Source organism: Dysgonomonas termitidis (genome assembly GCF_054657735.1).
Genome location: NZ_BAAHYD010000003.1, coordinates 57,672 through 112,592, shown reverse-complemented (window position 1 = coordinate 112,592; position 54,921 = coordinate 57,672). Strand labels below are relative to the sequence as shown.

General features: G+C 45.1%; 69 protein-coding genes (2 of these 69 running past the window's edge). 18 read left to right on the top strand and 51 right to left on the bottom strand.

Features of this window, described 5'->3' with window-relative positions:
* Positions 1–697 carry the 3' portion of an aldo/keto reductase gene (locus tag ACYQ3L_RS21650; protein ID WP_379998510.1) on the top strand. The gene continues 125 nt to the left of window position 1, outside the view, so the window shows 697 of its 822 coding nt (coding positions 126–822); the start codon falls outside the window, past its left edge; the stop codon is at positions 695–697.
* A 57-nt stretch (positions 698–754) separates the two neighbouring features.
* Here ACYQ3L_RS21650 and ACYQ3L_RS21645 read toward each other — a convergent pair whose 3' ends face one another.
* Entirely contained in the window at positions 755–3,460 is a 2,706-nt protein-coding gene (locus ACYQ3L_RS21645; protein ID WP_379998512.1) for an outer membrane beta-barrel protein, read from the bottom strand.
* 600 nt (positions 3,461–4,060) lie between these two features.
* Here ACYQ3L_RS21645 and ACYQ3L_RS21640 point away from each other — a divergent pair.
* Both ACYQ3L_RS21640 and ACYQ3L_RS21635 read left to right on the top strand, forming a co-directional pair.
* Complete coding sequence (locus ACYQ3L_RS21640) at positions 4,061–5,596, top strand: glycine--tRNA ligase (protein ID WP_379998514.1); 1,536 nt, start codon at positions 4,061–4,063, stop codon at positions 5,594–5,596.
* 84 nt (positions 5,597–5,680) lie between these two features.
* Positions 5,681–6,280, top strand: coding sequence for an FKBP-type peptidyl-prolyl cis-trans isomerase (locus ACYQ3L_RS21635; protein ID WP_379998516.1), 600 nt, complete (start codon positions 5,681–5,683; stop codon positions 6,278–6,280).
* A gap of 74 nt (positions 6,281–6,354) precedes the next feature.
* Here ACYQ3L_RS21635 and cdaA read toward each other — a convergent pair whose 3' ends face one another.
* The 17 genes from cdaA to ACYQ3L_RS21550 all read right to left on the bottom strand — a co-directional run bounded on the left by cdaA (position 6,355) and on the right by ACYQ3L_RS21550 (position 20,330).
* Complete coding sequence (gene cdaA / locus ACYQ3L_RS21630; RefSeq protein ID WP_194225267.1) at positions 6,355–7,149, bottom strand: diadenylate cyclase CdaA; 795 nt, start codon at positions 7,147–7,149, stop codon at positions 6,355–6,357.
* A gap of 92 nt (positions 7,150–7,241) precedes the next feature.
* Positions 7,242–8,015 (bottom strand): GNAT family N-acetyltransferase, encoded by a 774-nt coding sequence (locus ACYQ3L_RS21625; RefSeq protein ID WP_379998518.1) that lies wholly within the window; start codon positions 8,013–8,015, stop codon positions 7,242–7,244.
* Between the two features lie 301 nt (positions 8,016–8,316).
* Positions 8,317–9,660 carry a hypothetical protein gene (locus ACYQ3L_RS21620; RefSeq protein WP_379998520.1) on the bottom strand — a complete coding sequence of 448 codons (1,344 nt, stop codon included), beginning with the start codon at positions 9,658–9,660 and terminating at the stop codon, positions 8,317–8,319.
* A 153-nt stretch (positions 9,661–9,813) separates the two neighbouring features.
* Positions 9,814–11,028: an InlB B-repeat-containing protein gene (locus ACYQ3L_RS21615; RefSeq protein WP_459952482.1), complete on the bottom strand. Its 1,215-nt coding sequence runs from the start codon at positions 11,026–11,028 to the stop codon at positions 9,814–9,816.
* 33 nt (positions 11,029–11,061) lie between these two features.
* Positions 11,062–12,111, bottom strand: a complete 1,050-nt coding sequence (locus tag ACYQ3L_RS21610; protein ID WP_379994830.1) for a hypothetical protein — start codon at positions 12,109–12,111, stop codon at positions 11,062–11,064.
* Between the two features lie 64 nt (positions 12,112–12,175).
* Positions 12,176–12,964, bottom strand: coding sequence for a hypothetical protein (locus ACYQ3L_RS21605; protein WP_379994832.1), 789 nt, complete (start codon positions 12,962–12,964; stop codon positions 12,176–12,178).
* Positions 12,965–13,023: 59 nt separating this feature from the next.
* Entirely contained in the window at positions 13,024–13,509 is a 486-nt protein-coding gene (locus ACYQ3L_RS21600) for a hypothetical protein (protein WP_379994834.1), read from the bottom strand.
* A 71-nt stretch (positions 13,510–13,580) separates the two neighbouring features.
* A complete protein-coding gene (locus ACYQ3L_RS21595; RefSeq protein ID WP_379994836.1) occupies positions 13,581–14,414 on the bottom strand; it encodes a hypothetical protein in 834 nt (277 codons plus the stop codon).
* 97 nt (positions 14,415–14,511) lie between these two features.
* A complete protein-coding gene (locus ACYQ3L_RS21590) occupies positions 14,512–14,784 on the bottom strand; it encodes a hypothetical protein (RefSeq protein WP_379994838.1) in 273 nt (90 codons plus the stop codon).
* Complete coding sequence (locus ACYQ3L_RS21585) at positions 14,766–15,287, bottom strand: hypothetical protein (RefSeq protein WP_379994840.1); 522 nt, start codon at positions 15,285–15,287, stop codon at positions 14,766–14,768. The genes ACYQ3L_RS21590 and ACYQ3L_RS21585 overlap by 19 nt, the downstream gene beginning before the upstream one ends.
* Positions 15,284–15,808 carry a glycoside hydrolase family 108 protein gene (locus tag ACYQ3L_RS21580; protein WP_379994842.1) on the bottom strand — a complete coding sequence of 175 codons (525 nt, stop codon included), beginning with the start codon at positions 15,806–15,808 and terminating at the stop codon, positions 15,284–15,286. Before ACYQ3L_RS21580 ends, ACYQ3L_RS21585 begins: the two co-directional genes overlap by 4 nt.
* Positions 15,795–16,022 carry a hypothetical protein gene (locus ACYQ3L_RS21575; protein ID WP_379994844.1) on the bottom strand — a complete coding sequence of 76 codons (228 nt, stop codon included), beginning with the start codon at positions 16,020–16,022 and terminating at the stop codon, positions 15,795–15,797. The genes ACYQ3L_RS21580 and ACYQ3L_RS21575 overlap by 14 nt, the downstream gene beginning before the upstream one ends.
* Positions 16,019–16,333, bottom strand: coding sequence for a hypothetical protein (locus tag ACYQ3L_RS21570; RefSeq protein WP_379994846.1), 315 nt, complete (start codon positions 16,331–16,333; stop codon positions 16,019–16,021). The genes ACYQ3L_RS21575 and ACYQ3L_RS21570 overlap by 4 nt, the downstream gene beginning before the upstream one ends.
* Positions 16,333–16,857 carry a hypothetical protein gene (locus tag ACYQ3L_RS21565; protein ID WP_379994848.1) on the bottom strand — a complete coding sequence of 175 codons (525 nt, stop codon included), beginning with the start codon at positions 16,855–16,857 and terminating at the stop codon, positions 16,333–16,335. The genes ACYQ3L_RS21570 and ACYQ3L_RS21565 overlap by 1 nt, the downstream gene beginning before the upstream one ends.
* Positions 16,854–17,819 (bottom strand): hypothetical protein, encoded by a 966-nt coding sequence (locus ACYQ3L_RS21560; protein ID WP_379994850.1) that lies wholly within the window; start codon positions 17,817–17,819, stop codon positions 16,854–16,856. The genes ACYQ3L_RS21565 and ACYQ3L_RS21560 overlap by 4 nt, the downstream gene beginning before the upstream one ends.
* A complete protein-coding gene (locus ACYQ3L_RS21555) occupies positions 17,816–18,295 on the bottom strand; it encodes a DUF6046 domain-containing protein (protein ID WP_379994852.1) in 480 nt (159 codons plus the stop codon). Before ACYQ3L_RS21555 ends, ACYQ3L_RS21560 begins: the two co-directional genes overlap by 4 nt.
* A 229-nt stretch (positions 18,296–18,524) precedes the next feature.
* Entirely contained in the window at positions 18,525–20,330 is a 1,806-nt protein-coding gene (locus ACYQ3L_RS21550; RefSeq protein WP_379994984.1) for a phage tail tape measure protein, read from the bottom strand.
* Between ACYQ3L_RS21550 and ACYQ3L_RS21545 the strand changes: the two genes are divergently transcribed.
* Positions 20,314–20,517: a hypothetical protein gene (locus ACYQ3L_RS21545; protein WP_379994986.1), complete on the top strand. Its 204-nt coding sequence runs from the start codon at positions 20,314–20,316 to the stop codon at positions 20,515–20,517. The genes ACYQ3L_RS21550 and ACYQ3L_RS21545 overlap by 17 nt on opposite strands.
* A gap of 182 nt (positions 20,518–20,699) precedes the next feature.
* Here the strand turns inward: ACYQ3L_RS21545 and ACYQ3L_RS21540 are convergent, their stop codons facing one another.
* The 6 genes from ACYQ3L_RS21540 to ACYQ3L_RS21515 form a co-directional block, all read right to left on the bottom strand.
* Positions 20,700–21,245 (bottom strand): hypothetical protein, encoded by a 546-nt coding sequence (locus ACYQ3L_RS21540; protein ID WP_379994854.1) that lies wholly within the window; start codon positions 21,243–21,245, stop codon positions 20,700–20,702.
* A gap of 162 nt (positions 21,246–21,407) precedes the next feature.
* Positions 21,408–21,842 (bottom strand): hypothetical protein, encoded by a 435-nt coding sequence (locus tag ACYQ3L_RS21535; protein WP_379994856.1) that lies wholly within the window; start codon positions 21,840–21,842, stop codon positions 21,408–21,410.
* A gap of 143 nt (positions 21,843–21,985) precedes the next feature.
* A complete protein-coding gene (locus tag ACYQ3L_RS21530) occupies positions 21,986–23,212 on the bottom strand; it encodes a DUF2586 family protein (protein WP_379994858.1) in 1,227 nt (408 codons plus the stop codon).
* The gene (locus tag ACYQ3L_RS21525) at positions 23,209–23,568 is read right to left on the bottom strand and encodes a hypothetical protein (protein WP_379994860.1); all 360 of its coding nucleotides are present in this window, start codon (positions 23,566–23,568) and stop codon (positions 23,209–23,211) included. The genes ACYQ3L_RS21530 and ACYQ3L_RS21525 overlap by 4 nt, the downstream gene beginning before the upstream one ends.
* A 138-nt stretch (positions 23,569–23,706) precedes the next feature.
* Positions 23,707–24,633: a hypothetical protein gene (locus ACYQ3L_RS21520; protein WP_379994862.1), complete on the bottom strand. Its 927-nt coding sequence runs from the start codon at positions 24,631–24,633 to the stop codon at positions 23,707–23,709.
* 123 nt (positions 24,634–24,756) lie between these two features.
* Positions 24,757–25,866: an ATP-dependent Clp protease proteolytic subunit gene (locus ACYQ3L_RS21515; RefSeq protein WP_379994864.1), complete on the bottom strand. Its 1,110-nt coding sequence runs from the start codon at positions 25,864–25,866 to the stop codon at positions 24,757–24,759.
* A gap of 314 nt (positions 25,867–26,180) precedes the next feature.
* Here ACYQ3L_RS21515 and ACYQ3L_RS21510 point away from each other — a divergent pair, with 314 nt between their 5' ends.
* The 6 genes from ACYQ3L_RS21510 (at position 26,181) to ACYQ3L_RS21485 (ending at position 32,761) form a co-directional block, all read left to right on the top strand.
* Positions 26,181–26,705 (top strand): hypothetical protein, encoded by a 525-nt coding sequence (locus tag ACYQ3L_RS21510; protein WP_379994866.1) that lies wholly within the window; start codon positions 26,181–26,183, stop codon positions 26,703–26,705.
* Position 26,706: 1 nt separating this feature from the next.
* Positions 26,707–28,260: a hypothetical protein gene (locus ACYQ3L_RS21505; RefSeq protein ID WP_379994869.1), complete on the top strand. Its 1,554-nt coding sequence runs from the start codon at positions 26,707–26,709 to the stop codon at positions 28,258–28,260.
* The gene (locus ACYQ3L_RS21500) at positions 28,257–28,673 is read left to right on the top strand and encodes a phage protein Gp36 family protein (RefSeq protein WP_379994871.1); all 417 of its coding nucleotides are present in this window, start codon (positions 28,257–28,259) and stop codon (positions 28,671–28,673) included. The genes ACYQ3L_RS21505 and ACYQ3L_RS21500 overlap by 4 nt, the downstream gene beginning before the upstream one ends.
* A gap of 71 nt (positions 28,674–28,744) precedes the next feature.
* Positions 28,745–31,255 (top strand): phage portal protein family protein, encoded by a 2,511-nt coding sequence (locus ACYQ3L_RS21495; protein ID WP_379994873.1) that lies wholly within the window; start codon positions 28,745–28,747, stop codon positions 31,253–31,255.
* A gap of 78 nt (positions 31,256–31,333) precedes the next feature.
* Positions 31,334–31,915, top strand: coding sequence for a hypothetical protein (locus ACYQ3L_RS21490; RefSeq protein WP_379994874.1), 582 nt, complete (start codon positions 31,334–31,336; stop codon positions 31,913–31,915).
* Between the two features lie 102 nt (positions 31,916–32,017).
* Positions 32,018–32,761: a hypothetical protein gene (locus ACYQ3L_RS21485; RefSeq protein ID WP_379994876.1), complete on the top strand. Its 744-nt coding sequence runs from the start codon at positions 32,018–32,020 to the stop codon at positions 32,759–32,761.
* Positions 32,762–32,822: 61 nt separating this feature from the next.
* On the opposite strand, the gene ACYQ3L_RS21480 is transcribed toward ACYQ3L_RS21485, so the two are convergent.
* The 22 genes from ACYQ3L_RS21480 to ACYQ3L_RS21375 all read right to left on the bottom strand — a co-directional run bounded on the left by ACYQ3L_RS21480 (position 32,823) and on the right by ACYQ3L_RS21375 (position 43,012).
* Positions 32,823–33,110: a hypothetical protein gene (locus ACYQ3L_RS21480; RefSeq protein WP_379994878.1), complete on the bottom strand. Its 288-nt coding sequence runs from the start codon at positions 33,108–33,110 to the stop codon at positions 32,823–32,825.
* A gap of 73 nt (positions 33,111–33,183) precedes the next feature.
* Positions 33,184–33,570 carry a hypothetical protein gene (locus ACYQ3L_RS21475; protein ID WP_379994880.1) on the bottom strand — a complete coding sequence of 129 codons (387 nt, stop codon included), beginning with the start codon at positions 33,568–33,570 and terminating at the stop codon, positions 33,184–33,186.
* A gap of 7 nt (positions 33,571–33,577) precedes the next feature.
* Positions 33,578–33,799 (bottom strand): hypothetical protein, encoded by a 222-nt coding sequence (locus ACYQ3L_RS21470; RefSeq protein WP_379994882.1) that lies wholly within the window; start codon positions 33,797–33,799, stop codon positions 33,578–33,580.
* Between the two features lie 115 nt (positions 33,800–33,914).
* Positions 33,915–34,160: a hypothetical protein gene (locus ACYQ3L_RS21465; RefSeq protein ID WP_379994884.1), complete on the bottom strand. Its 246-nt coding sequence runs from the start codon at positions 34,158–34,160 to the stop codon at positions 33,915–33,917.
* A complete protein-coding gene (locus ACYQ3L_RS21460; RefSeq protein ID WP_379994886.1) occupies positions 34,150–34,524 on the bottom strand; it encodes a hypothetical protein in 375 nt (124 codons plus the stop codon). The genes ACYQ3L_RS21465 and ACYQ3L_RS21460 overlap by 11 nt, the downstream gene beginning before the upstream one ends.
* Entirely contained in the window at positions 34,521–34,775 is a 255-nt protein-coding gene (locus tag ACYQ3L_RS21455; protein ID WP_379994889.1) for a hypothetical protein, read from the bottom strand. The genes ACYQ3L_RS21460 and ACYQ3L_RS21455 overlap by 4 nt, the downstream gene beginning before the upstream one ends.
* Positions 34,772–35,032, bottom strand: a complete 261-nt coding sequence (locus ACYQ3L_RS21450) for a hypothetical protein (RefSeq protein ID WP_379994891.1) — start codon at positions 35,030–35,032, stop codon at positions 34,772–34,774. The genes ACYQ3L_RS21455 and ACYQ3L_RS21450 overlap by 4 nt, the downstream gene beginning before the upstream one ends.
* Positions 35,032–35,484, bottom strand: coding sequence for a DUF4494 domain-containing protein (locus tag ACYQ3L_RS21445; protein WP_379994893.1), 453 nt, complete (start codon positions 35,482–35,484; stop codon positions 35,032–35,034). The genes ACYQ3L_RS21450 and ACYQ3L_RS21445 overlap by 1 nt, the downstream gene beginning before the upstream one ends.
* Before the next feature lie 31 nt (positions 35,485–35,515).
* Positions 35,516–36,172 carry a DUF3164 family protein gene (locus ACYQ3L_RS21440; RefSeq protein WP_379994895.1) on the bottom strand — a complete coding sequence of 219 codons (657 nt, stop codon included), beginning with the start codon at positions 36,170–36,172 and terminating at the stop codon, positions 35,516–35,518.
* A 19-nt stretch (positions 36,173–36,191) separates the two neighbouring features.
* The gene (locus ACYQ3L_RS21435) at positions 36,192–36,653 is read right to left on the bottom strand and encodes a hypothetical protein (protein WP_379994897.1); all 462 of its coding nucleotides are present in this window, start codon (positions 36,651–36,653) and stop codon (positions 36,192–36,194) included.
* A 15-nt stretch (positions 36,654–36,668) separates the two neighbouring features.
* The gene (locus tag ACYQ3L_RS21430) at positions 36,669–37,301 is read right to left on the bottom strand and encodes a hypothetical protein (RefSeq protein ID WP_379994900.1); all 633 of its coding nucleotides are present in this window, start codon (positions 37,299–37,301) and stop codon (positions 36,669–36,671) included.
* 6 nt (positions 37,302–37,307) lie between these two features.
* A complete protein-coding gene (locus ACYQ3L_RS21425) occupies positions 37,308–38,234 on the bottom strand; it encodes an AAA family ATPase (RefSeq protein ID WP_379994903.1) in 927 nt (308 codons plus the stop codon).
* 23 nt (positions 38,235–38,257) lie between these two features.
* On the bottom strand, positions 38,258–40,315 hold the full coding sequence (locus tag ACYQ3L_RS21420) for a hypothetical protein (protein ID WP_379994905.1): 2,058 nt from the start codon (positions 40,313–40,315) through the stop codon (positions 38,258–38,260).
* A gap of 124 nt (positions 40,316–40,439) precedes the next feature.
* Positions 40,440–40,616 carry a hypothetical protein gene (locus ACYQ3L_RS21415; RefSeq protein ID WP_379994908.1) on the bottom strand — a complete coding sequence of 59 codons (177 nt, stop codon included), beginning with the start codon at positions 40,614–40,616 and terminating at the stop codon, positions 40,440–40,442.
* Positions 40,613–40,858 carry a hypothetical protein gene (locus ACYQ3L_RS21410; protein WP_379994910.1) on the bottom strand — a complete coding sequence of 82 codons (246 nt, stop codon included), beginning with the start codon at positions 40,856–40,858 and terminating at the stop codon, positions 40,613–40,615. The genes ACYQ3L_RS21415 and ACYQ3L_RS21410 overlap by 4 nt, the downstream gene beginning before the upstream one ends.
* An 8-nt stretch (positions 40,859–40,866) precedes the next feature.
* On the bottom strand, positions 40,867–41,076 hold the full coding sequence (locus ACYQ3L_RS21405; protein WP_379994912.1) for a hypothetical protein: 210 nt from the start codon (positions 41,074–41,076) through the stop codon (positions 40,867–40,869).
* A complete protein-coding gene (locus tag ACYQ3L_RS21400) occupies positions 41,066–41,242 on the bottom strand; it encodes a hypothetical protein (protein ID WP_379994914.1) in 177 nt (58 codons plus the stop codon). Before ACYQ3L_RS21400 ends, ACYQ3L_RS21405 begins: the two co-directional genes overlap by 11 nt.
* Complete coding sequence (locus tag ACYQ3L_RS21395; protein ID WP_379994917.1) at positions 41,232–41,516, bottom strand: hypothetical protein; 285 nt, start codon at positions 41,514–41,516, stop codon at positions 41,232–41,234. Before ACYQ3L_RS21395 ends, ACYQ3L_RS21400 begins: the two co-directional genes overlap by 11 nt.
* Positions 41,517–41,521: 5 nt before the next feature.
* Complete coding sequence (locus tag ACYQ3L_RS21390) at positions 41,522–41,938, bottom strand: hypothetical protein (RefSeq protein WP_379994919.1); 417 nt, start codon at positions 41,936–41,938, stop codon at positions 41,522–41,524.
* Between the two features lie 18 nt (positions 41,939–41,956).
* Entirely contained in the window at positions 41,957–42,145 is a 189-nt protein-coding gene (locus ACYQ3L_RS21385) for a hypothetical protein (RefSeq protein WP_379994921.1), read from the bottom strand.
* Between the two features lie 245 nt (positions 42,146–42,390).
* Positions 42,391–42,813, bottom strand: a complete 423-nt coding sequence (locus ACYQ3L_RS21380) for a hypothetical protein (RefSeq protein ID WP_379994923.1) — start codon at positions 42,811–42,813, stop codon at positions 42,391–42,393.
* A gap of 7 nt (positions 42,814–42,820) precedes the next feature.
* Complete coding sequence (locus tag ACYQ3L_RS21375; RefSeq protein WP_379994925.1) at positions 42,821–43,012, bottom strand: hypothetical protein; 192 nt, start codon at positions 43,010–43,012, stop codon at positions 42,821–42,823.
* Positions 43,013–43,127: 115 nt separating this feature from the next.
* Here ACYQ3L_RS21375 and ACYQ3L_RS21370 point away from each other — a divergent pair, with 115 nt between their 5' ends.
* Both ACYQ3L_RS21370 and ACYQ3L_RS21365 read left to right on the top strand, forming a co-directional pair.
* The gene (locus ACYQ3L_RS21370; protein ID WP_379994928.1) at positions 43,128–43,829 is read left to right on the top strand and encodes a S24 family peptidase; all 702 of its coding nucleotides are present in this window, start codon (positions 43,128–43,130) and stop codon (positions 43,827–43,829) included.
* A 31-nt stretch (positions 43,830–43,860) separates the two neighbouring features.
* A complete protein-coding gene (locus ACYQ3L_RS21365) occupies positions 43,861–44,457 on the top strand; it encodes a hypothetical protein (protein ID WP_379994930.1) in 597 nt (198 codons plus the stop codon).
* A gap of 579 nt (positions 44,458–45,036) precedes the next feature.
* Here ACYQ3L_RS21365 and ACYQ3L_RS21360 read toward each other — a convergent pair.
* Positions 45,037–45,936: a DUF2156 domain-containing protein gene (locus tag ACYQ3L_RS21360; protein ID WP_379994932.1), complete on the bottom strand. Its 900-nt coding sequence runs from the start codon at positions 45,934–45,936 to the stop codon at positions 45,037–45,039.
* Positions 45,937–46,224: 288 nt separating this feature from the next.
* Between ACYQ3L_RS21360 and ACYQ3L_RS21355 the strand changes: the two genes are divergently transcribed.
* The gene (locus ACYQ3L_RS21355; RefSeq protein WP_379994934.1) at positions 46,225–46,833 is read left to right on the top strand and encodes a helix-turn-helix transcriptional regulator; all 609 of its coding nucleotides are present in this window, start codon (positions 46,225–46,227) and stop codon (positions 46,831–46,833) included.
* A gap of 12 nt (positions 46,834–46,845) precedes the next feature.
* Positions 46,846–47,544 carry a hemerythrin domain-containing protein gene (locus tag ACYQ3L_RS21350; RefSeq protein WP_379994936.1) on the top strand — a complete coding sequence of 233 codons (699 nt, stop codon included), beginning with the start codon at positions 46,846–46,848 and terminating at the stop codon, positions 47,542–47,544.
* Between the two features lie 5 nt (positions 47,545–47,549).
* Here ACYQ3L_RS21350 and ACYQ3L_RS21345 read toward each other — a convergent pair whose 3' ends face one another.
* Together ACYQ3L_RS21345 and ACYQ3L_RS21340 are read right to left on the bottom strand one after the other, a co-directional pair.
* Positions 47,550–49,028, bottom strand: a complete 1,479-nt coding sequence (locus ACYQ3L_RS21345) for an O-antigen translocase (protein WP_379994938.1) — start codon at positions 49,026–49,028, stop codon at positions 47,550–47,552.
* A gap of 146 nt (positions 49,029–49,174) precedes the next feature.
* Positions 49,175–49,681: a DNA-deoxyinosine glycosylase gene (locus ACYQ3L_RS21340; protein ID WP_379994940.1), complete on the bottom strand. Its 507-nt coding sequence runs from the start codon at positions 49,679–49,681 to the stop codon at positions 49,175–49,177.
* Between the two features lie 398 nt (positions 49,682–50,079).
* Between ACYQ3L_RS21340 and ACYQ3L_RS21335 the strand changes: the two genes are divergently transcribed.
* From ACYQ3L_RS21335 to ACYQ3L_RS21320, 4 genes are all read left to right on the top strand, one after another.
* Entirely contained in the window at positions 50,080–50,868 is a 789-nt protein-coding gene (locus ACYQ3L_RS21335; RefSeq protein ID WP_379994942.1) for a class I SAM-dependent methyltransferase, read from the top strand.
* Between the two features lie 6 nt (positions 50,869–50,874).
* Entirely contained in the window at positions 50,875–51,417 is a 543-nt protein-coding gene (locus tag ACYQ3L_RS21330; protein WP_379994944.1) for a GNAT family N-acetyltransferase, read from the top strand.
* Positions 51,414–51,935 carry a GNAT family N-acetyltransferase gene (locus ACYQ3L_RS21325; protein WP_379994946.1) on the top strand — a complete coding sequence of 174 codons (522 nt, stop codon included), beginning with the start codon at positions 51,414–51,416 and terminating at the stop codon, positions 51,933–51,935. The genes ACYQ3L_RS21330 and ACYQ3L_RS21325 overlap by 4 nt, the downstream gene beginning before the upstream one ends.
* A 70-nt stretch (positions 51,936–52,005) precedes the next feature.
* Complete coding sequence (locus ACYQ3L_RS21320) at positions 52,006–52,908, top strand: DMT family transporter (protein WP_379994948.1); 903 nt, start codon at positions 52,006–52,008, stop codon at positions 52,906–52,908.
* Positions 52,909–53,130: 222 nt separating this feature from the next.
* On the opposite strand, the gene ACYQ3L_RS21315 is transcribed toward ACYQ3L_RS21320, so the two are convergent.
* Together ACYQ3L_RS21315 and ACYQ3L_RS21310 are read right to left on the bottom strand one after the other, a co-directional pair.
* Positions 53,131–54,594 carry a hypothetical protein gene (locus tag ACYQ3L_RS21315; RefSeq protein ID WP_379994951.1) on the bottom strand — a complete coding sequence of 488 codons (1,464 nt, stop codon included), beginning with the start codon at positions 54,592–54,594 and terminating at the stop codon, positions 53,131–53,133.
* Positions 54,595–54,690: 96 nt separating this feature from the next.
* Positions 54,691–54,921 carry the 3' portion of a CYTH domain-containing protein gene (locus ACYQ3L_RS21310; RefSeq protein WP_379994953.1) on the bottom strand. 246 nt of this gene lie beyond the right edge of the window, so only the last 231 of its 477 coding nucleotides appear in the window; its start codon lies off the right edge, out of view; it ends in the stop codon at positions 54,691–54,693.

Sequence of the window (54,921 nt, the reverse complement as noted above, 5' to 3'; positions counted from 1 at the left end):
TATTGACACAGCTATGTATTATCACAACGAAGAAGCAGTAGGCAAAGCAATCAAGAATTCAGGTATTCCACGGGAAGAAATTTTCGTCACCACTAAAATGTGGAATGCCGACCAACGGAGTGGAAAAGTAAAGGAAGCTTTCGAAGCGAGTCTGAAAAGGCTCAATCTGGATTATCTGGACTTATATCTGATACACTGGCCAGTAGAGGGCAGGTTCGTTGAAACATGGAAAAAATTTGAAGAAATCTACCAGAGCGGAAAAGTAAAAGCCATCGGAGTAAGTAATTTCAAGCAACATCAACTGGAAATTTTATTGCAGGAAACAACTATAGTACCAGCTATAAATCAGATAGAACTACATCCTTACCTGATACAGCAAAGTGATTTGGATTTCTGCAAGAAAGCAGGCATTCAGACTGAAGCGTGGAGCCAGTTCGCTGCAAATCAGACAGGTTTGTTCGAAGAAAAAATATTAGCCGACCTGGCAGCTAAACATTCGAAGTCTCCTGCTCAGATTATCCTTCGCTGGGACTATCAGAGAGGGGTGGTTACAATACCAAAATCAGCCAATGAAAAAAGAATGGCTCAAAATCTCGATATATTCGACTTTGAACTGGCGGATGAAGACATCAAGGCAATTAACTCATTGAATAAGAATATGCGCATCGGCCCCGACCCCGATCATGTCGACTTTTAAGAGAATATAAGCCCCCTCTGATCCGGACCGATCAGAGGGGCTTTTGTATATCTTATGTTAATAATAGCCGCCTTCATATACTTCTTCTCCTTCATCTGAACTCTTTTTCCCTTTAATTATATTGAATTTATAGGAGAAGGTCACCAGAAAATACTGGTTGATTGTGTTTGTCCGTGAATCGGACATATAGTTACCGCTCACATAACGGGTAATATTGTTCCTGTCGTTAAGTATATCAAAAACCTGCGCTTTAATCGTACCCTTTTTCTTCCTCAGGAATTGTTTCGATATGGATGCATTCCATAATACCTCACTATTCTTAAAATCATCTTCATACCCCGAATAATAAGAAAAACTGAGGCTGCTGGTAATGGCAAAATCGTAAGGAAGATGCCACATGGCAAAATGATTGAGTGTATAATTCGTCGTATTCCTGTCCTGCAAATCGGTCAGGTTATTCCTTGTCATATTATAAGATATGCCTGCACGCAGAGTTGTTTCGAATTTATCATTCTTAAATCTGGCCGACACCTGTTCTGCCAGTACCACATTATGAGTTATGGCTTTTTCGCCGTTAGTATAGCCGATGTTCTTGTAGTAATTGCCTGTAGAATTGTTGGTAACAGTGAATTTCTTATTCTTTAAAGGTGTATTGTACATGAAATTTACGTTGGCACCCATATTTCCACTTACATTCCTGTATGTATTGGTACTGTTCCCCTGTTCGTCTATCAGGGTATAGTCCACAATATTGTTGAATGTATAATTAAATCCGGCCATAAGCATCAGGAAACGGCTCGTCTCGTAATCCGATTTCTGATAAAAGACATTTAAATTATTACTGTAGCTGGGTTTCAGATTAGGGTTGCCGTAATATTTCGACAAGGCATTTACAATGACCGTATCAGCTGATAACTGGCTGATCCCGGGCTGGCTTGTAGAACCCGAATAATTAAAATCTATATTTGTCCTTTCATCCGGAGTATATGAAAAATTGAGGCTTGGAGAAAAGTTCACCACACTCTGCCTCAGATTTTCGATGATAGAATCACCAAGGCTGATTTTACTGCGGGAATGCGAAGGGTCTACGCTAAAACCAATAGTGTATCTGTATTTCTCTTTTGTCGCCTGGAAGTTAAGGCTGACATTCTGGTTTATATATGTATTGTCAGTGTTCCGGGCATAAGCCGAATCTATAATCGTATAATTACCTTCCCCGTCCTTCTTGCGTACGTCACGTATCCGTTCCGAGCCATTCAGGCCGTAGGAATAGGAAAGTTGCAGGCGGTAATCTTTCCCAAGCGGCTCCACATAAGACATGGATATGTTATAGCTGTTTGTTTTATTATCAGTATTTGTCCGTTGATCTATTATTTTGTCTTCTGTCTCTCCGGTATAAGTTGTGTGGGAATAATTCGTCCCTTTACTGTTATCTTTTCGCAACGAGTTATTAAAAGACAAGCTGACCGTCCTCCCTTTATTATTCAGTTTACGGCCGATAGTGAAATAATTATTCAGACTGTATCCGTCTCCTTTCGACCGATTTACAGACTGTCCCGAAGTGGTATCTTTGTCTGCCACATAGGAAAAATTCGTCGATACCTGATCACTACCTGTATTATTGAAACTGACATACGAGCGGGCAAAAACGGTGGTCAGGCTATCGGGTTTCCACTGTATATTCATTCCTATATTCGTATTTTCGCGCATGTTGGACGATGACATATTCTGTTTTGCAAGGCGGTCGCCTGTGGAAAGGAATGTTTGAGTATTCGTCTTGGTTTCCATCAGGTTCTCGTTGTTCGAATACCTTACATTTCCGCCTATTTTGAATTTCTCCGAGACTTGCATATAAGCATTCACACCCACATTCTTATTCTTATCTATGCCATTGTCCATCCCCGACATATATTCATCATCACTCACATTATTCATATCCCCCACAAAGGAAAGCTGATTATCGCCCCGCATATGGTTTACCAGTACCTTATTGGCGTATTTATCGTCACTGCCATATCCTCCTTTGATATCGCCGAAAGTGCTTTGCTTCAGTTCTTCTTTTACGACCAGATTAAGCACCTGTTCGGGATCTTTATCCCTGAATCCTGTTACTTTTGCCGTCTCGGATTGTTCTTTATACAATTGCAGCTTCTTTATCATATTGGCAGGCAGGTTGGCGAGAGCCATCGGTATATCGTTTCCGAAAAACTCTTTACCGTCTACCAGTATCTTATTTATAGTTTTACCATTGGCTGTTATATTCCCGTTCGCATCTACCTCCACTCCGGGGATATTCTTTAACATATCCTGCAACATATCACTTTCCTGTGAGGTATATGAACCCGCATTGTATTCTATTGTATCTCCTTTTACCAGAATGTTGGGAACTTTTGCTTCTACTACGGCAGGGCCCAATTCAATTGTATTTTCCTCCAAATAGATATCTCCTGCCGCATAATCCGGGCTTTTTGCAGTAGTATTAAAGTTTTGTAAAAAAGTCTTATAACCTATAAATGAGACCTCCAGCATATATTTGCCCGGAGATGCCAAAAGCCTGAACTTTCCTTTTTCGCTAGACGCCACACCTTGTATATAAACGCTATCTGACTGATTTAACAGGCGAATAGTCGCTGAAACGATCGGCTCTTTTGTTTTTTCGTCATATACAGTGCCTTGTATATATCCCCTGACATCTCTCTTCCCTGTCTGCGAAACAGAAGTGAGACTTATTACAAACAGCAGGAATAAATACAAATACCTCATTAATATTCTATTTTATATAAAAAACGAAGGTAACGCTTTTTTTAGTATTTCTCTATAGAGTGTTAAACATGGAAAATTCACTAAAGTGCATTGTAGAAAATTTTATTTATTTCTATTCTCTCTGGTCTGGCGCTTAATCAAATTTATATTTATTAACCATGCAATGTTAAAACCTGACAATCCTGACATATTTTTCACTATTTTTATTCTGTCATTTTTGCATTCGTTAACTATATATGGTTAAAAAGTAACAAAGGTAACAGATATGTCAGTAAACAGTAAACAGTCATTAGTTAACAACTTGTATCTCGTATCTTGTTTACTTGTAACTCGTAACTGCCCGAAGGGCGAAGAAATAACATTCGCCGAAGCGAAGGCGAGGCAAACTCGTAACTGCTTTAATCAACACTTCAAAGAGCTATAAGCTAATAGCTAACGGCTAATAGCTTATTATATAGATAAACTTTTTTAAAAAGATTAAATTTCGTGTGGTTTCCCTAATAAGTGATATGGCACCCCCTCCTATATCAAAAAAAAGTGTTTACTTTGTGCAACTTATTCAATTACATATAAAACAAACATAAAACGAGTTGAAGGGATATGTCAGAAGATATTTTTAAGAAGATAGTTTCACACTGCAAAGAGTATGGTTTTGTATTTCAGTCCAGTGAAATATACGATGGATTAAGTGCCGTGTACGATTACGGGCAAATGGGTGTGGAGCTGAAAAATAATATCAAGAAATACTGGTGGGACAGTATGGTACTGCTCAACGAAAATGTAGTAGGTATCGACTCCGCTATCTTTATGCACCCTACCATCTGGAAAGCTTCGGGGCATGTGGATGCTTTCAACGACCCTTTGATTGACAACAAGGACAGCAAAAAACGTTATCGTGCCGATGTACTGATAGAAGAGTACATGGCAAAGATCGACGACAAAATAAATAAAGAAGTAGAAAAAGCGGCTAAAAGATTCGGTGACAGCTTCGATGAAGCCATGTTTCGCCAGACAAACCCGCGTATACTGGAAAACCAGGCAAAACGCGACGAGGTACATACCCGCTTCGCAAAAGCATTGAACGACAGCAACCTGGAAGAGCTTCGCCAGATTATCATCGATTGCGAAATCGTAGACCCGATCAGCGGAACACGTAACTGGACCGATGTGCGCCAGTTCAACCTGATGTTTGCCACCGAAATGGGTTCTACCGCTGATGGCGCAATGAAAGTATACCTGCGCCCCGAAACGGCACAGGGTATTTTCGTAAACTTCCTGAATGTACAGAAGACAGGACGGATGAAGATACCGTTTGGTATAGCTCAGATAGGTAAGGCATTCCGCAACGAGATAGTTGCGCGGCAGTTTATTTTCCGCATGCGCGAATTTGAACAGATGGAAATGCAGTTCTTTGTTCGTCCGGGAGAAGAGCTGGAATGGTTTGCCAAATGGAAAGAAACACGTATGAAGTGGCACAAGGCGCTTGGATACGGGGATAACAAATACCGTTTCCACGACCATGACAAGCTCGCTCACTATGCAAATTCAGCTACCGACATCGAATTTGAGATGCCGTTCGGGTTCAAGGAAGTAGAGGGTATTCATTCCCGTACCGACTTCGACTTGAGCAGTCATGAACAATATTCAGGTAAAAAATTACAATATTTCGACCCCGAACTCAATAAATCGTATACACCTTACGTTATTGAAACATCAATCGGTGTCGACCGCATGTTTTTATCCACTATGTCAGCAGCATATTGCGAAGAAGAACTGGAAGGCGGAGAAAGCCGCGTGGTATTGAAACTACCGGCAGCATTAGCTCCAATCAAGCTGGCTGTACTGCCTTTGATAAAGAAAGACGGACTGCCGGAGAAGGCCCAGGAAATAATCGATAATTTGAAATTCGATTTCAAATGTCAGTATGACGAAAAAGACAGTATCGGTAAACGTTACCGCCGTCAGGATGCTATTGGAACTCCTTATTGCGTAACGGTAGACCACCAATCGCTGGAGGATAATACAGTTACAATCCGCTATCGCGACACTATGGAACAGGAGCGCGTAGCCATAGACAAACTGGCTGATATAATAGCCGACAAAGTAAGTATGAAGAACTTATTGAAAACAATATAAAATAATTATGGGTTATAAATTATAAGTGATGAATGAATTCCGCCCCTTGTAATTTGCAACTCGTAACTCGTAACTATAAAAATTATGAACAAAAAACTATTTGCTTTAATCGCCATACTCTGCCCGCTGGCATTCTTTTTCTCTTGCAGCACTGATGATAATAATATTGTAATTGATGAGGAATGGAAAGCGTATAATGAAAAACAGGTGGCGGATATAGATAAATCAGTGTATCAGTCACGTGAATCTGAGAGCAAAAACGGTACTATCTATTTTAAGTATATAGATGATTATGACGCAGAGATCACAAAGACTGCTTCAACTAAAATCACAGATACCCAAACTCCATATTTTACCGATAGTGTGGCTTATCGTTGCGAAGGGTTCTTCCTGCAAAAAGATGGAACAAAGTATATTTTTCAAAACGACAACAATGGTTATATCCTGCGTGGACGTGTCAGCGATTATATTGATGGAATGAGGACTATGCTACAAAACATGCAGAAAGGGAAACAGGTTGAAGTAATTATTCCTTATCAGCTTGGGTATGGAACAACTGATTATTACAGCACCAGCGCCAGCGGCACAAGATATATAGCCGTGCCTGCTTATACAACATTGAGATTTAAAATATACTTAATTGATATAATCCCTGATAATCCGGGAGAGTTTGATCAGAAATAATAAATCTGGAGAAAAAAACATAAGGCGTAAAAGTGGGTACTTTTACGCCTTATATTTTAGTCCTGTTATCAAAATTAACTTCCTGTCATTTTCGCCTTTTTCTTCTTACGCATACTTCCTATAAGAAGTTCCTGCAATTTCTCAGGAGTTATATTCGCTTCGATCTTACCCTGACTCACAAATGAGATCTTACCGCGTTCTTCCGATACCACAATTACTTTAGCGTCAGTTTCCTGCGATATACCGATGGCAGCCCTGTGCCTTAACCCGAAAGACTTTGGAATATCATGGTTCTGGGCCACCGGAAGGATGCATCCTGCCGCCTTGATCCTGTTACCTCCTATAATCATAGCCCCATCGTGCAAAGGCGTATTCTTGAAGAAAATATTCTCTATAAGACGTGTGCTTATATCGGCGTCCAGTGCTTCTCCGGTATCGGCATAATTACCAAGTTTTATCTCCTGCTCTATCACAATCAGGGCTCCGGTATAAGTCTTGGCCATATTCATACAAGCCAGCACCAGGGAGGTTATTACAGAATCGTTTAACTCCCCTACATCTTTCGACCTGAATATCTTCGTTATAAAGCGAAAAGTACGGTTCGAACCAAGGGATATAAGGAAACGCTTTATTTCATCCTGAAAAATGATGATAAGTACAAACAGCCCGAAGTCGGTAAACTTATCGAGGATAGCACCCATCAGGCGCATCTGCAACACCTGCGAGACAAGCACCCAAAGGATTATAAATGCTAAAACACCTTTAAAAATAGCGCCCGTACCAGACCTCGATACAATCCTATACAATTGATACATTACTGTTGCAACCAACAGTATATCAACAATATCTCTTATTCCGAAGTTTTCCATTAGCAGGATACAGCATTAAATCAAGTACCAAAGATAGTGGATTTCTTTCAGAATCGGCCTAAAAAATCATTCCGGTGTTCTTAAAAAATCTTTTATTCGAGCATCTGGTTCATTACAGGATGACGCAACGGGAATAAGCTTCTGAAAGGCTCATCCAGTTCATCCGTCTTATAACCGAACAACAGGCGGCATAGGAAACGTATATCTTTTATCTCCATATCGGCATGGGGTTGTTTTTCGGAGTACAAACCGTACAGGAAATCTGCGTCCATTATCCTCGCCATCCCTGCGATATCGTACTTTTCCGGAAATCCGTCTATGATTTGCTCTTCTACTATAGCTTTGAAATCCGTAAATGTTTTTTGCACACAAAGGTCTTTACCGCGGAACAATGCGTCATATACTTTGTAAGCCCCGGCCATATCAGGATTATCTTCCAGTATCTTCTTTAACGGATATAACGGGGTATTTCCTTTATCAAATACTTTCTGATAACCGTATTTTTCATAAAAACCGTATAGCCAGTCCTCTGCCGGCACAAGGATGGATAAGGGTATCCCTCTCTCTCCGATCACGCTGTGCGCCTTGTGTATCAATCGATCCATATACCCCCTTCTGCGGTATTCGGGCAGAGTACATAACCCCGCTAAATAGGCAAAGGGAATTTCTTCTCCGTAAAACGTAATTGTATAGGGCAGCATCTGCAAAGAGGCGACAGCTTTATCCCCGTCAAAGTATATCAGCGTATTTTCATTCCTGTACTTATACTTAAAAAGGATATCCAGAAAATCGTCAGCATCGCCAAAGCATGTTTTCCACATCCGGCGAACCAACGGCATTGTATGTTCATTTGCAAATTGTATCATCTAGGCCCCCTAGCCCCCGGAGGGAGTATTTTAACTATATCATATAAACTACTCATTATATACTGCTTAAAACTTATTATTTATCAAAAGTTGACAAAATTGACAACTTTTCTCAAATTCATAATTTCTTACTTACCCTCTATTATTGCAAAAACCAAATCGCACAAAACACAGAACCAAATGTACATAAAAACACACAAAGCACCAAAACGAAGCAAGCCCCGAAAGGGGCTTTACTATTGCGCGCCGACTGCGTCACACTGTAAACTTATACAGCATCATATCATTGTACCCGGCTTTTTTACACCTCTACCGATTCTCCCGGCGACCCGTTCACCCATAACATCCCATCCAATACACCTATATCAGGGCTTACATTCGTAACTACATCCCCCGGGGTGAATGTTATAGTTTTAGTTACTGTGTCCCATGCTACATAATACTCTTTGTCAGTATCGGCATACAGGAAGTCAAAGTCAGGGTTCCATCCATTTTGGTAGTCCCAGATGATTGCCTCCCCGCCGCCGTAGTCAACTAAAGATATCTGCCCGATCTTTGTCTCACTGTTACCTTCCAGCCAATCCTGGCTGACTACCATTAGCCTCAAGCTATCGTTTTGTATGTTGATTGCTTCCAGCTGTTGCCCTCCGGGCACCTCCAGATCCTGGTTTACATTCCCATTGAAAGAGATTTCTTCTATAGGGGTTGATGCTTCTGTCTGTGATGGCAAAGTGCCAATAAACTCATCGGGGGCCGTCGGTTTGAAATATTCTATAAGGTAATCGACCATGCCTCCTTCTCCGGAATAATACAGTATATTTGACACCTGAAGGAAACAGATGTTACTGTCGTGCGTTTGAGTGATATATTTACGCATCCATATTTTATAGACCACCCTTTTTGCGCCATTCTCAGGAACCTCTTCTTGAGTTATATACAGGTTGCCGCTTTCTAAAGTGCCTACCGAAACAACTTTGTTTATCACCTGCGCGTCGTTCGGCCACTGTCCCGCATATACGCTGACATTACCTATTGCAGAGTATCCGTTTATATCCGCCGCCTGATTAGCTATGATAAAATCGAACCTGAACATGTCTTTATACCAGAAGCTGCCCTCCGGCCGGGGGTCGGACGTTATTTTAGCGACACAATAGTAGCGGTCTACTGGCTGGTCCTGATAAGTGTCGTTAACGCTTCCGTTCGGCATCTCCACGCTTTGAGTCTGCCAGACAGGTGTGCTACCGGTTCCGGAAGATGTGAGCACCTGCCCGGCCGTACCGCCTGTAATTATGGCAGTAAGCCCGTCGGTGTCTTCCTGTATGCCGGTCAATGTATCATTCAAATCGGTTTGGTCAGACAGCGTTCCTGTTATCTGTCCCCAGACAGCGGCGGTTCCCCCTCCGCCACTAGTCAAAAAAAAATCCTCGAATTTTTCTTCTACATTGCCGGGCGTGATATCGGCGCCGTCGAGCGTCACGCCGTTTGCCCAGGTCTCGGTTATAAAGTCGTCTTTGTCCGAAAAGGGATACAGATACACGCCGTTTACGGTATAATTATACCATATTTTGCCCTTTTGTTTGATGGCTACCAGTTGGCCGTCTTTTACGACCTTAATAGCCTTATCGGTGGTTGTGATTTGTAACATAATTTTTTAATTTATAAGTTATGAGTAATAAGTTATAAGCTGCTCCGCTCATTTGCTAATCCGCTAATTATTTTTACTTTTACACCAATATTTAACTGAAATTTCTACTTAAAAAAGGCTGTAATGTGTAAGCATGCAGTCTTTTTTTTATCACTATCCTACCTGATAATTAGAGCCATCCTGCATATCGGAGATAAAGACAGTACCGTTAGTATTGTCTTCTAACTTCCAATAAATAGTATAAGAACTACCGGCAATAAACTCACCACCATCTTTATCGTTAGAGATAGGAATCGTATCTCCCGGAGCTATAGTATACGTGTTAGCATCTTCCCATCTGAAACTGCCGGGATAAGGAGCTACGGAGACAAATGCGAAAAATAATAACGATGTATTCTGAACATATATTGTCAGGGGATTATTCGCCGTCCACACCGCGTTAACTGTCAAATTACCTGCCGGCATAACAAACGTATCACCCAGCCCGTAAGTAACTCCCGGAAATGCTCCGGACACAAACCCCGCGAAGGTATAGCCGCTCCTTGTGGCAGATGCTGGCAGGGTGATAGTCGCGCCGGCGGGATAACTACCCGATGGAGTACCGCCGGTTACTGTACCGCCCGCGGGATAGAGTTCGTATGCGTAGGTAGTTGCATTAATAAGATTCCTGTATGGATCTATGTTCCTGTTCGGGAAGCGTTGTATAAAGGCTGCCGCATCTACTCCTGTAACTGTAATGCCGGTTACGTAAGAGGGCGCTAATATGTTATCGGTGGAACATACTCTATCATTATGTGCGAATACCGTTGCGGGTATATTCCCAATGTTTAATAAAAGGATATTGTCGCTATTGAATATAAGATCCGTTTGGATGCTCGTTACGCTAATAAGCGGAGAAAGATCCACCGATATTAAGCCTAAGCATCCGAATAATAAATATGACCCTATACTTGTAACATTCGCAAACGGAGATAAGTCGATAGACGTTATACCGCAAGCCGAAAGAAAACTACTTCCTATACTCACAACATTCGCAAATGGAGATAAGTCGACAGACGTTAACTGAGTAGCAGCTATCATGAAATCAGTGCCTATACTTGCAACATTCGTAAATACCGATAAGTCCACGGATATTAACTGTGGAAGATTACGGAGAAAATTAGTATTCAGGGCGTTAATATTCCTGTATGACTCTCCGAATACAATATTCTTTATATTGTTTTTAGAAACGTTTATTCCTTTTATGGTCATACTCGACGCAGTGACACAGAAGTTAGTTATCGGCGTATTGCGTAAGCTAAATCTATGTTGTATGCCGGCTGTATCTTCATAATAGGAATCATTATTGGAGTATGTCCTTCGTCGCATATTTTTTACTGTTTACTGTTTACTGCTAACTGATTAATTCGGTTCTCCTACCCGTATGCTATACTTACCAGCCGTATAACACCAGAGGTTTATTTCCACAGCCTTCCCTGCCGGAATGCTCACCGATACATTGCCGTAGTCGTTAACATACACATCGCCTGTAGCCGGCAGCGTGACGGTTATTGCCGCCGCGCTGCCGTTATAGGCGCGTATGCACATCTCCGCCCCTGTAGGGATAACGCCCGTTACAGACAGTGTGCTGGCGGCGGCCAGCGTCGCATTTACATTGCCACCATTGGCCACCGGTATGCCGGCCAAAGTAGCCACATTCTGCGACGCGGATTCGAAAGCGTAGCGCGTGGTCATTGCCGATAAGGAGTTTATAAGCGCATCCCAGCCTATTACCTTCATCTGCCCGTTAGCCAGCACATTCACATAGCCTTTATTTGCTTCCTGGTCTTCCGTTCCCAGGACTATCCCGGCCAGTAGTTGCGTCGCGATGTCCACCACGTCGGCGCCGACATCCGCCCAGTCGAACACGGCAGGCTCCGTATCCTGCGTATTAGCAAGCACAAGGCGGTGATTATCGAAGTCGTTGCGCACCCATGTGGAATTAAATATTTCGGCTGCCGTGTGGTCGCCGCCATTAGCGTCCTTGAATGTCGAGGCGGCGGGGTCTGCGGCATTATACACGAGATCGGTATATCCGGGCCAGATATACGAGATCGCGTAAACTGTCAGCGTCTGTTTATCCGCATTCGTCAGCGGGCTGCCAAGCTGCCCGAAATCGTTGTGCGGCAACGCACCCCCGGTACCCTGTAGCTCAGCTATGCGGGCCGAGTTGTATTGTATCTGCGCCAGCAGGTCGGCGTCCGCCTGCTCGCGGGCCGCCTCTTCATCCTGCATAGTCTCCGTCAGCGACTGGTTGCGGTCATTGATATACTGGTTAAGGCCGTTGATATTATTAATATCCACGCCGTCCGACTTGTGGAAGAACGAATCCATCCAGTCCCAGAACTGCTCCTGTGTCGGGTAAGATCCTGTCGTAAACCACGACTTTAATGTTTCTAAAGGTCGAATCATGAAAGTGAAAAATTAAAAGTGAGAAGTGAGAAGTGAAAAATATTCTTCGTTCTTCGTTTTTCGTTTATAACTTAATAATGTATGCCAGCACATAATACGGCGGGCGGTTTTCGTGCGGCTGCCCCTCGCCGGAGGATGCCGTAGTACCGTAATCATCGAGAGAGTAGGCTGAATGTAGGGTACCCCTGTCCATGTCGGCCATTTTTCCCGGTACACCCTCGTGTACGTGCGGGCCGTTCTGTTCGGAGGTTAATGCTACCTGCTTGCTTCCGCCTGTTTTGCCGATGGCGTCATAATCCTCGTCGTTCGGGTTGTAGCCGACAACGAATCGGCCGGAGAGGTTTACCGGGCTCTGGACGCCGTCGCACAACGCCCAACCGGCGGGTACATTGGCCGGGGAACCCGACCACATAACGATAATCCCGGCGGGCAGGCCCTGCAATCCGGAGAGCGTCTGGTTAATGGCGTCGATAGCCGACGCCAATGCCTTGTTGGTAGCGATGGGTGCAAAGTCGGCCCAGTTCCGTTGCTCGTTACCCAGCCCGAACTTAACCGTGCGGGAAATATATACTTGCGGGAAGTGGTAGCCTGAGGCGTCCACATCGCGCCGTATTTCTTCCACATATACGGTATTTAATTTCGCGCCGCCGGCGAATGGCAGTATCTCGCCGTTAATAACTACATATCCCGGCGTTACATTCACGCCCTCCTCCTGGCAGCCGGAGAGTATATATATTCCGTCGCCGCCCAGCGCGGACAGTTGCGCCACCAGCATTATCATCTCCTGGCTGAATTGCATCGTGTCGCTCGATAGCGGGAATTGCGATTGTCCTAAGTAATTTACATTGTTCATTTTTTTAGTTACGAGTTACAGGTTACGAGTTACGAGTTGCTTGCGCAATTCTTCATTCTTCATTCTTCATTCTTAATTATTATCACATATCTCTTCCCCGCCATCTTATAATATCGTAGCAGCGAGTTCAGCCGGTTGTATTCGTCGCCGGTAAGGTTCAGCGAGGCGGGCAGGATCACCGCAAAGTCGATACCGTCCGCGCCGATGAACGCCTCACGATTTAATATAAATATACCCAGCATAATGGGCCTGTCTTCACTTTCGAGCCAAAGAAAGCGGCCCCATTCATTCTCCGGGGCGTCGGTGATCCGGATGCGCCGGAGGCTGTAATCGAAAGCATCGTTAAGCACGGCCTGCAAGTAACATACCTGCCCGTTGTGCCCCAAATTATAGGCTATATCGCCCCGGAAGCCAAGAAAGGAAATATATAGCAGCGACACAGGCTTTAACGCCCCGTTCAGGAAAGCCGCCAGCACGGGGTTGCGTAGCATCGGCGGCAGCAAGAGCAATGCCAGGCGGGAGTAGGATATTCTGTACCAGTTCATTTTTTTTTAGTTACGAGTTACAAGTTACGAGTTACGAGTTATTTTGACTGTTTACTGTTTACTGTTTACTGCTAACTGTCATACGCTATCATATTAATTACAATATCGCTTTCATTATATGCTCTCAGATACCCGGCTACGGGTGTCAGCTTCGCATTTATAATATCGAATGCGAAAGCCCCGCCGCCCGGATGGCTATACGCCGCTTTCAGTTCCGGGATCACTACCCCCTCGACGCCCTGCAAGGTGTCGACCAGCGCCATGTTCGAATATTCGCCGTTGAAGGGCAGGTTTTCGATATAGCCAACAATCGCGACGCGCACAGCATCCCGCACGCGGTCGGCCAGCAGCATAGCATTGTAATAGATATCCACCTCGCACCTGTACGCGTCGGGTGACAGGTTCACCAGGTCGATGCGCACGCCGGCGTCTTTTATCCAGTCGATATATTCCTTCACCTGGGCGGCTGTCGCATCAGGCAGTTTGTCGCGTAAAGCATCGCCCCCGGCTATCTTGATCAGGATTTTGGACGAGTCCGGCGGTTCCACGGCTGCCGCATATTTAACGACCTTTGCTGCCTCGTCGATCACCGGGTAAATGTCGCTGTCTTCAGGAAGCAGATAACCGTCCTGGAAGGCAAGCGTTTTGTTCCGGTACCATTTCAGGCGGTGCGGCTTTTGCGCCGACAAAGTATCTTCCACCTCGCGCCGGTGGATGTCAAACAGCGTCTCCAGTGTCCAGGTAGAAGCGGCCACGACGAAAAACAAAATGCTTTCGATGGAGACAACAGAAAACTGCTCCTCGAATGTCTTTGTAGCGTCCAGTTCGTATTTATCCCGGATGGCCGGATCGGATATCCAGGCGTCGGTCATTTCTTTTTTTATTTGTTGGATTGTACGGGCCATATATTTTAGTTATGAGTTATAAGTAATGAGTTATAAGTTACGAGTAGACGAGATACGAGTTATTTACTGCTTACTGTTTACTGTTTACTGCTAACTGTTAACTGACTGCGAAGTCGATTCCTATCCCCATATACCCGATACCTCCGGGCAGGTCTACCGCACCCGTGGCCGGTGTTAGTCCACGCACGTGGTAGTAGTTATACACCTGGCTGTCGCGCGGGGAGGCGGTGGCCAGTTCCGCCCCCGGCTCCAGCGCGTCGGTGATGCTCCGGTTATTGGCTACTGCCAGGTCGAAGACGCCTTCCAGTGTACCGCTCTCCTGGAGGGAGAGGTCGGGAAGGGATTGCGAGTTCAGGGCTTTAGTTTCCATTTCAGGAATAATGTGATTAAACCAATACCGATCACCGCCATAAATACCTTGCCGAACCAGCCGCACACAATCTGCCAGTTTGTTTGCCTGTACACTTCTACCGTTTTTAGTTCCTTGTCCTCCAGTTCGCTCACCCTATTTTGCAGATGGAATATCTCCGTTTCCTTCTCTACAATTAATTGGCTCAGGCTGTCGCAGTTGGCTGTCACCTTTATACTGTCCCCGCTGATGCGCTCTACCGTTACGGTGGCCTGCCCCTGCTTTCCGGTGTATTTCGCACCGATGGGCAGGTCTGCCAGGCTGCCGAAGTTCAGGTCGAGCGACGCAGCCGAGGCCGGAACCGTCAGCAGGCGGGCGCGCTCCCGCTCGACGCGGCTGGTACTGTCCGCCCGGCTGTTATTGGCAATAACCGAATGTTCGCTTTTAGGCTGCGGGGATTTGCAGGCAAATAATCCAATCAACATCACTACGAATGTTATTATAAGCCAAATTCTCTCTTTCATTGTCCGGAAAATTTAAAGTCATTCAACCTGTTCAGCCAGCCTTTCAGGAATACCCTTTGCGTCGGGTCTTTTTCCACGATATTTTCAAAATGCTGTTTCCGGCGCAGCCATAGTTTTTTAAACAGCTCCGACTGGTCGGGGTATTTGTTTATAGCGTCCAGTGTCTTAGGGCCTACAATACCATCTGCGACGACACCCAATACCTGTTGCGGATATTTGATACCATAAACGCCGGAACCCCAAAGCCAGTCTACAAGAAGATTCGCTATCGACTGGTTGTCTATCTCATCGGCCCGCCATTTATCCCAAAACATCGGCTTAAGGATATCGCCCCATTCTTCATCGGTCATGTTCTTAAGATCCTCGATAGTCGTTACCGGAAATCCTTTTTTCTTCCTGTAAGCCGTGTATGTTGCCAGAGTGACATCCCTGTTTGTAGGGCCGCCTTTATCGTTGGGATGATTTACATAACCGCCGCTCCAGCGGTTGATAATCGGAATCAGTAATTTAATTTTTGCCATCTTCTTTGTCTTTGTTTTCGTTATTAAATATTTTCGCCCGGTATGAATAATCTATACCGAACACTGTTCCTACGAATGTCAGTATCTCGCCGAACGCGATCAATACGGAATTATCGATCACGCCCCGCGGCGGCACGCAGAACCCGGCGATCAGTAATCCGCAGCCCACGATAATGAGAAATACCGAGATGCCTAGTTGCACTTTTAGTTTCATATTTCTTCCTTGTTAATCTTAGTAACTATCTGTTCTTTAATATCATCATATTGTATCCCGACACGTGCAAGGCTGATCTCGATTGTCTTGCGTATTTCCTCTGTATCCCGGCCTCCCCTTATCATAAGCAGCAGGTTTGCGCCGCATACAGGATCTTCTTTTATCTCGCCTTTATTTACCGACAGTACGATGTATGCATCCTGTATTTGCCGTTCGCCGACAACCAGCCCGCCGGTGATCCTGCCCCGGCTGTCATGTTTTACGTTTATCAGCAGATCGTTGCCCGTATCCAGTAATATACCCTTTTTCATCAGTGCGTTATTTTATTGTCCTCAATATCATCCTGTTTGGTAACTATTATCTGTTGCCCCGCCCATGCCGCTGCCGCCGTTTTCAGGGCTGCCCCGCCATCGTTAGGAGCCGGAAGCCATGCCGCGAATACCTGTTTAAGCATATTGTTATCGTTTTCGAGGGCATTGATCCGCTTTGTCAGTTCCGGCGCATTGACCAGGCCGTCGTTGCCGCCGCCGTTGAAAATTATCTTTCCGGCCTTGGTTTCCACAAGTTCCACATCCTCGGCGTTGATAAGGAATGTTACAACCTCCTGCCCGTCGATAATGCCAATAAGGCACGTAGAACCAACAGCCGGTTTTATGTCCGTATAACCAAATCCAAGGGCAACATCGCGATATTCCCCACCGTCGCCGGTTCCCCTGGCGTCCATGGTCTTGTTTTCCCAATCCACGGACACACACTCCACAAAGCGGATTTGCGCCTGCCTCGCTTCCTGTGTCTTACGGCCTATATTTTCAGCAAACTTGTCTATCTCACTCATAACGCGGCTTTGTTTCCTATCGTAATTTCCTGGCGGATGCCTCCGGGACTAAAATCTTTCACAACCTTGTCTATGTAGTAAAGGCCGTCCATGTTTTTATAAAAGAGGCTTTTCAAATCTATTTTCATGCCCTGCGTTGCGCGTGGTATACCAAAGAGTGTAATTGTACCGTCAAAGCCTTTTGTTTTCTGCAATTCGACGATACGTTTCGCCCTTACTTTTATTTCTTCCAGTGTGAGGTACGGCCAATTCCGTATTTGCACCGTCCCGGACTTGTCACCCTCCTCGTATGTAATGTACTTGCCGTTTCGTTGCAGGGACTTGAATTTTACCTGTATCTTTTCCTCGGCCTTGCTTTTCCTGTTCAGGTTTTCACTTACGGCGTTTTTCTCCAGCAATACGTTTATCGTGCCGCTTTCCTGTGAGTTGCCGTCGGTAGCGTGCAAAACCTTATCGACGAAATAGGTATAAATGCCAAGTTCCTTTTTTAGATTTTCGAGTATGGCAATAGGCGCAACGTCCGTATATTTTACCGTGCCCAGAGGAACGTCCGGGCAAACAACCTTATAGCCGGGCGCGATGGTTTCGAGCAGTTGTTTTAGTATAATGCCTTTTTTACTGACTGTTACCGACCCGCGTTTCAGCCTGAACATTTCATCCTCCAGCTTTATCCGGTACGGCACGCCGTCGGCTACGTCGGAAATATAGCCCTCAAACTCCACCGGTACTTCTCCCGCACCGTACCCGAACCTGACCGTTACCGGGTCGCCGATCTCAAAGAGCCTGTTTGCCTCAATCCTTTTAAAGTCGCGCACATTCCGGGGGAGGACAATTTCGGCCGTTCCTGTAAATTCCTTCCAGCTCTTTTCGGTGTGGATTTCAGAAACCCGGCGGATGCCAAAGCCCGCCCGCCCGCGCGACTCCCGGAACAATATCTCAGCCGCCATTATCAGTGTACTCATAGCAAAAACAGTTCAATCGGTTCATCACTCACGGCGTCGATCTGAAAGGGTATGGCGTTCCAGCGTCCGACAATAGGCCGGATAGAAATATTGGTAATCGTGATGTTATATATTTCTTTGTGCCGGAAGATGTCGCCAAGCACGGGGATAGAATCGCAAACGTTGTCCCACCGCACGAGCGCGTTTATTTGTTCCTGAGTCGTTTCTCCCGTACCGTCGCGCCGTTGCAAGGCTATGCCGCGTATGGTTATATCCCAGTCGCCTTTGCCGTATATCTCTTTCACTGTGCCGGTACTGCCCAAAACCGTCGTTTTGGTGATGTTGGCCTCGCGCGAAAATTCGACTATACACGAATGCGGCAAACGGTAGGTGCCGTAACGGCCCTTTACCACATTGCCGTCGTGTTTGTCGTACATATTGTACTCGCCGCCCTCAAACGTAATTGCGCCGAAAACAGGTGTGCCAAACTCGGACATTACCGTTTCGCTTTTGCTCTCCGGCAAAAAACGGATGTCCGGGAACTCATCGGAGACGTAAGGCGCACTTTTGCCCCACGGTATATAAATAGGGCTGTTAATGCCGAAGATATGCCGGATGGCGTCAGCGATAAATAAAGCGTTGTTTCTTTCCTGTCCTGTCATTTAAGTGAAAAGTTAAAAGTGATAAGTGAAAAATATTTTTCGTTTTTCATTCTTCGTTTTTCCTTTAAGACACGATTGCCAAACTATCGGATAGTTTGTTGTTAATCACCTTGCAGACCTCCTCCGCCATTTCCCTGGTACCTCTAAAGCCGGTGAAGTTGTTGGTAATATTCATCACGATGCTTTTACCACCGCCACTGCCGGAACCGCCAAGGGTGACGCCGTCTTTCGAGCCTTTGCCGCCTTTTTTCTTTCCTCCGGTCGCCAGTCCGTCTCCGGTTCCGGCGGGGGGTGCCCCCTGTTGCCCGCCAGTCTGGAACATTTCGAGAGGGCCGGCGACCTTGTCGGTTTCTTTGTCCTTCTGTGATTCTGCCCACGATGCCGCGCCTTTTGCCGCACCCTCGTCGTATAAGCCGGAAATACTCATGTTCGAGAAACTTTCTTTGGCTTTCATTGCAGCATCATATCCGGACAAATCCCTTGCGCCTTGCTTGGCCGACTCCCAGGCCCCGGAAAAATCACCCGTGAAAAGTTTATAGATAGCCTCACCCATGGCGCCAAGCCCGGAAATAATACCTTTGATACGGTCTATTACAAAATCCTTCAGGATGCCGCCAAAGCCTTTAACAACCTCCCAGACACCCATAACCACTTTGCGGAAGCCCTCAAACTTATTCCAGCATACCACAATAGTCGCTATAAGGGCCGCAATGCCGGCGACTATCCACACTACAGGGTTCGCCCAAAAGGCTGCATTTAACAGCCATTGCGCCGCCGTTTGCAGATGGGTGGCAATAGTCAGGCTTTTCACAAAGGTTATCAGTTTGGAGATACCGGTTGCCGCCGCCGCAACGTTGGCAATAGTGAAAGCGATAGTGCCAAGGCCGATGACAAAAGGCGTTATCCCGCCAATCGCATTAAAGAGGCCTATCTTCAGGTCGTTCACCCATGCCGTCATGCGCGAGATACTTTCCGTCTGCGAATCCATCACAATGGCGGCACTTTCGGAGGCCGCGTTTGTGCCGGTTATGGCTTGCGTCATTTCCTCCTGGGCGTCGATGCTGTTCAATAAAGCCATGGCGGACTTTTCGTTTTCTATACCGAAAATCTGAGCGATAAGAGTAGCGTCGCCCTGTGCCTTTTTCAGTTCTCGTAAGCGGGTTGCAAACGGCAATGTCTTATCCGAAACAATATCATAGTCAACGCCAAGCTGCTTCAACTTCTCTTGCGCCTTGCGTGGTATGATATCTATGCCGCCCATCTTGCCGAGAACGTTACGCAAGCCTACGCCAGCTTCCGAACCTTTGCTCCCGGCTTGCGCCAAAGCCTGCAACGCGGCGTTTGTTTCTTCAAATGAAAGGTTTGCATTTTTGGCCGCTATACCGGAATTTTTAAGAGCCTCGGATGTGTCCGCCACTTCCGATGCACCCTCATTGCCGGCCGCCGCCATTACGTTCATCATGCGTGTCATTTCGGCCGCCGCCTGTTTCGGGTTGGTGAGGTCAACGCCAAATTGCAGCATGGACGTTGTCAGGGCGTCCATTGCCCCTACCGCGTCGTTTTGCATCAGCTTGCTAAGGGTAGAAACGTCGTGCCCCATCGACGCCAAAGCGTCGTTATCTTTCGCGACGGCAGGCCCGAACTGTGCAATGATAGACCCGAAACTTTCCAACTGGGCAGAGGCGTCGCCGCCAAAGTCTTTTGCAAGCTGGCGGGCGCTGTCTCCCAGTCGCTCCATTTCCGCATCGGTTTGCCGGGTGATGGATTGCACGTTTTTCATCTGCACCTCAAAGCCCATACCCGGTTGCATCGCCTCCTCGAACTGGTTTGTCAAATCCCGTATCGAATCCGCCGTGGCCTTCAGGTCCATAGCCGACAGCTTCTTTATTTCTTCCCCCGCGTTGTTGGCCGCCTCTGTAATGCCGTCGATAGCCTCCGCCGCATGTTCCGCCGCGTCGGTCACTCCTTCTACCGGCGACGAAATGTTGTCGGTAAATTCAGCTATCCATTGTGTTACTATCTGGCTCATCTTTAAATATGATTGCGGCGGCCTCTAAAATGCCTTTTTTGATTGCGATCGATTGTATTTCTATTTCCGTTTCCTTCAGGAACTTATATTTAGCATAGCAGGTAAGCCATTCATCCTCGGACAACTCTTTTGCCTTTACGCCGAAAGTATGCTCTATGACTAAGTCTATTTGCGCAAAGGTGTTTCCCTTAAATGACTTGTAAGCCTCCTCTATGCTTTGGTAAAAAGCTGTTTACCCTGTCTTGATATGGCGGTTAAAGCCGTTAAAACATGCTGGTAAACGACGCCGTCTTCGAGTTCCTCCGGATTGAACCGGGAATGCCTGACAAGCATGTTTTTTATCATCGTGTCGGTTACCTCGTTAATATTGTCCTTGCACGCGGCCAAACTGTCTATAAGGTCTTTTGACGGTCGCCGGGCTATAAACTGGTAGCGTTCGTCGGCGTCTATGGCTACGTCTATTACATACAACTTCCTGTACTTCGCCTCCAGGTCGTCAAACTCCGGCTGGTCTATTATCCAAAGTTTTTCACGCGCTGTTTTTTCTTTTGCTTCGCCTTGCGCCTGCGTTTCCCCGCCTTTACCGGCTATTACGGCCGCGCCAAGCCCGGTGGCTAATATTGCCGTGCCGCAATCACCGGCAGAGGCCATTGTTACCTTTTCCTTTACCGCATGTGCAAAATCCGTGCTTGCCAGCATACCGGCGGCAAACAAAAACACCAGGCCCATAAGGGCAAAAACTATAAATCTTTTCATTTTCTTGTTATTTTTTTAGTTATGAGTTACATTTTTAGTTACGAGTTACGAGTTACGAGTTACAGGTTACGAGTAATGAGTTGCTTTTTTCTTGTAACTCGTAACTGCCTGAAAGGCGCAGTAACTCGTAACTGCTTACTGTTTACTGATGACTGTTTACTGTTAAATTATATTCCAGTCGATGTGGGAAATAATCAGTTTGAATTTTCGTGAGATGGTTTTGTCGCCTTGCTTCACCTCTACGCCGTTGTCCGTAAACTCACAGTTGCGGATGCGGTCTTTGTAGATAATGCCCTGGTACTTGTATGTAACGGCAATGTCGAACGGCGCGATGTCCTGTATGCGCTTGCCGGGGCCTAAAGATTGTTGCAGGGCGATAACCTCCTCCATGTATAGCGTGACGGAGCATTCCGCCTCGTAGTTGCCCTCGCCGCGTCCTATGGGCATGCCTCCCGCCCCGCGCGCGTTCTCCTTGTCTACGTTGTCGTTGTATGACAGTTCGGTTATACCCTCTGCGTCGCGGCCAAGCATGGTAAGGGTGACGTTGTTCCACCCCGCCATTTTCCCGAACCTGTTTATTAATAATCCTACTTGCATGATGCTAATTATTTAATGTGAAAATATGCCGATGTGCCAATATTTTCAGTTATCATTATTTTACCGCTTTGCGCCTCCATTGGCACATTTGCATATTGGCACATTTACTAATTGTTTACTGTTAACTGCTTACTGCTAACTGTTTAAACTGACCGGGTAAAACCGAGGTCGACCTCAAATTCATGCACAACACCATCGGCGACAAATTGCACTTTGATGTTAAAAGGCCTGGTAGATACGGCCGCCTGCTTCGGATTGATGTATATATCGAAGGCGGCAATGTCGCGTGCTCTTACCATTTCTTCCAGTGCCTTGCGCACGCGTCCGTCCCAGTCGGTTATGGTTGTATTCTTGATGTATCCGGTGCCCGGGTCGCTTTCCACCTTCGAGCGTATACGCGGGATAAGCGTGGCGCGGATAATGCGCGCGCCCTTGTTCCATATCGCGTTGCGTTCGGCATAGCAATAGTCGCTGTCTGCCTCGGTGCATGTATGGGAGTCGGAGAAGAAATAGCCGCCATAGCCCGCAAAGACTCCAACGTAGTTATAACCGAGTTCGTCGAGTTTCTTCTGGTCGGCTCCCGAAAGGGTTTCAAACTTTTTGCCGTTACTCAACGCGGCGGATAGCCAACGCCCGGTTTTTACGTCCGTCAGCGTGTAATCCTGTTCCGCCTTGCGGGCTTTTGGTTTTACCTCGATATCTACGGAACCGAGGTTCTCATGTATCGAGCGCACCAGGAGCATGCCCAGGGCGGAACCGACGGCCGCATGGTTTTCATACGCGTCGTCGAGCGCGACAATTGCCGGGTCTTGCGCCCAGACAGGCATAATTGTCTCGCTGTCATATTCGCGTAGCGCCGGATAATCCGCAACCGTCGCCCCGGTGAGATACGCACCTTTGCCCTCGATCACGGCTACATCTATGTAGATAAAATCTTTTTTGAGATCATCTGCGAGCAATTGCATACCCGTAACCGCAACACCTATGTCGGCGTCGTCCGTCAGTCCGGCAACCCCGATCGTGTTAACGTTCGGGATGGAACGCAAGGCCGCTATAAATTCCGTCAGGTTTTTCAGATCGCTTTCTTTGGTCGCTTTAGGTACTGCGATAACATGTACGGAGGTTTCCGGCGACAAACGGAATATTTCGGACAGGTGATAGTACGAAAGTTCCTGGTTTGCCGTGTCACTTTCGGCGGTTATGCCCCTGGCCTCCGCGTCTTCTATTTGCAGAAGCTCATAGGCCTTGTACAATTCCAGTTTATCGGGAATAGCACCGGCACCGATAACAAGAACCGCGACGCGGCCGGCGGGTTCTCCCCCGCCAAGCCCGCCGTCAAGTTTATTTATTTGTGCACCTGTAAAACTCATTTTGCAGTCTTTTTAGAAGTTGTTGTTTTTGCTTTTGCTGGTGCCGGCTTCTTTCCGGTTGCGTTTGCGATCATTGTCCGCAAATCTTCGTCAGGGGTTTCGGCGTAGAATGCTATATCAAGCTTATTATCCCTTATATAACCTTCGAGCCCGGCCCTGTCCATGTTGCCGATATCGGCGGCCCCGGCCTCCTTGCGGCGGAACGTCTCAACGTCCAACTCTTTTTTTGCCGCATGGTTTTTGGCGTGTACTTCGTCAAAAAACGGCTGTCCGTCTGTAGTTATATATACTTTGTCCACTTTCGGGTAACGTTTAAAAACGCTGTCCGCCGTCTTTTTCAATTCTGCTGTATCCATATTGTTAATTTGTATTTTAGTTACGAGTTACGAGTTACAGGTTACGAGTAATGAGTTGCTTTTTTCTTGTAACTCGTAACTGCCTGAAAGGCGCAGTAACTCGTAACTGTCTACTGTTTACTGCTTACTGTTAACTGCTTACGAATTCCCGGAAACAATAGCCCCGAAGCCATAGTCGACAACGCGGTCTACGAGTCCGTAAGTTTGTGTCCTGAACTCCGATGTAGGGTGTGCGTTACGTGTGTCGGTGTGCTCATCCTTATAGAGTATCTTCACGCTGTCGAGGTGATAGACTGCATTAGGCGCATAAAAGAATGTCGACGCATATTGGTCGCCGGCGATTTTTACGGAACCTTTCGGTTTCTTGTTTCCGTCGGCATCGAACAGCGGCGCGGCGTTATTGTCAAAGAATTTGAAGCCCATCACACTCTTTACTTTCCCTGTGCGGACATCAAAAAAGATTTCCTTGTTAGAGAAATACGGGGCCGCGTCGCGGTCGAGGATAAGGTCGGTCGAGTGCTTGGCGTTGAGAATTAAATTCAATTGGTCGACCAACGGCAGGTTCAAATCTTTTACCATTTCCAGATACTCGACAACATCGCGGAATGTACAACGCTTGCGGCCGGTTCCGTCATTATTACCGGTTGTACGCATTACCGGCATGTTCGGATTGTCCGAATCCTCCGGACAAAGTTTCCACATTGTGTGGTCACGGATACCGATCTTGAAAGCCTCGGTATGTTTTACCCGCACCTCCGCGCGCTTATCGTAAGGTAATGCGCGGATTTCGTCGTCGTCCACTTCAGTCGGGTCTGTGTCGTACCATTCCCACGGGACAATTACCTTTTCCCCGTTCATCTTCTGGGGATTGAAGGCTGTCACGTTATTCACATAAAAACCGACGTTGTTGATTAACTTGTTGTAGCGGAGGCCGTCGGCCGATATAGCCTTTTTCGGTGCTCCGGGAATAACGCCTATGAAGTCGTCTTTATAGTTGCGGAATTCCTGTAATAGTTGTGGCGCAACATACTGTGTCAGATGTTGCCCCGGTGATGAAGTTCCCATATATTATTAATTTGAAAATTTGAAAATTAGCATATTAGCAAATAAAAAAGCTATTGGCCATTAGCTAACAGCTATTAGCTAAATTGGCACATTGGCATATTTGCTCATTGACTCATTGACTCATTATTTCAGGTTGTTACGTACCAGATAATTGCTATACAATTCGTCGTATGTGTCGATGTCGTCTTCCATCAATGCCGCCAGGGCGTCCGGATCTTCTTCTTGCAGTTCCTCGAATGTTTTGCCCTGGTGCTTTACGGTTCCGGTAGCGGTTTTTCCACCACCTGTGTTTGTCGGAATTTTAGCCACCGGGGAAAGCGACGCCAGCAACTTGCTGTTTTTGTCGTAGTTCTCTGTTAATGCCTCCACCCACATTTTCTCGTTGTCGGCGGTGATGCGCTTGTCCTTTACGGCGGCCTCCACCTCCGCTTTGTTCCTCTTTTCGTCAGCCTCTTTTTGCTTTCTTGCGTTTTCGGCTTTCAGGGTCGCCAAGTCCGCCGCCGCGTTTTGCGCGGATGCAATGGCGGCCTGTATTTCCGCCTCTGTTGCATTCTCGGACAATCCAAGGGCTTTCGCCATTGCTTTTAAATCCATTGTTTCTTCGTTTTTATTATCGTTTATAATTGGAATTATAGACGCTGGACAACCGCAAGCCATTATCATGGCGTTTGTGTCCGCGTCTATTTTTGTATTTTCTTTTACGGAGGATATAAAGCCGTTCGCCTTTGCTTCCTTTGCAGTCATCCACCAGTCGCCGGCCTCCCATTGCTTTTCAAAGGTTGCCGCGTCCGTAGCTTTGGCCTTGAATATGTTAAAGTAGTTAGCCTCTATATCCGTTACAAGTTTCAGATATGAGCCTATTTGTTTTGCGGTTCCGTATGCCCCGCCCGATGGTTTGTGTATCATGAACATACCGTTTTCGGGCTGTTCGAAAGTCTCGCAAATAGCCGCTATACGTGTATAAGCGGAGGCAACGAGCGCGCCACCCTCGCCCGTTACCCTGCCTGTAAATACACTTTGTATAATATTGACTATTTCCTCCGCATCGAAGCAGGAACCGCCGGGGCCGTTAAGATATAAATGGGCGTCTGCAATGCCGTTTTTGGCTATCCCGTCTATCATAGTACGGAATTGCTCGCAATCAGTATCCCAACCTATTGTGCCGGTTATGCGTATTAAGGCCGTTTGGCCCTGCGCCGATGCGTTTATATTAAAAGGTATTTTTTTATCCATCTACATGCTGAATCTATTTTGTTATTTGTGCGCTGTTGACAATACAAAAGTGTATGCAAAAAAAGAGGCCCGCAAAGATGTTTGTAAGCCTTACAAACAATATTGTATACCTTACAAACTTCTTTTATTAAGGAGGTGCAAAAACACATCTTTGCCCTGTAATAGTTAGCAGTTAACAGTAAACAGTAAACAGTAAGCAGTAAACAGTAAGCAGTTACGAGTTACTGCGCCTTTCAGGCAGTCACGAGTTACAAGAAAAAAGCAACTCATTACTCGTAACTCGTAACTAAAAATGTAACTCATTACTAAAATATATGGGCAAAAAGAAGCAACCGGAAAAACCGGATTATATCAAGCTAAGGCGCACGGCTTATGAGTATGTCGTGGAGCAGGGCAAGACGCAAAAGGAGGCGGCGCAAATACTTGGCGTGTCTGAAAAGACAATGTCTGAGTGGGCAAACGAGGGCGGATGGCGTGAGCTGCGAAAAACAAGGCAATCGGCCGCAAGTACCGCCCGCGAGAATATCCAACGTATTATTAGTTTGCTTTCCGATAAGCGGCTCAATATTGAATATCAGATTACGGAGGCTATCGACGCCGGCGACGCCGACCTGGAAATACGGCTAAGAAAAGAGGCCGGGCGCATATCCAACGATATGGCATACCAAAATAAAGCCCTCGGAGAACTCAACAAGGAAAAGGGCGCAACACTCGGTATGTATGTAGATATTTTCGACGAGATATTCCGCGCGTTGAAATCATATAGCCCGGAATTATTCGAACAGACAATTGAGTTTCAAACCCTGTATTTGCGACGCAAAAGCAACGAATTAGGCTAAAATGGCAAAGTCTCAAAGGAAACGCGACCAGGAAAAGGTAGACGAATATATAAAACGGCTCGAACTTGCCCGGAGTGCGACAACGGTGGACGTGCACGAAACGTTGACCGACAAAATGAACCGCATCCAACGGGCCAAGACCGATGTTAAATATTTAGTCAAAACCTATTTGCCGCATTATGCAGAGGCCGAAAGCGCGGACTTTCAGATAGAGTTTGCCGGCCTTGTGGCACATAATCCGCTTTTTATGGGCTTTGCCGAATGGGGGCGCGGGCTTGCCAAGTCCGTGTGGTGTAATATTATTATTCCGCTTTGGCTATGGGTACGCGGCGAGGATGTTTTCTTTTGCCTGATGTCGGACAGCAAGGAACGGGCGGAGGAGTTGTTGTCGGATATACAGGCGGAACTGGATGGCAACCCGCTTTTGATAAATGACTTTGGCGAACAAAAAGCCGACGGCGATTGGACTATCGGCAACTTCAAAACCATAGACCAACGCTTTATTGGCATGGCGTTCGGTATCAAAAAGAAAGTGCGCGGGATACGCGTCGGCAAACGCCGCCCGAACTTGTGGAGTATCGACGACCTGGAAACGCCGGACACCATCGGCAACCCCAAGCGGATGCGCAAGCAGGCGGAGATCATCGAGCGCGATGTGATCCCCACAATGACAAACAAGCATCACCGCCGGTTATTGTATGCAAACAACCGCTTTGCGCGCGTTATGACGCAAACGATATTGCAGGAACGGCACCCGCACCCGAAATGGTTTGTACATCAAATCAAGGCTTACAATAAAGTAACGCACGAGCCGGCGTGGGACTATTACACCGCCGACTATTACAGGCAGCAGGAAGACAATATGGGCATCCCGGCGGCTTATGCTGAATATTTGCACGAAACAAAGCTGGAGGGTAAGATATTCAGCGAGGATAAAATACAATGGTGCAAACTCCCGGACTTGCGCGACTTTGAAATAATTATATCGCACTGGGACATAGCATATACCAACAACGAGGACAGCGACTATAACGCTGTGAGGGTTTGGGGGCTTAAAGACCGCAGATTCTACCTGATCGACTGCTTTGTAAAACAGGTGGAAATGAAAGACGCCTGTAACTGGATGTGCGAGTTTAAAAAGTCATTGCCCGGCGGTGTGAATATCCTGTTCCAATACGAGTCGCAATTCTGGAATAAGGAAGTACAGCGCAACATCGAGGAAGCAGAGGACGAACACGGCGTTTTCCTCAATATTATGGGTGTTGACATACCGCGCGGGACGAATAAGCTGGGGCGTATCATCAGGCTGGTGCCATACTTCCAGAACTCCCGCATTTATTACAATATAGAGCTAAAGAGCCAAAGCGACACGCAAATAGGTATTATCCAGCTTTGCGCCATCGAGGAGGGCAGCGACGAACACGACGACGCGCCCGACGCCGACCAGTACGCCATATCTACGCTCGATAAATACACCACATCATCGCGGCAGGAAAAGTCCGGCGGAAAACCGTTTAAAACCGGAAAAATGAAACATAGATACGAAATCCCATGAGATATGTAGAAAAAGAAGACCTGATCGAAGTTATCCAGGAGCGCATGCTCGACGACAGTGTCGAACTGGATGACGCCATACTGGACGGATTGGAGGAAAAAGCCATTTCGTTCACTATTACTTATATATCCGGGCGTTACAAGACGGATGAAATTTTCGGCACGCCTGTTATGCGGCACCCGGTGTTGGTACAGGCCATCGCCATGATAGTCGTGTACAGGGCTGTGCGTCGTAATGCCGCGCGCAAAGTGCCCGAAGACTACACCGATATATATAAGGAGGCAAAAGAGATTTTGAACAATATCCAAAGCGGTAGGCAGACATTGCCCGGCATGCCGGAGATAACAGGCGATGACGGCACAACGGCTACGCTCATGTACGGAAATACGACAAACGACGATTTTTTTATATAACAAGCTACTAGCCGTTAGCCATTAGCCATTAGCGGCTAACAGCTATCAGCTATCAGCTAAAAGCTGAAAATATGAATTTTATAGATAAGGCGGCGACATGGTTATTGGCAAAGGCAAGCAGGAACATTGTCGTTGCCGAATATTACAAACGGAGCGAAGGCAAGCGCGTAGACTATAAGCGGCAGGCTACCGTTATGTCGCGCAAGCAGATAAAAGACTGGACAAACGGCATGATCGCGGCCACCGACCCGGACAACCCGAAGCGCGGCGACCTGATGCGATTTTACGAAAACATGAAGTTGGACGGGCACTTAAAGAGTTGTGTCGAAAACCGCATCTTACCGGTGCAATGCGCGCCTTATAAACTGGTAGACAAAAGCGGCAACGAAGACACGGAGGCGAAGAAACTGCTCGAAAAACCATGGATGCTCGACCTTACAAAACTTGTCTGCTCCGAAACCTTCGAGGGTACAAAGCTTATCTGCATGTTCGACATCGACGTCAACGGCGAGCTGAAGCAAGTGGAGGAGGTACCGCAATCCAACTTCATACCGCAAAAAGGGGTTATCCTGATCGAGGAATACGACAGCGACGGGATCAGTTACCGGGAGGGCGCATATAAAAATTATTACTTCCAGGTGGGCGGCGATTGGAGCCTTGGCATTTTCGCCGGCCTGGCAACGGTTATTATTGCTAAAAAATTAGGGCTTGGCGCATGGATGTCGTATGTGGAAAAATACGGGGTGCCGCCGATCTTTGCCATCACCGACCGGATGGACGACAAACGCCGCGACGAACTGTTCGAAATGTTGCACGAGTTCCGCATGAATCATTTTGCGGTATTGCAGGGAAATGAAAAGATAGAGACGCCGCAAGGCTACAACGTGGATGCTTACAACACATTCAAGTCCCTGATGACGGACATTTGCGACCGGGAGATCGAGAAGGCGATACAGGGGAGCTCCGGGCTGAACAATGAAAAAGCATTCGTCGGCGCGGCCGAAGTACAGGAACGCATTTTAGGTTACAGGCACAAAGTCGACAAACTGAAATTCAAATACTACTTTAACACGGAGGTTAAGCCCCGGCTTGTAAAGTTAAGCCCTGCGTATGCTCCGCTGGCAAACCTCACATTTGAGTACGACGAAAGCGAGACGCTTACATTAAAAGAGATATTGGAGGCCGTCAAGGCATTGTCGCAATTCCTTGAGTTTGACATCGAGGAATTGAAGAAAATCACAGGCCTGCCAATTACAAAATTGCGCGCCGCCATAGGGCAACCCCCGGCAGATCCGGAACCGGAACCCGGCGGCACCGAAAAAAAAAAGAGTAAGGTAAGCGGTTTTTCGCTCTTAGCCCCTTACGCGCGCACGGCTTCCCCTTTGAGGGGCGGGGGGCTTACGGTAATACCGATCTATGCCGGCACATGGGACAAAGCGCAGGACGACCTGATAGAGAAAATCAGGAGTGGCGAAATCAAGCCGGAGGAGATAAACAAAGATTTCCTCCTGAAAACATACGACAGGCTGAACAAAGCTGCGCAAACCGGATACGGCAAAGAGTATTACAACGACGCCACCGCGCGCAAGCTGCGTGAAAACCTTTTGCGCTTTTCGGCCACAAAAACCCATGTGCAACAAAAGGAAGTGGAATTATACAGTAATTCCATCGACAACAAAAAGTTGTATGAGGCGGAGGCCGGGAAATATTTAAACCTCCAGAACGGGCACTATCTGGACGTGCAGGCGGCATGGGCGGCACGCAAGGCACAGGCCGCACGGCAGTTCCAGGACTGGATGCTGGGCAAAGACCTTTACCAGCGTGTAAAATTCCGCACGATGAGAGATAAGGACGTGCGTGCGCCGCATGCGGCGTTAGAGGGCATGGTTGTAAATATCGACGACCCGTTTCTGGACGACCACATGACGCCGCTAGACCCTAACTGCCGTTGCTGGTGGGAACAAACGCGCGAGGTATTAACCAACTTCACGCCCGATTATACACCCGATCCGCAATGGTCGGGCAACCCTGCCAAGACCGGCGAGATTTTCAACGACAACAACAGTTACAACCAAAAGGTCGAAAACAGCGAAACGCGTCTGGAGATACGCAGGCAGGCGGAACTTGCAAAGGAATATCTGCCGTATAACCGCGTGATAAAGGCCGGCGACAACAAAGTGTATGTTAATGACTTCGCCGATACAAAGGATTTGCCGCAAAATATTGAAGCCTCCAGGAAGTTAGCTGAAGGGTTGAATAAAGACATCTACATTCGTCCGCATATCAATGTCGACGGCGTAAAAAATCCGGAATTATCTGTCGGGAATAAAAACAGGAAAGCAGACCTGAAAACAATGTCTGAGGGAGCGAGTGTTAAAAATTTCGTTCAGAATCAGATAAAAAAAGCAAGCAAGCAAAATGCCAGTATTGCTGTTCTCGACATATCGGCCTACGATGGTTCGGTAAGTCAGGTTATTTCCGAGATATACGGCGCAATGAGGGGCGGACGCAATAAAAATATAAAAAGCATTGTGTTGATCAACGGCAACGAAGTGATACCGGTCGCCCTGAAAAAGCAATAAGGTAACAGCCGAAACCATTACCTTATTGTACAGATTCTTGACCCGGAAGCCGCGAATCGTTACAAAGATACAATTATTATGGCAAAAAAAAATAAAATACCCGATTTTTCACGTAAGGCTCAGAGGCTTATAAAAGCGCGGCCGCGTATGGTCGCCATAGAATCGGCAAAGTTTTTCAAGGATAGTTTTGTTAATGCCGGTTTTACGGACGAGTCGCTCCGCCCATGGATGAAACACGCGGGGCCGCTTGGAGGCAAAAAGATACTGATAGGCGGCGGAGGCGGCAACACCATGAACCTGATGCAAAGTATCAGGCCCCTGGAGGAGAACGAACAGCGCGTGCGCACCGGTACCGATGTGCCATACTCCGGAATACACAACGACGGCGGCGTTATAACCGTCACCCGCAAAATGAAAAAGTTTTGGTGGGCTAAGTATTACGAGTTTGCCGGGATGACAACCAAAACGAAAGGTGGCAAGGTTTCCAACTCCGCCAGGAACCGGGCAATAAATGCCAAGGCCGAATTTTGCCGCAATATGGCGCTCATGAGGATAGGTGCAAAAATAACTATTCCCAAACGCCAGTATCTGGGGGAAAGCAAAACGCTGTTCCGGCAATTCGAGGATTGGTGGAAAAGTGAAGTGGAAAGGGAGGAGTAATCAGTTAGCAGTCAACAGTCAACAGTTAACAGTGAAATTCATTGGCATATTTGCTAATTGGCACATTGAATTATCACATTGGCATATTAAATAATTAGCATTATGCAATATTGGAACGATATTTATACAGAGATCGCCGAAAAGATAACCGGGCTTAACGAGCGAGGCAAGGTTGATGATATAACCGAACTGGCAACGGTAAAGAGGCCGCAGGACGGTGACGCGGTGCGGGTGATGAGCGAAAAGGACACGGCCGGCAATAGTTTGATTTTTCGCTACACAGTGAAAAAGAACGAGTACGGCATTGTTGTATTCGAGGGCTGGGTAAACACCGGGCGTATATCTTTCGAAGGCAAACTTCCGGAAATACAATTCGTCGACCTTTGGCACGAGCAGGTAAGTTTTCTGACGGAGGAGTTGCCGTTTGCCACGCCCGCCGTATTTATCGGATTCTCCTCTGTGAACATCGAAGACCGGGGGCAACTTGTACAGGACTGCGACATGCAGGTAGATATGTATTTGTTTTTTGAGACATTCTCGGATACATACCAGGGCAGCAAAACACAAAGCCGGGCGCTCGACTACCTGAACAGCCTGACGCGCCTGCACGCGCTCTTTCACGGCAAAGACGGCGAAACATACAGCACCATGCGCCGTGTATATATGGGACGGGAGGAAAGCGGAGGCGCGGGCAACCTGTACCGCGTTTCTTTCCAGTGCAACGTAGTGGACTATTCAGCGCAACATATATACACCGAAAGCGAGAACCCGGACGCGGAGCTGGAGATAGAAGAAGGCGGCGTCCCCGTAATCGAAGAAACACCGCCTTTGTATGATGTTGGTTAATTTATCAGTTCAACAAAAAAAAGGCGAGCAGATCTGCCAGGAGTGATCGCCTTTTTTGTCCTTATTCCGGGAAAAACAGTTCTAATTGCGCTCTCGCTTCTGCCTCTCTCCTTGCTGCCTTTGCCGCTTTTCCGGCGGTCTTTTCTGCCTCTTCTTTGTCCAGTACTGCTAATTCATGTTTGGCATTTCGCGCAAGATATTTATTGAATGCAGGTTCGGAAACAAAGAAAACATCTTCAATGAGGTTTTTAAATATCCACCGTTGAGTGGCGCCTCTTTTCTGCTCTTTTATCACAATTTCCTGTATTGCAATGATTTTGAGTAATAAATTACGCTTGTTATATGCCATATCCGAAATATTTTGTACTTTTGCCTTTGCCGCCGGCCTTTTGCAAAATCTTTCGGGATATGTGAGAGGCTTTTTATTTTCCCGGCACTCCCGGTTTTTTATGAAAACGCTTACAATATTCGTCGTTATCAATGTTTTGTCCCGGTATTATTACCTTTCCTTTTTCGTCTACTATTGGTCTGTTAAAATTATGCAATGGAATTTCACCTGCCTTTAATTTCATATACAGGTCACCTTCAGAAACGCTCATCACGCGGGCTGCATTACCAAACTCCTTTAGCTTTTTACTTGCCTGCCTGAAAGAATATGGGAGTTCCCCCCATAGTTCCCGGCGCAGGTTCATTATCTCAATATCTTTATACAACAGTCGCTTTTTTAGCCCGTACACCTGATGCGCAAGGCTTATGTTCGCCATCAGGCTCAACACGACTATTACAACCAACACTATTATTATATCCATACTTTTATTACTCATTACTTATAAAATATCGTTCAATGTCACTTATACCCTTCTCCCGGCCATCGGGTGTGTTTACATCTATTTCTGTAATAAATCTATCTTCGATACCGTCAGCATCTTTATAGACTAATACATTCGCTATCGAAAGCAGGTCGCAACTCCACGTCCAGAATAAAGAATACTTATTCTTTAGCTCGTTGAATCGTTGTGTAAATTCTTCTTTGCTCATAATTTGCTAATCAATATATTAAACTATCTCCGCCTGCCTCACAAACCCAAATTCTTTACACAGGCGTTCAACCGCCTTCCGGTGCATCTTATTCATATCGACCTCGTTCTGGTACTCATAATAGATTGTCCGCGTCTTGGTGTTGATTTTCACCCCCCCCGATTTTCGAAGCCGGTAGATTATATCGCGTACTTTCCTTTCCATGCAGTATTTTATTAAGATTCTTTAAACATAATTCGTCATATCTGACCAGTTCATCAATAGAAGTAATATTCGGCCTGTCATCCCTGGGTAACGGCTGATTCTCGAGGGCTTTGGCCAGTTTCCTTATATCCTCTATTGTTACTTTCTTACGTTCCATGTTGCAACTGTTTATAATCTGCTTCTAGTTTTTCCACATAATCCAATATATCCGGCCAGGATGGCAACCCGCCGACCTGCTTGTCATCGATATACAGATGTGCCGATATTTTGCGGGAGTTAGTATTGTATATCTCCGTTTGCGCAGGGTTATTATCGTTCACCCTGTCGAAAGGGATATTATTTTCCAGCAGCCAGTTAACGGCGTCGCGTTGCGCGTCACCCTCGCGGCACGTCCAGACGATAAGGTAATGCCCTTTATCTTTCAGCGCCTGCATCACATCAGCCGCACAAGGAGCGGGCGCGCCGATACCCGGCCATTCCCCTGTGTGCAGCGTTCCGTCAAAATCTATTGCGATAATCATCCGTTGTCCTCCTCTTTTTCGGCGTCCTTCGCAATAACAAACAGGGTGAATGCCATTGTCATACCCATTTCCGACTCTTTGTCGCCGTCGCTCATCTCACTAACGTCTACCGCCAGAGGTTCATCGCGGTTGTAAAACTTCTTATCCTGTTCCTCCGGGCTAAGCGTTAAGCCCAGCATCGAAGCCGCCATATTTACGTGGCACTCGTCCACGATCAGCCGCACACATAATTCTTTCTTTGCCATAGTCAATCGTTTATAAAATCATTAATATTATTAACTATACAGACGCCTTCCATAATTTCCACGCTATCGACAGACACTATCGCTATCGCATGCGGGTGATGTTTCTCATTCAGGAACTTAATAAGGGGCAAAGCCGCCTCCCGTAATTCCTGATCAGCTTCGGTCCGGGCCTTTTCCCTGTCCGCTTTCATCTTCGCCTTAATATGTTCCGGCAGGGCTTCCTGTGCCTCCCGGTCGAATGTGATACATTTGATACTACTCATCACTCGTCCTCCTCTGCTTTACTTTCCGCCTCATACGGAAATACGTCCATGATTGCCGTTTCGCTCAATGATGCGATAGTATAATCCGCGAGGGTTCCCGCCATACCTTTTTTCACAACAGATAAAGCCTCCCCTATATCGCTCGCCTGCGCATATATTGTAACCGGTGTTTTCTTTTCTGTTCCGCTTTTTTCGTCCAGGGTGATAAAATTCACCTTAGCCTTAAACCAACGGTCGCCATTGCCATTAAAGAACATTTCGTTAATTTTTGCGGGCTTTATACCGACAACTTCAAACTCACCACTTATATAGGGCTTTATCTCCTTGATAAATCGCGCCTCCGCCTCTGTATGTGAGAGGGCATCCACCAGATACGGCTCGGTAACTTTTTTTTGCATTCCATTATCGAGCGTCTTTTCATACCGCGCCCGGCATTCAAACCAATTGTACATAATAGTCAATATTTTAAAAGTGAATAATTATTTAAGCCTCAGTCATTCCAAGCGGAATATTAACCCACTCGTTATTGTTGCCCCGTTTCTCAGCCCTTACATACTGTTTCGAGAGTACAGGACGGTACGCTGCCTCTATGATCTTCACCCCGTCGATAAACTCCTCGTTTCCGCTTTCGTCTGCCATCTTGCGGAGTTGCATCACGCGGGAGGCTTTCAGGGTTCCGGTCTTTGTGTTGGTGCTCAACAGCCGCAAAATACCGCTGACAAGCATTTGCGAGTCGCTGTCCTTCGCCAGCGATTCAATAAACTTTTGCACTTTCGCAATGCCGTCGTTTACCGTATCATCGTATGCGTCCGTCTCATGGTAACCCAAAATGATACGGCGTTTTCCATCCTGCGATGTGAAGGTGTGCGAGCGTTGGCCGTCCTTTATTCCAAAGGCGTCGGCTTTTAGTTCAACGGCTTCATCGAATTGCCTGTAAATACTTTCCTTTTTACTTGCGAGCATTTCCGACAATTCCTCTATCTGGGGAAAGACGCCGTTTATTGTTTCATCCACAAGTATTTTGTACGCTTCGCGGTTCTCCGCTGTTTTAACTTCTTTTTCTTTCCGGGCCTGTTCCTTCTTGAACTCCTCGAATTGCGCCATTTCGGCGGCTGTCATTTCTACTGTTTTTGTATTCATAATTTTATATTATATAAATTCATACACCCTCTGCCGCTTTATTCAATACCGACGACACCCACGCCCCGGCCTCGTTATTTTCAAATGCTTTGATAGCTGCTATTAACTTATGTTCCGGTGCATCGTTCAACCGTTGAACGCCACACGCCTTACAGGCTATTTTCTTGCCTTTGGCCGCATCGTATTCATACCCGGCATGTTTGAAAAATTGCCGGATAAGGAAGAACAACTTTTTACGCTGGGCGTCGTTCCGGTCGGCCGTTGTCCTGGCTTCTTTTTTCATCGCGTTAAGCATGGAGAAATAAGCGGAGCGACTCATATTGTATAACTCGTTCAGGCTTTCCGTTTTTCCGTCAGGGGAATACTGGCACACCCATGCCGCCTTTATATCCTCTTTGTAGGCTTCGTTATAATTGGCCGTCTTTTTCAGTAGGCCCCAAAAGGAACCATGGGAAACTTTGTTTTGTGCTTTTGTTGTCATATTATCAATGTTTTATTAATTGTCACCCCAAAAAATCGCGCTTTTCTCATCGTCCATCACCAGCTCGCCTCCGGGAGCGTACCGGCTTGTAATAAATGCCGTTAAGCCTTTCACATGAAGTATGACCTTTGCTATTTTCCTTGCCATCCTTGCAAGCGCGCCGTATGGCTCTTTTCTTTCTTCATGCGCAAGGAGGATAAACAGCTTGTCCGGGAATGCGTCAATTAGTTTTTTCTTTAGTTCCGAAGGGGTTATTTCATCCAAATACATTGTCAGGTTGTCGATTATTACAACTCCCATCCGTTTCTTTGTACCCTCGCCAAGTTCTTTTATAATATCCTCCATTGGCAGGTATTCATCCCATTGCACTTTTACCGAGGTTGTTACACCGGAGCGGCGCATACCGGCTTTAAAACTTTCGTCCGTGCCCTCCTCCGCCGATATATACCAAACCTTTTCATCCTTAGCCAGGTCTTTGGTCAGGAATCCGGCGAGCAATGTCTTGCCGTTCTTTTCCGGGCCGTATATGAGCCAGCAACCCTTTCTCTCGGCCGGGCCGATAGCTTCCTTCAGTATGGGGCTATACAGTTTTACCAGCCGTTTGGGTTTCTTGTCAAATAGGTTTTGTGTCGATAAACTCCGCGCCATGCCTCCTTAGTTGCTATGTAGTAAAAGAATGGATTGCGCGCGCCTCAGGCCGGAAATAGTGCCCGTTTCCTTGTCTACTATCAGGCACTGGTTAACCAGGCGGTCAAGGTCTTTTTTGTCCTCCATGTTGGCAGACAGCACGTCTCGGATAAGTTTTTTGTAAAAAGCTATCCTGCTGGCCTCGTCTTTAGGCACAATCTTTGAGAATTTCTCGGAAAAGCGGGAGAACAACTCGGCATAGTATGTATGGTCGTGCGACACACCTCTTTCTATTTTCGAGCGCAAAGCGTTTGCCCCCATAAGGTACCATCCGCAAAAGTCCTCTGTCGCGTTCCAGTATTCCTGTATAATGCCCAGGGCGTCTTTATCCAGTGCGCCGGCCTCGTCTATTATCATAACCGGGCGGTCGAGCACCGAGGAGAGGTAATATTTTGTATCTTCCTTGAGGTCTTTCAGCTTGCTTCTGCATCGCACCTCCAAACCGACGGCGCGCGCCAGGGCTTTTATCAGTTCTATTTTCGTACTGCATTGCGTCGCGTCGATATAGAACACATTCTTTTCTTTCTTGGCTATATACTTGGCAGCAAATGTTTTGCCTATCCCGCAGTTATCTACGAAAATGCGGCTTTTAGAATAGTCTTTGCAGAACATGATGTCCTCCCTTATCATTACAAAGACATCCGTTTCCACAGGCACCCAGTTTGTTTCGCGCAACGTTACGCCCACTTTCCGGCCGAGGGCAACCCACTGCGAGTTGCTTACCAGCTTGTCCAATTCGTCTACACCCTCTTTTATCTGTGTTTTTATACGGGAGAACACCGATACGTTCAAGTCCATCAGCCGGGCGTATGCGGCGTCTGTTCCGCCATAGTTGGCGCGTTGTTCTATCAGTGCGTTTGCAACCTTTTCTTTATATCCTTTCGGTAAGTTCATAAGTCAATATTTTTTAGTTATTATTAAAATCTTTCTTTCATCGAGGGCACAAACGATTGTGTTTGCGCTTCACCCATAAACATTTCTTCGTTGTCGTTTATATCTTCCAATGTGCGCGCCGTTTCGTCGCTGATTACAGGGTTATGCAGGCCGGGCATTACAAAGGAGTTGCCGACCGTTACCGGGCGGTTGTCCACGATTGTTACATTGTCTATTTGCTTTGCCCTGTTTTTCCCGTATGCCTCTGTCGTTGCCACATACTTGCTCATTAGTTCGCGATTGATCAGATCCTCGTCGGTTTGCTCTATCCGGGCTTTATTGTAGCGTGGTTTTTCAACGGCTTCACAGATAAACTGGTTTCCGATGTAGATATGGGCTTTCAGCACGCCGCCGAAATTGTTGTTAAGCCAATAAATATCTATGTCGCGGTTCTCGGCTTGCTTCATCAGGTTTATTAATTTATTGCCCACGGCAATCACCCCGTCCATACCTAAAAGGAACTCCGAGTTTCTAAAGCGGATTATTCCGGCATGTACCGACGTTTCCGTCTTATACCCTAAGTAGGGCAATATTCCGTGATAGTTCGTCGGGCGGACTTTAGGGTTTTGCATCGACAGGAACACGTCCCAACGGCTCATACCTTTTATTTTTGAGTGTTCCGAGTTGTTCCACGTCTGGATGTCGCGCAAACAACCTTCCACTATTTCATCGTATGGTATTATCTTTTCGGCACCGGGGCCGGCCTGGTTGGCTTCACTAAGCGCGAACGGGCGGGCCAGCCAACCGGCGCGGCGTTTCTCATACTTATACCTCAATGGCCTGTAATATGCTTCTATGCGCTTTCCGCGTGCGTTGTTCGCTTCTATGCGCACATACTGGAACATATTGCCCTCTTTCAGGAATGTATCTTTAAAACTCGCGTTCAGGTTAAGTTCGCCCTCCAGTTCCGCCGGGAGGTTAAGCCCCCATTGTGCATAGTTGCGCACCATCTGTCTGTAAAACTCGCTTATTATGCCGGCTTTTTCTTTTCCATATACCCAGCAGGTAAAGGCCTCGCTTCCCAGGTCAATACCGTTGTAAAACCACATGCGCTTGTTTTCGGCATACTTGAACACCGGTTGGCGGTCGTCAATGGATATGATAGAGCCGGCAAAGCCGGGTTGGTTGAGTGAGTGGTACGGCTTGAATCGTTGCATATATTTTTGTCTGTCGCCGCTTCTTTTCTTGTGCGTGCCTATTTCGTTCTCCCACTTGGTCAGATAAGTACGGATGGTGCTTTCGCTTATTTGCTTGTATTCTTTAGGGTTGTAGAGTTCCCCGGTTTCGTTGTTTATCACTTCCACATACCCGCTCAGGAAACCGTCGTATTGCCCGGCAACCTCCGCCGCCGTTGGCTTTTGTTCCACTCCGGCAAATAGGTTGTTGAGCAATTGTTCTGTGTGGTCGAATACTTTGCGTGCGTTGATGTTCTTGTGCTTGCCGGAAATGATCGCTTTGTAACTTCCGGTTTTATACTTGTTGTACACCCGGCGCAAGTATTGTTCGTTCTCCGGGAGCGTGTGCCCCGATTCTGTTTTGAAGCGGTTTATCTCAGTTGTGATAATGCCCCAGATATCGCGTACCTCTCCGCGTAATTCCTTGCGCAGCTTGTAGCGCATATCATAAATGCGGCCTGCTGTATTCAGCACCGACGCGTTAAGCGTATATTCATCTATTTTGTCTTTATCCAGGCCCGTGCCGTCGTCAAACCTGAATGTCCACGAGTAAAAATCAAAGGCCGCCATGTCGCGCACAAAGTGTTTTTCAAACAACGATTGTTGTACCAGCCTGGGAGGATTGCCCCACATGACCGCAACTGCTTCCTGCCACTTTTGCGGCAATGTATCGAGTTGCACAAGCATAGGGCTATTAGGGGCATTTATCCGCAATTTTATAACCTGCCCGCGTTCTACCTTCATTTGTAGCCCGCGTTCCCCGATCAAGCATAAACTTTCCGGGTGAGCGTTCTTGCCGCTAAATATCGCGCGGCCTTGTATGCCCGGCTTCCCGTTTATATATTCGTATGGATTATATTTTTGCATATCGTTATTGTTTCTTTTGTGGAGGAGGGATTCGAACCCCCGCTTTGCCTCATTTACTGCTAACTGTTTAACTGTTGACTGTTAACTGTAATCTCCCCCGGTTGCCCGTCTTTCCGGGCCGTCTTTATGATTCTATATACGCATCCACCTCCTTAGCGCTCAGGCTATGCGTCTCGCCTTTCCTGCCCCTTTCCGTGAAGGAATGCCCCTCTTTACAATTCCCATTGTACCTTACCTTTACCAGCACGCTGTTGCCGTTATACAGGTAATCCTTTCCCGGCTTTAAGTCTTTCGTTTTCATAGCCATCTATTTTGATTGTCAATAATATGCATCTTCAGGTCTGCTATACCTGCCTCCAACGCTGCCAGCTTGTCGAGTGCCTCGCGAACTCCGGACGCAGTGCTCAGGTCGTTATGCAACCTGATCGAGTTGTTACAGTCGTGGATAGTCAGCTTCATCTTGCCGTCAGCGTCTATCTTGGCATGGTAACACGCCATGCTGTTAGGGCTTTCAGGTAGTAAAAATTGTTTCTCGTTGTACATAATATCAATTATTTAGTTGTCAATTTCTTGCAGATCGCCATCACCCGTCGCTCCATCCTTATCACCTCCCTGGCTACTTCCCACCAGTACCTGTTCATCAGGTATGTCATTACACCCATCAGGGCGATAATACCCCCCCATATCAGCAGGCTTACGCCTGTATATGTCGTCAGCATTAATGCCAGCATCCAGCCGGCTATGATCAGTTTAGCCCTCATATTCTTCTATGTATGATTTAACCATGTTAGTACTCAACTCTTTCTTCACACCTCCGGCAGAAAATATATATCCGTTAATCGTTTCATACAGGTATACCACGGGAATATCTGTACGGTTTGCGGTATAGCGATACAGCCGGCCTTTTATCAGATCATTAGCTTTCATAGCCTACAGGTATTATGGTTATTATCGTATAGTCCCCGTTGGCGTTGCGTATATGCAGGGCGTCATATTTGGCCCATTCGCAGGCAGCCCGGTAGCTTGTATAGATGCCGTTAGCCTTGCTGTGTATCTCAGGGTTCAGGGCGTCGTAGATTTCCTTCAGGGTCTTTCCTTCTTCCAGCATCGACACGGCCTCGTCCTTCAGGCGTTGTACGAACTTGGTTATATTCTTCCTGTGCTGGCTTACATAGTGGCCGTTAACTATCGTTCTTTCCATGTCTTTCAGGCATTAATTTTGTTTTTCCGCTTCGTTTCTCCGGAGCCTTCCGACTCCAGGGCACGGCTGTATTCATATTGCAGGGCGTTGTATTTGTTCACAAGCCCGCTCCAGTGCTCCATATCCACGCCTGTGGCTATGCATCGCTCCATCTGCGCAAGGTCACGCTCGATGTCCTTCACGCTCCGGCGCTTAGGGTTATACAGGCAACCTTCACCCTTCAGCCGGTGATGATCCCCGCCGCGGGCTCCCTTGTTAACTGCTAACTGATCACTGTTACCTGTCGTCAGTCCCAGTTCCGCAACTTTCTTGTTTATTTTATAGGCTGACTTATTCAGCAGCTTTACCAGCACACCCATGTCAGGGTAATACTTGCGCAGGATATTGATCTCCTTTCTGTTCCAGATTGTCATTACTGCCATGATTTTACTGTTTTAAGGTTATACTTCTTGGTTTTTGTAGTTGGTGCGGTACATCTTCCGCACAAAATCGGCTTTCTCGCCTTTGGCATTTTCAAACAGCGCTTTGCTTACCGTCTGCCGGCAGCACCCGCATAGCCGCGCCAGGTCATTGATATACCCGTGACGCGGTACTTTCTTTGTCGCTACTTTCTGATCGTATCTTTCCATATGTATAAAAATTTAAAAATTCTTTGCTCCAGCCGGTGGCTCGAACACCGGTGCTTGCCTATCTGGAAAAATGATTAATTTTGAGGTCTAACTTTTAATCATTAATCATTATGGAGAATGAACTCTGGGAAAAATGCCAAATGTTGGTTGATGCTGGTTCGGGAGATTTAGTCATACATCTTTATGAAGAAGAATTGAGAACTAACCTGACCGACGAACAACTCCAAAAACTTGGCGACGTACATTCATTTCTTGAAAAAATGATGGAAAAAGATATTAAGATGAAGAATGTTATTTCTGCGCTTATAGATATGTCCCGAAAGGGAGTTATACTTGGCCCGAAGAAATAACCGCATGGCCTTTTTCCATCCGAGCATATCTCGCAAAATCTTGTAATCCAATGCATAGTACTGCGAGATTTGCTCTATTGCTTTGTGGTCAATTTGCATATTGCCAGTGCTACCGCCCTCGGCCTGTTCTCCTAACAGCCATAATTCAAATTCGCGCAAAGGGTGATTGCTTTTTACCCATACATCAGGCGCGGATTTAATATGGCAAACCTCTTTACCATCTACATTTACAGTATATTCTACATACTGTAGGCGCTTTATTATCCCCGGTATTTCCTTGTAATGGAGAGTCATTTCAATAGTCACTATACTTTTCATACCATCATCAGCTTTTTTTGAATAGCCCAAACTCCGGCACTTCTTCCCCGAAAAATTCAGGGAACGCGTCTACCAGCTTGCGCCGGTTCTGATCGCCCGCTTTGTAAAATAAATCTCTCAGGGCCACGTTAAACGAGCCTTCCCCCGTCCGTGTGCCGTTGTGCATTTGCATGAATACGCTTTGTGTTTTTTCTTTCATCCTTTCTTTATTTTTTTATTATATTTACAGCCACATAACATTTGTTATTCGAATACAAATATAAATGACAATATTCATTTATCAAAATAATCAATGACAATTTTCATTATTTAATATGAAATCTATTGACCGTCTATATGAATATATTGAGTATAAAGGCACAAAGCCTACTGTTTTCGAAAAAGAAATTGGTTTTTCTTCTGGCTATTTAAGTGTTCAGAAAAAGAGAAATGCCGATTTAGGAGAGAGTATATTAAAGAAAATAAATGACTATTGTCATGATCTGGATATCTCTTGGCTCCTCACAGGTGAGGGAGAGATGCTCAAGCAGGAAATAAAAAAATACAATATAGATAATGCCCCCCCTTTAATAGTTGCTGAACCTGAAAATAAAATTGAAGGGGAAACGGTTATACCTCTTTACGATATCAATGCGGCCGCGGGTATGCGCCTGCTATTCGAGAGTGGGAAGCAGAATATAATCGACACGATCAAGATTCCGTATATTACAAAGAGCGACGGCGCTATTTTTATTACAGGGGATAGTATGTACCCGTTGATGAAGTCGGGCGACATCGCAGTATATAGGCAGATTCATAGTCTCGATTACTTGCATTACGGCGACATTTACATCGTATCATATTCAGTAGAGGGTGACGAGTATGTCGTAATTAAGTATGTCCAGCGATCGGATAAGAAGGATCACCTGAAACTGGTATCTTACAACGAGCACTACAACCCGGTCGATATTCCGATATCCTCCGTTATGGCAATAGCCATTGTTCAGGCCAACATTAGATATAATACAATGACATAATAGATTTAACTAAAACATAAACTTTAAAAAAATGGAAGTGGTTATTTTGATCCTAATTGCCATAGGGTCTTTTTCTTTATCAATTCTTCTTCGAAAAAAGAAAAAAACAAATTCGCGAGCAATCAAATTTGAAGTAATGCGGGTATCAGGGCTAATCATGCAGTTTTTTGAAAGTTATGATATTATTTACTCAACATTGAATTTACAAACCCTGGAGAGTAGAGTTCGTTTTGTAGATAATTTTTACAATCAACTAATAACACTCCATACAGAAGATTATTATCAGTCGGCAATCAATAATGCAATACTTAATTATAAAAAATTATATCCAAATAGATACTTGAAAAAGTTACAGCTAAGTCTGATTCAAAACCCGGATATAACTCAATTAAAGGAGTTTTATGCGCGTTGTGTTGTTGTTAGTTTTAGCGGATATGCGGATAAGCAATTAAATGAAATCCAAGAATTAAAACGACAACACGCAATCAATAAACGGCGGGAACAGGTAATAGAGGTTGGCGATCAAGCAAAATATTTATTTAAAATACTAGAATTAGATACATCTGGCATACATCTGGATGAAATAGAGAAGATACGAGAATTATTTTATAATACCCGCGAGGCATAATTGCGCACACGTTTTATAAATCCATTAACAAAGTAATTTCGTCATAAACAAATAACTATCAGTTATTTATATATGCTCTATTATTTAAAAATATAATGTTATAAAGGGGGGGTAGAAACGCAATATTTTATCATATTTTTATATGTTTTATGTTATATACCCCCCTTTACAGTGGTATTTTTTATATATGTTTTGTTCGTCCGCTGTTCGTCCGCTTATTCGTCCATCCTGTTTTTCGGGTATTTTTTACCATCTCCGGGAGCATCAAAACAGGGCGCAAGTATAGCGGCATATACTTGCCGTTTATATGGCATTTATAGCGCGTTTAAATATAATTTAAGCACATGGGTAGCGGCACAAAAAAAGAGGCTCAACAGGCCTCTAAAAAATGCACCTACAATGCACCCGGAATATAAGCAAAATATCTTTCGTTTGTCGGCGCGTTCGGGGGTGTGTCTCTCTCAATCCCTTTATACAAAAGGCGTTTGCGCCTGTCCTCTCTTACTATCTAATATATATAAATCGTTTGGGGGGTATTACCTCTCTGCAAGTCCCCCTCCGGGGGATTAGGGGGCTAATTTATACCTTCGGTATCAACATCGCTTCCTCGAGAAGAATATCCGGATAGTAAGACATCTTGGCTTTGCGCAGATTGTCCAGTCCCATATCTTCCTCTCTGTTGATATACATAAAATCCGAGGCTTCGTGCTCTATAAACTGCTGATTGATGATGGTATAAGCACCATTCATATCCCCGAATGCTTTTTCCACATGCACCACAAAAGAGTCTTCAGTCAATGGTTCCCCTATTGTAAAAGCCACTATCTTTCCATTCACCCGGACAGCTCCCCCACGCAGTTGCAGGTATTCGAAATGTTCGAGCATCAGTCTTGTCGCAATATAATCGTAACGCTGCGTTATATTGATAGCTGATGTAGACTTCTCTTCCCACTCATCAAGCATCCTCACACATTCGTCCAGCTCTTTCTTAGTGGTCAGGGGGAAGTATTCCCAATCAGGATTATCCGCTTTAAAGCGGTTGATGTGATTCCGCTTGCTTTGCAGTTTTTTACCGGAAAGCTTTATTAGTTTTTCCGACAGATAAATATATTCATCATTATTCCTGTCGGGAAGGTAGCGGAATTTATCCGGCATCTCCTTCTGTATATTTTCCCACATCCGGAGTGTGATACCTTTCATCTGGAACGGGATTTTATTGTCTTCCGCATCTTTCATTATTAGCTCAAATGCGTCTCTCAGCGGCATTTTACCGATAGGCATCATGTAATAAAGCTGCCCGTCGGAATCCTGAAAACGGAGAAAAATAGTGCGGTGCTCTATGGCATACATTGTTTTAAACTTGGCATTCCAGGCAAACAGGTTGGCAAAGCAAAAGTCACAGGCTCTATAAATATTTCCGGAAAAACAGGCATCTATTTCCTTTTTATCAGTTAGTGTAATTTGTTTAAAGTTGATCATAAATAATGGGTTACATGTTTTAGATACAAGCAGACGGGAAAACAAGAAACGAGTTCCTGACCCTCAATCCAGATACCGGCATGTTATTTCATTTGCAAATCTATTCCTGTTCTACTTGTATTTCATTCGCTAAACAAAACTAATACAAATATTGTTCTCGAATATACAGATAAAGATATTATCTTTTATTGACATTCTTTATGTCCAATAACATTTGTTAATAACATAATTTATAACGTAATTTGCACATTATAAAGAATGATTCTATATAAGAAACTATCGTAAAAGATGTCGAATACAAAGAAAGTATTAGCAGTAGCCGAAACATCATATATTATACGCAAAGGACTGGTCTATGTTCTTTCCCAGTTATCCAGTGTGGGAAAGGTCGTGGAACTGAAGGAAATGGAGGATATCAATTACCAGCTCGACATACTTCATCCCGACGCAGTACTTATCAATCCTATGCTTCTGGGGCATACCTCGAAGCAGGATATACGCCAGCAACTGAACCTGAATAAAAACATTGCGATCATTGCGCTGGTATATAATATCATTGATGAGCAGTTCTACAAATCGTATGATGCGGTTATCAAAATAAACGATTCGGAGTCAAGGATTGAAGAAACATTGCTCAATTGCCTGAATAAGGAACAAGCCGGGCAAAATGACCAGGAAGAGCTCAGTGACAGGGAGAAAGAGATCCTGATCAGCGTTGTAAAAGGAATGAGCAATAAAGAGATTGCCGAACATCATAACATATCCATACACACGGCTATAACACATCGCCGGAACATTACCCGTAAACTTAAAGTGCACAGCATCTCGGGACTGACCATATACGCGATAATAAACAAACTTGTGGATATATCCGAAATAAAGTATCAGGACGAATAAAACTTCAACATCATGCAAAATATCACCATCATATTTAAAAAGTCAATGAAGATGTCGGAACTGATAGATGCCGACTACCGGCTTCTTCTGTTACTCAACCGCCTGAATATATCTCTGGGATTTGGCGAAAAGAGTGTAGACGCTGTCTGCAAGGAAAACGGATTCGATACCGATTGCTTCCTGTTCCTTGCCAGCTATCAATCCAATAAATCCATTATCAATATAGAAGAGGCTTTCGGAGCCCTTCCACTGGAACCATTTCTCCGCTACCTGAAAAGCTCCCACAGCTATTTTCTGGAAAAAAGGCTACCTAACATCCGCCGTAAACTGGAACTTGTTTTCGACACCTCCGAAAAAAGACTGAAGGACGTTGTACTTAACTTCTTCGACAACTATACAAAGGAAGTAGAGGAACATATGCTGTATGAAGATGAGGTCGTTTTTCCTTATGTATATTCCCTTATTAACGAGTCGGGAGAAAAGAAATATTCCATCAATATATTTGAGCAAAGGCACAATGACATAGAAGGTAAAATGAATGACCTGAAACAGATACTGATGAAATACCTGCCCGGCACTATAGACCAGATGCTAATGGTGAATATCCTTACCGAACTGTATATGTCCGAGGAAGAACTTGAAGCCCACACTTTTATAGAGGACAGCCTGGTGATACCCCGGGTAAAAGAAATAGAAAAGGGTAAAATCTGACACGGTCATTTCTTCCTGAACCAGTCCTGTAATTCACTTATACTGAATACCTTTTTCAATTTAACATACGCGTACACAAGCGATATCGCCAAGATTCCCGCACCTGACAGTAAGCCATGTTCTCCCGCGTAATATTGCGCTATATAAAAAGCGGCCACGACAAGCAGCAGGTTTATAGCTGTCATCTTTATAATATTGCTGTCCCAGGTAAACCCAGAAATAGTTTTACCTGCCAGGAAGACCACCGGAAGATAAACAATATAGGCTATCAGATAACCGATACCTGTAGCCTCAAGCCCGTATTTTGGGAATAATAAATAACCGGACAGCAGGTAAACCAGATAAAATATGATCTCGGTGGCTAAAAAGGCAACCCCTTTGTTTTTCGCCAACATAATGAAGGCTACAGGCCAGCAGAGTACCTTAAAAAAAGTTCCCAGCACCTGCCACCTCAGCACGGCATCAGCATACCCGAATTCGGAGGTGTAAAGAACAGACAGGGCAAAGTCGGCAAATAACAGCATCCCTATTATGATGGGTGAAGCTACTATCAGAATGATATAACTTTGCTCATTCACCAGCTTCCTTACTTTCTCTCCTTCATTTGCAATAGCTGACAGGCGGGGGAAGAAATCCGACCCCATAGAACGGAGTATAAGGCTCAGGTATATATTTGTAATCACCCACGCCGACTGGAACAAGCCTGCGGCATCCATATCTATACTCCGCGCGACAAAGGTCTTAATGAAAAACATACTTGCTGTACCTATAAATCCGGCTACAACGATGAAAAGTCCTAATTTCAGGGTTTTCAATCCCGACTCGAAAGCCTCTTTATTTGATATATCACTTTTTCCGAGATGTAGTTTACGGTAATAGAATTCCACACACAGGAACGAAAGCAGCGATGAAAATACAAAAGCAGGAAGAATCCCATCCAGGCCGAAAAGTAAATAAGCAGGTATAGATATAAGCAACCCGGATAAACTTCCCAGAATAGCGGATTTTGCCATTTCGGGTATCCTGCGCATTCCCTGCAATATGGAAGACCTGCCCATAGTCAGTATCGCAAGGAACACACAAACCGATAAGCAGGCTATATAAAGGGTAAAACTACCATCTTCAAAAGCCCAGATACTAATCGGATAAGAGAAAATAAGGCAGGCCAGCGCTCCGCTGAAAGCCATTGTCCTGAACCATTTATTGAACCGGGTAGCAGTTTTATAAAGTATCTCCCTGTCTCCGGAACTTTCCGCCTCCGCAATCTCCTTCACTCCCGTGGTATCCATCCCCAACCCTCCGGCTGAGCGTATCATCTCTATGACCGAGTTGTATATGCCGATAATACCGACACCGGCCGGCCCCAATAAAACCGCTATCATCTTATTGCGGATAACTCCGATCAGGATAACGAGAATTTGCGACCCACCAAAAATAGATGTAGACTTTAGGATTTGATTATATGACGAGCTTTTCTTTTCCAATGCAAAGGCTTATACTGTTGTTATACATACAAATGTAGTAAATAAGTAAAAGAAAGTATTTAATGCAACATCATTTAATCGTAAGCAGTTATTATTGCAGATATAAAAGTAATCAACAGGCCTACGGCCAGGTTATCACCTTATTATCAATCCGTCACTTTTGTAGCCTTTACGGTATCAATAAAGATCTGCCACTTTTCAATTTTTTGGGCAAGGGTCATCCGTGCATTAGCCGGACTGGGAGAAGGCAAGGTGATATATATCCTGCTTTCATCGAAGCCTACATATTTTCTATAAAATTCTTCGGCCTTTTTGCTTGTAAAAAAGATATGTCTGATTTGAGGATATTTCCTGAAAAACTTTTTGAAATCGTTCGGCTTTTCATTCTTAATACTGCTATCGAGGCTTCCTGTTCCTTCACATGATTCGAGCACATCCCAAATGGCGATGTTATTTTCTTCCAGCAGGGCGTTTTTCTCTGCATAGCCATCCGGCAACGGCTTGTCAAATAAAGTGAAAATAATTTTCCAGAACTGGTTGCTTTTATGCCCGTATCGTTCCTGCTTACGTAAAGATTCTTCGCTGGGCATTGTTCCGAGGATCAGAATCCGGGATTTTTCGTTAGCTATCGGTTCAAAAGCAATTTTTCTCATCTTTTTCGTTGCAAGTTGAATATTTTAATTTAATTATGCTAATTAATGACCGAAATATTTTTGATTGGCATAAATGAGAGGAAAGTCCATCCATACACCGGTATGTTATTTCCATTAAACTTCAGTATTTTTTTGTCCGGTTTAAGATTTATTATATCTTTACACCACTATTAAAACAATTTATGTCTTTTACTCGTAAGAATATATTGGTGCTGTAAATAGCCTGTAATCTGTAATACAACTTACTTTACCGGCTATTCCTCCGTCTCATCCCGAATACTTCGTTTTTTCGGGTGATTTTTTTATTGCATTTTATTAAAACATTTTGTGACTATCATCCATGGAGGTTTATCATTTCCCCATACCATGATATGCACAAACTAAAAGCATCAATTATCATGAGTAAAGAAATAAAAACAACGAAAAAAGAAATAAAACTGGTAGAAGATTTTGATTTGATATTCGACTTTTACAAATTAGTCAGCAGACAAGGTCCCGGCAGTATAGAAATAACCAAAAGAGCCCTGGATTTTATACCAGGCACCTCTGTAAATTCGAAAATTGCAGATATAGGCTGCGGTACCGGGGGGCAAACGATCACGCTTGCAAAAAACACCCTGGGACATATCACAGCCATCGACTTATCGGAAAAATTTATAGAAATATTGGATAAGAATGTCAAACAGGCAGGATTTGAAGACAGGTTCACTACCCTGGCAGGCTCTATGGAGAACCTTCCGTTTTCAGATAATGAACTTGATCTTATCTGGGCCGAAGGCTCTATTTATCATCTAGGTTTCGAAAGAGGATTGCGCGAATGGCGCCAATATATCAGGGAAGAAGGATACATCGCAGTGTCGGAAGTATCATGGATTACAAAAGAGCGCCCACTGGAAATAGATGAATTCTGGGAACAGAACTATAACGGTATCGATACCATACCTAATAAGATAGCCGTGATGCAGGAAGCAGGATATATACCTGTCTCTCACTTTGTATTACCTGTGAATTGCTGGCTCGAAAACTTTTACGATCTGGTGGAAGCGGCAGTAGACCCGTTTTTGGAAGAGCAAAATGACAGCGAAGAAGCGAAACAGTTTATTGATAGCCAGCTGACAGAAATCAATCTGTATAAGAAATACAAAGATTACTACAGTTATGTGTTCTATATCGGACAAAAAATCTGATAAATAATGATTATAGAAACAGCAAGATTGAGGATTGTTCCGCTAACGGCGGAGCAATTCCGTCTGCTCGTGCTCGGAGTAGACAGAATGGAAACGGAAATGGGACTGATATCGTCCGGAGAACGACCCGATAAACACACCCGACAAGCAATAGAGTACCAATACCAAAAAACATTGTCCGATACAGACAATCTTATCTGGCTCACCAACAGGCAGATCATATTAAAATCGGAGAATAAGGCTATCGCAGGTGCCAACTTCAAAAATTCTCCACTGGAAAATGAATATATTGAGATAGGGTATGGCACACATGCGGGTTACCGCAATATGGGTTATATGACCGAAGCAGTACAGGCAATGTGCGAATGGGCACTAAGTCAACCGGGGGTGAAAGCCGTAACAGCAGAGACCGAAAGAGGCAATTTCGCATCGCACAGGGTATTACAGAAATGCGGTTTTACAAACTATAAGGAGGATGAGAACGGCTTATGGTGGAAACTCGACCGAATCAAAAACAGCAATAATCAATCAAAAAAAACAAGAATATGAATAATATAAGAATAAGAGAAATTGCAAAAGAAGAACAACCCGAAGTGTACAACCTGATAAAGACAGCTTTTGAAACAGCAAAAGTAAGGGACGGGGACGAACAGGACTACGCCGGAAAACTAAGACAAGGGGATGGTTATATCCCCGGACTGGATTTGGTCGCAGAGGTGAATAATAAACTGGTAGGGCAGGCCATGTTTACCAAAACATATGTTGCAAGAGCCGGCAACAGCAACGTGGAAAGCCTCCTGCTGTCGCCTATATCCGTCCTTCCGGAATACAGGGATTCAGGAATAGGTTCGTCCCTGATCCGGGAAGGATTCAGGCTTGCCCGTGAGATGGGCTATAAGTTGATCTTCCTCTGTGGTGATCCCGCATATTACCACCGGTTTGGATTTAAACCCGCATCGGCATATGGGATCAGGCATGCATCGGGATTTCCGGAAGAGAACGTAATGGTATGCACTCTGACCGGCTCTGCCCTTGAAGGTGTTACCGGAATAGTCGATTTTTGTTAAAATTTATACCTGTATTCCAGTGTAAAATGGACGATATCTATTACTTTTACAACTATTTTAAAGACATACTATGGTTATAAATAAAAGATATTGGTATCATATAATCGCCGTCTTAACAGTGATAGTATGGGGGACGACATTCGTATCCACAAAGATACTGATAGGATGCGGGCTCTCCCCCGTTGAGATATTTCTCTACCGTTTTGTCCTGGCTTATGCAGGAATATGGATTATCTGTCCCCGGACTCTTTTTGCAAACAGCAAGAAAGATGAACTGCTGTGCGCGGCGGCAGGGCTGACCGGAGGGGCGCTGTATTTTGTATTCGAGAACACGGCGCTGGGAATAACACTGGCTTCCAATGTTTCGCTTATAGTATGTACTTCTCCTATTTTCACGGCTTTGCTAACATTTCTTTTCTACAAGAAAGAACCATTGAGGCCGCGTCTTATAACCGGCTCGTTGGTTGCCCTTGTGGGTATGGCTTTAGTTGTTTTCAATGGTAGCTTCATATTGCAGATCAATCCGCTTGGCGATATGCTGACTGTGTTGGCTGCCTTGTCATGGGCTTTCTATGGTATTATACTCAAACAGTTGAACGGAAGATATTCTACACTGTTTATCACCCGGAAGGTTTTCTTTTACGGAATCGTTACCATGTTGCCTTTTTCCCTTATGGATTCGGCGACATTTACCCCCTCTTTACTCATTGATCCCCTGATAGCATCAAACCTCATATTCCTCGGATTAATAGCGTCGCTGTTGTGTTTTATTGCATGGAACAGCGCTGTGAAAGAATTAGGAGTGGTGCAAACATCCAATTACATCTATTTCGTACCACTTGTTACTTTGCTCACATCGGCAATTGTGATAAACGAACATATTACGGTTGTTGCGCTTTTTGGTTCCATATTTATCTTATTAGGGGTATATGTGGCCGAAAACGGCTTTAAGTTTAGATTCAGATCCAGATAGAAGGCTTGCTTTTACACGAAATATTCTTGTTTTCTATACGCTTATATTCCGATTTTTGTTATTACCTTTACTATATACTAATATATATTTATATAAAATTAACGATATGACAAAAAAAGTATTAGCCGTAACTTTAGTAGCTGCCGTAGCCAGTGTTGCGGTATATGCTTATGTTCAGAATAACAAGAAAAAGAAACGCAGAAACCTGCCTTTAAACTTTATCTAATCGAGTTCGCTTACATCTGCAATCCCATTGCGGTTGAATAACACACGGTATTTTCTGTAGTATTCGTCTTTATCGGATATGCATTGTACTATAAAGTACAGTGAATATATTTTATTGCCCTCCAGAGCCACAAACCCTTTCTCCTCATCGGACATATAAAGCGGAATAGAAGGATTATCCATTTTCTGGGTAAAATTCATCAGGTTGAAACGGGTGATGTCATTGATCCCCGATAAACGGTATTCTTTATACTTCTCTATATCTTCCCTGGACAGGCTTACCCATTTACGATAAAGTACGATCTTTTCGTCATAGAATTGGTTTTCGGCCTCCACCAGCGGCGAACGGGCCCTTAAATTACGAACCGCTTCCGGCAACTTACTCTCTTCTATATAATCGAAGGCCTCTTTTATCCATCCTATTTCCTGTTTACGGATACTAAGCTTCAATTTGGTGTCGAAATATTTTTTGCCCAGCTTGGACGAAAAATAGTAACGCATCATATCTTTTATCCGGTCTTTGAACATATAACTGAAGACCAGTATAATAAACAGGTCGGTCGTAAAATTACCAAACCGTAACGTAGCAAAAAAGGACACGACAGTGGCAAACACCATAGCGATACCCGCAGCGATACTATAGTAAAACTGTTCGGCCAGCAGCCCGTCTTTTTTCCGTACTATTTGTAGAAACAGGTCGCTTTCCACCAGTTTTTTCAATATATTACGCTGGGAAATAACAAGGCTGTTATGCTTTTCGTCATCCTTTTCCAACAACCTGAATCCACGCTTTTTACGATGAGCGATTTCGTCTTCCACCAATCGGTGTAATTCGGGCTTCAAACGTGCATATACAGGCCGTCCTTCCAGAAATCTCATGATCTGGAATGTGTATTGCTCGGTGATATTCCCAAGGAAGTCATCTCCATAAAGAAAAAACTCCCTCTGCTGCTGAGTGATATCGGGCTTGGTCAGTTCATCCCACATCTCCCGGTATTGCAGCGCTATATCCCTGATGTCACGTATATAGTTTTCGACATGAACGGTAATTTTCTCGTCGGTGGCCGTATTTTTTATTATCTGTACATGGCGGCGCAATGCACTTTTGAGGATACAGACGAACATCTTCACCTGATAGACGAAACTCTCCGATTTTACCTCATCGGCAGAATTCACAGCCAAATCGTCCAGTGCTTTCTGTAAACGCGGTAAAGGCCCCCGTCCCGCTTTAAGTATTTCGGCCAGAGAATATATGGGTGTAATAAGGCGGATATTATTCTTTACATCCCTGTAAAAGTCACTTTTCTTATAGGTAGAACGATTGATATCGAGACTATTGGGCAAAAACAACCACGTGTTGATCTTGAAATCATTCACATCCTTAGTGTTTTTATTGGTAATAAAGCCAATCTTAAATTCTAACGAAAAGTTGTCATGTACTTTTACTTCAGTATCGATCATATTTTATGTGAGTAGTAAGTAATGAGTAATAAGTTCTTAGCTTACCGGTGTATCAGATGCTGATACACTACTTTCTCTTTCTTAATTTTTCATTCTTCATTCATTCTTCCATTCCCTGTAAGGATATTTTACTAAAGATGAGTTATAGTAACGGCTGTCTCCTGTCACTTCGGTCCCCAGCCAGTCAGGCCTGTCAAACTCTTCTTCTTTATCGGCCAGTTCTATCTCGGCCATTATAAGCCCTTCATTTTCACCATGAAATTCATCCACTTCAAATTTGCGATCTCCATTCTCAATATAATAACGTACTTTATCTATAATGCCCGG

Coding starts and splice junctions, on each gene's coding strand:
- ACYQ3L_RS21645 (WP_379998512.1), bottom strand. CDS start 3,460: ATGAGGTATTTGTATTTATTCCTGCTGTTTGTAATAAGTCTCACTTCT.
- ACYQ3L_RS21640 (WP_379998514.1), top strand. CDS start 4,061: ATGTCAGAAGATATTTTTAAGAAGATAGTTTCACACTGCAAAGAGTAT.
- ACYQ3L_RS21635 (WP_379998516.1), top strand. CDS start 5,681: ATGAACAAAAAACTATTTGCTTTAATCGCCATACTCTGCCCGCTGGCA.
- cdaA (WP_194225267.1), bottom strand. CDS start 7,149: ATGGAAAACTTCGGAATAAGAGATATTGTTGATATACTGTTGGTTGCA.
- ACYQ3L_RS21625 (WP_379998518.1), bottom strand. CDS start 8,015: ATGATACAATTTGCAAATGAACATACAATGCCGTTGGTTCGCCGGATG.
- ACYQ3L_RS21620 (WP_379998520.1), bottom strand. CDS start 9,660: ATGTTACAAATCACAACCACCGATAAGGCTATTAAGGTCGTAAAAGAC.
- ACYQ3L_RS21615 (WP_459952482.1), bottom strand. CDS start 11,028: ATGCGACGAAGGACATACTCCAATAATGATTCCTATTATGAAGATACA.
- ACYQ3L_RS21610 (WP_379994830.1), bottom strand. CDS start 12,111: ATGATTCGACCTTTAGAAACATTAAAGTCGTGGTTTACGACAGGATCT.
- ACYQ3L_RS21605 (WP_379994832.1), bottom strand. CDS start 12,964: ATGAACAATGTAAATTACTTAGGACAATCGCAATTCCCGCTATCGAGC.
- ACYQ3L_RS21600 (WP_379994834.1), bottom strand. CDS start 13,509: ATGAACTGGTACAGAATATCCTACTCCCGCCTGGCATTGCTCTTGCTG.
- ACYQ3L_RS21595 (WP_379994836.1), bottom strand. CDS start 14,414: ATGGCCCGTACAATCCAACAAATAAAAAAAGAAATGACCGACGCCTGG.
- ACYQ3L_RS21590 (WP_379994838.1), bottom strand. CDS start 14,784: ATGGAAACTAAAGCCCTGAACTCGCAATCCCTTCCCGACCTCTCCCTC.
- ACYQ3L_RS21585 (WP_379994840.1), bottom strand. CDS start 15,287: ATGAAAGAGAGAATTTGGCTTATAATAACATTCGTAGTGATGTTGATT.
- ACYQ3L_RS21580 (WP_379994842.1), bottom strand. CDS start 15,808: ATGGCAAAAATTAAATTACTGATTCCGATTATCAACCGCTGGAGCGGC.
- ACYQ3L_RS21575 (WP_379994844.1), bottom strand. CDS start 16,022: ATGAAACTAAAAGTGCAACTAGGCATCTCGGTATTTCTCATTATCGTG.
- ACYQ3L_RS21570 (WP_379994846.1), bottom strand. CDS start 16,333: ATGAAAAAGGGTATATTACTGGATACGGGCAACGATCTGCTGATAAAC.
- ACYQ3L_RS21565 (WP_379994848.1), bottom strand. CDS start 16,857: ATGAGTGAGATAGACAAGTTTGCTGAAAATATAGGCCGTAAGACACAG.
- ACYQ3L_RS21560 (WP_379994850.1), bottom strand. CDS start 17,819: ATGAGTACACTGATAATGGCGGCTGAGATATTGTTCCGGGAGTCGCGC.
- ACYQ3L_RS21555 (WP_379994852.1), bottom strand. CDS start 18,295: ATGTCCGAGTTTGGCACACCTGTTTTCGGCGCAATTACGTTTGAGGGC.
- ACYQ3L_RS21550 (WP_379994984.1), bottom strand. CDS start 20,330: ATGGACCTGAAGGCCACGGCGGATTCGATACGGGATTTGACAAACCAG.
- ACYQ3L_RS21540 (WP_379994854.1), bottom strand. CDS start 21,245: ATGAAAAGATTTATAGTTTTTGCCCTTATGGGCCTGGTGTTTTTGTTT.
- ACYQ3L_RS21535 (WP_379994856.1), bottom strand. CDS start 21,842: ATGCAAGTAGGATTATTAATAAACAGGTTCGGGAAAATGGCGGGGTGG.
- ACYQ3L_RS21530 (WP_379994858.1), bottom strand. CDS start 23,212: ATGAGTTTTACAGGTGCACAAATAAATAAACTTGACGGCGGGCTTGGC.
- ACYQ3L_RS21525 (WP_379994860.1), bottom strand. CDS start 23,568: ATGGATACAGCAGAATTGAAAAAGACGGCGGACAGCGTTTTTAAACGT.
- ACYQ3L_RS21520 (WP_379994862.1), bottom strand. CDS start 24,633: ATGGGAACTTCATCACCGGGGCAACATCTGACACAGTATGTTGCGCCA.
- ACYQ3L_RS21515 (WP_379994864.1), bottom strand. CDS start 25,866: ATGGATAAAAAAATACCTTTTAATATAAACGCATCGGCGCAGGGCCAA.
- ACYQ3L_RS21510 (WP_379994866.1), top strand. CDS start 26,181: ATGGGCAAAAAGAAGCAACCGGAAAAACCGGATTATATCAAGCTAAGG.
- ACYQ3L_RS21505 (WP_379994869.1), top strand. CDS start 26,707: ATGGCAAAGTCTCAAAGGAAACGCGACCAGGAAAAGGTAGACGAATAT.
- ACYQ3L_RS21500 (WP_379994871.1), top strand. CDS start 28,257: ATGAGATATGTAGAAAAAGAAGACCTGATCGAAGTTATCCAGGAGCGC.
- ACYQ3L_RS21495 (WP_379994873.1), top strand. CDS start 28,745: ATGAATTTTATAGATAAGGCGGCGACATGGTTATTGGCAAAGGCAAGC.
- ACYQ3L_RS21490 (WP_379994874.1), top strand. CDS start 31,334: ATGGCAAAAAAAAATAAAATACCCGATTTTTCACGTAAGGCTCAGAGG.
- ACYQ3L_RS21485 (WP_379994876.1), top strand. CDS start 32,018: ATGCAATATTGGAACGATATTTATACAGAGATCGCCGAAAAGATAACC.
- ACYQ3L_RS21480 (WP_379994878.1), bottom strand. CDS start 33,110: ATGGCATATAACAAGCGTAATTTATTACTCAAAATCATTGCAATACAG.
- ACYQ3L_RS21475 (WP_379994880.1), bottom strand. CDS start 33,570: ATGGATATAATAATAGTGTTGGTTGTAATAGTCGTGTTGAGCCTGATG.
- ACYQ3L_RS21470 (WP_379994882.1), bottom strand. CDS start 33,799: ATGAGCAAAGAAGAATTTACACAACGATTCAACGAGCTAAAGAATAAG.
- ACYQ3L_RS21465 (WP_379994884.1), bottom strand. CDS start 34,160: ATGGAACGTAAGAAAGTAACAATAGAGGATATAAGGAAACTGGCCAAA.
- ACYQ3L_RS21460 (WP_379994886.1), bottom strand. CDS start 34,524: ATGATTATCGCAATAGATTTTGACGGAACGCTGCACACAGGGGAATGG.
- ACYQ3L_RS21450 (WP_379994891.1), bottom strand. CDS start 35,032: ATGAGTAGTATCAAATGTATCACATTCGACCGGGAGGCACAGGAAGCC.
- ACYQ3L_RS21445 (WP_379994893.1), bottom strand. CDS start 35,484: ATGTACAATTGGTTTGAATGCCGGGCGCGGTATGAAAAGACGCTCGAT.
- ACYQ3L_RS21440 (WP_379994895.1), bottom strand. CDS start 36,172: ATGAATACAAAAACAGTAGAAATGACAGCCGCCGAAATGGCGCAATTC.
- ACYQ3L_RS21435 (WP_379994897.1), bottom strand. CDS start 36,653: ATGACAACAAAAGCACAAAACAAAGTTTCCCATGGTTCCTTTTGGGGC.
- ACYQ3L_RS21430 (WP_379994900.1), bottom strand. CDS start 37,301: ATGGCGCGGAGTTTATCGACACAAAACCTATTTGACAAGAAACCCAAA.
- ACYQ3L_RS21425 (WP_379994903.1), bottom strand. CDS start 38,234: ATGAACTTACCGAAAGGATATAAAGAAAAGGTTGCAAACGCACTGATA.
- ACYQ3L_RS21420 (WP_379994905.1), bottom strand. CDS start 40,315: ATGCAAAAATATAATCCATACGAATATATAAACGGGAAGCCGGGCATA.
- ACYQ3L_RS21415 (WP_379994908.1), bottom strand. CDS start 40,616: ATGAAAACGAAAGACTTAAAGCCGGGAAAGGATTACCTGTATAACGGC.
- ACYQ3L_RS21410 (WP_379994910.1), bottom strand. CDS start 40,858: ATGTACAACGAGAAACAATTTTTACTACCTGAAAGCCCTAACAGCATG.
- ACYQ3L_RS21405 (WP_379994912.1), bottom strand. CDS start 41,076: ATGAGGGCTAAACTGATCATAGCCGGCTGGATGCTGGCATTAATGCTG.
- ACYQ3L_RS21400 (WP_379994914.1), bottom strand. CDS start 41,242: ATGAAAGCTAATGATCTGATAAAAGGCCGGCTGTATCGCTATACCGCA.
- ACYQ3L_RS21395 (WP_379994917.1), bottom strand. CDS start 41,516: ATGGAAAGAACGATAGTTAACGGCCACTATGTAAGCCAGCACAGGAAG.
- ACYQ3L_RS21390 (WP_379994919.1), bottom strand. CDS start 41,938: ATGGCAGTAATGACAATCTGGAACAGAAAGGAGATCAATATCCTGCGC.
- ACYQ3L_RS21385 (WP_379994921.1), bottom strand. CDS start 42,145: ATGGAAAGATACGATCAGAAAGTAGCGACAAAGAAAGTACCGCGTCAC.
- ACYQ3L_RS21380 (WP_379994923.1), bottom strand. CDS start 42,813: ATGAAAAGTATAGTGACTATTGAAATGACTCTCCATTACAAGGAAATA.
- ACYQ3L_RS21375 (WP_379994925.1), bottom strand. CDS start 43,012: ATGAAAGAAAAAACACAAAGCGTATTCATGCAAATGCACAACGGCACA.
- ACYQ3L_RS21370 (WP_379994928.1), top strand. CDS start 43,128: ATGAAATCTATTGACCGTCTATATGAATATATTGAGTATAAAGGCACA.
- ACYQ3L_RS21365 (WP_379994930.1), top strand. CDS start 43,861: ATGGAAGTGGTTATTTTGATCCTAATTGCCATAGGGTCTTTTTCTTTA.
- ACYQ3L_RS21360 (WP_379994932.1), bottom strand. CDS start 45,936: ATGATCAACTTTAAACAAATTACACTAACTGATAAAAAGGAAATAGAT.
- ACYQ3L_RS21355 (WP_379994934.1), top strand. CDS start 46,225: ATGTCGAATACAAAGAAAGTATTAGCAGTAGCCGAAACATCATATATT.
- ACYQ3L_RS21350 (WP_379994936.1), top strand. CDS start 46,846: ATGCAAAATATCACCATCATATTTAAAAAGTCAATGAAGATGTCGGAA.
- ACYQ3L_RS21340 (WP_379994940.1), bottom strand. CDS start 49,681: ATGAGAAAAATTGCTTTTGAACCGATAGCTAACGAAAAATCCCGGATT.
- ACYQ3L_RS21335 (WP_379994942.1), top strand. CDS start 50,080: ATGAGTAAAGAAATAAAAACAACGAAAAAAGAAATAAAACTGGTAGAA.
- ACYQ3L_RS21330 (WP_379994944.1), top strand. CDS start 50,875: ATGATTATAGAAACAGCAAGATTGAGGATTGTTCCGCTAACGGCGGAG.
- ACYQ3L_RS21325 (WP_379994946.1), top strand. CDS start 51,414: ATGAATAATATAAGAATAAGAGAAATTGCAAAAGAAGAACAACCCGAA.
- ACYQ3L_RS21320 (WP_379994948.1), top strand. CDS start 52,006: ATGGTTATAAATAAAAGATATTGGTATCATATAATCGCCGTCTTAACA.
- ACYQ3L_RS21315 (WP_379994951.1), bottom strand. CDS start 54,594: ATGATCGATACTGAAGTAAAAGTACATGACAACTTTTCGTTAGAATTT.